General features: G+C 61.3%; 55 protein-coding genes and 1 other RNA gene (2 of these 56 running past the window's edge). 16 read left to right on the top strand and 40 right to left on the bottom strand.

Translation table 11 applies throughout. The annotated features are described in order from the left end of the window. Positions 1-366, bottom strand: partial view of a TonB-dependent receptor gene (locus AC1DX3_RS09700; protein WP_476989075.1) — the 5' end (the start) only. 3,081 nt of this gene lie to the left of the window's left edge; the window shows 366 of its 3,447 coding nt (coding positions 1-366); the start codon lies at positions 364-366; the stop codon falls past the left edge of the window. Between the two features lie 524 nt (positions 367-890). Next, positions 891-1,583, bottom strand: a complete 693-nt coding sequence (locus AC1DX3_RS09695) for a TetR/AcrR family transcriptional regulator (protein WP_476989074.1) — start codon at positions 1,581-1,583, stop codon at positions 891-893. 168 nt (positions 1,584-1,751) lie between these two features. On the opposite strand from AC1DX3_RS09695, the gene AC1DX3_RS09690 reads away from it, so the two are divergent. The 3 genes from AC1DX3_RS09690 (at position 1,752) to AC1DX3_RS09680 (ending at position 4,573) form a co-directional block, all read left to right on the top strand. Then, a complete protein-coding gene (locus AC1DX3_RS09690; protein WP_476989073.1) occupies positions 1,752-2,723 on the top strand; it encodes a quinone oxidoreductase family protein in 972 nt (323 codons plus the stop codon). Continuing rightward, positions 2,720-3,265 (top strand): molybdenum cofactor guanylyltransferase, encoded by a 546-nt coding sequence (gene mobA / locus AC1DX3_RS09685; protein WP_476989072.1) that lies wholly within the window; start codon positions 2,720-2,722, stop codon positions 3,263-3,265. The genes AC1DX3_RS09690 and mobA overlap by 4 nt, the downstream gene beginning before the upstream one ends. A gap of 66 nt (positions 3,266-3,331) precedes the next feature. Continuing rightward, complete coding sequence (locus AC1DX3_RS09680; protein WP_476989071.1) at positions 3,332-4,573, top strand: multidrug effflux MFS transporter; 1,242 nt, start codon at positions 3,332-3,334, stop codon at positions 4,571-4,573. 115 nt (positions 4,574-4,688) lie between these two features. Here AC1DX3_RS09680 and AC1DX3_RS09675 read toward each other — a convergent pair whose 3' ends face one another. Next, positions 4,689-5,606 (bottom strand): ribokinase, encoded by a 918-nt coding sequence (locus AC1DX3_RS09675; protein WP_476989070.1) that lies wholly within the window; start codon positions 5,604-5,606, stop codon positions 4,689-4,691. Between the two features lie 94 nt (positions 5,607-5,700). On the opposite strand from AC1DX3_RS09675, the gene AC1DX3_RS09670 reads away from it, so the two are divergent. Then, positions 5,701-6,333: a TetR family transcriptional regulator C-terminal domain-containing protein gene (locus AC1DX3_RS09670; protein WP_476989069.1), complete on the top strand. Its 633-nt coding sequence runs from the start codon at positions 5,701-5,703 to the stop codon at positions 6,331-6,333. Positions 6,334-6,369: 36 nt separating this feature from the next. On the opposite strand, the gene AC1DX3_RS09665 is transcribed toward AC1DX3_RS09670, so the two are convergent. The 8 genes from AC1DX3_RS09665 to cysS form a co-directional block, all read right to left on the bottom strand. Further along, entirely contained in the window at positions 6,370-7,377 is a 1,008-nt protein-coding gene (locus tag AC1DX3_RS09665) for a glycosyltransferase family 2 protein (protein WP_476989068.1), read from the bottom strand. Beyond that, positions 7,374-9,320, bottom strand: a complete 1,947-nt coding sequence (gene thrS / locus AC1DX3_RS09660; protein ID WP_476989500.1) for a threonine--tRNA ligase — start codon at positions 9,318-9,320, stop codon at positions 7,374-7,376. The genes AC1DX3_RS09665 and thrS overlap by 4 nt, the downstream gene beginning before the upstream one ends. Before the next feature lie 144 nt (positions 9,321-9,464). Beyond that, positions 9,465-9,716 (bottom strand): membrane protein insertion efficiency factor YidD, encoded by a 252-nt coding sequence (gene yidD, locus AC1DX3_RS09655; RefSeq protein WP_476989067.1) that lies wholly within the window; start codon positions 9,714-9,716, stop codon positions 9,465-9,467. 110 nt (positions 9,717-9,826) lie between these two features. Then, positions 9,827-10,255 carry an iron-sulfur cluster assembly scaffold protein gene (locus tag AC1DX3_RS09650; RefSeq protein WP_476989066.1) on the bottom strand — a complete coding sequence of 143 codons (429 nt, stop codon included), beginning with the start codon at positions 10,253-10,255 and terminating at the stop codon, positions 9,827-9,829. A 168-nt stretch (positions 10,256-10,423) separates the two neighbouring features. Then, entirely contained in the window at positions 10,424-11,314 is an 891-nt protein-coding gene (locus AC1DX3_RS09645) for a WcbI family polysaccharide biosynthesis putative acetyltransferase (protein ID WP_476989065.1), read from the bottom strand. A 2-nt stretch (positions 11,315-11,316) separates the two neighbouring features. Continuing rightward, positions 11,317-12,390: a GSCFA domain-containing protein gene (locus tag AC1DX3_RS09640; protein ID WP_476989064.1), complete on the bottom strand. Its 1,074-nt coding sequence runs from the start codon at positions 12,388-12,390 to the stop codon at positions 11,317-11,319. Positions 12,391-12,401: 11 nt separating this feature from the next. After that, complete coding sequence (locus AC1DX3_RS09635; RefSeq protein WP_476989063.1) at positions 12,402-12,962, bottom strand: SRPBCC domain-containing protein; 561 nt, start codon at positions 12,960-12,962, stop codon at positions 12,402-12,404. Further along, positions 12,962-14,368 carry a cysteine--tRNA ligase gene (gene cysS / locus AC1DX3_RS09630; RefSeq protein ID WP_476989062.1) on the bottom strand — a complete coding sequence of 469 codons (1,407 nt, stop codon included), beginning with the start codon at positions 14,366-14,368 and terminating at the stop codon, positions 12,962-12,964. The genes AC1DX3_RS09635 and cysS overlap by 1 nt, the downstream gene beginning before the upstream one ends. Before the next feature lie 282 nt (positions 14,369-14,650). Here cysS and folE point away from each other — a divergent pair, with 282 nt between their 5' ends. The 5 genes from folE (at position 14,651) to rpoH (ending at position 19,019) form a co-directional block, all read left to right on the top strand. Continuing rightward, entirely contained in the window at positions 14,651-15,316 is a 666-nt protein-coding gene (gene folE, locus AC1DX3_RS09625) for a GTP cyclohydrolase I FolE (protein ID WP_476989061.1), read from the top strand. A 306-nt stretch (positions 15,317-15,622) separates the two neighbouring features. Next, a complete protein-coding gene (locus AC1DX3_RS09620; protein WP_476989060.1) occupies positions 15,623-16,054 on the top strand; it encodes a biopolymer transporter ExbD in 432 nt (143 codons plus the stop codon). Between the two features lie 110 nt (positions 16,055-16,164). Continuing rightward, positions 16,165-17,181, top strand: a complete 1,017-nt coding sequence (locus AC1DX3_RS09615; protein ID WP_476989059.1) for an RluA family pseudouridine synthase — start codon at positions 16,165-16,167, stop codon at positions 17,179-17,181. Between the two features lie 71 nt (positions 17,182-17,252). Beyond that, positions 17,253-17,681: a biopolymer transporter ExbD gene (locus AC1DX3_RS09610; RefSeq protein WP_476989058.1), complete on the top strand. Its 429-nt coding sequence runs from the start codon at positions 17,253-17,255 to the stop codon at positions 17,679-17,681. Positions 17,682-18,143: 462 nt separating this feature from the next. Further along, entirely contained in the window at positions 18,144-19,019 is an 876-nt protein-coding gene (rpoH, locus tag AC1DX3_RS09605) for an RNA polymerase sigma factor RpoH (RefSeq protein WP_476989499.1), read from the top strand. An 82-nt stretch (positions 19,020-19,101) separates the two neighbouring features. On the opposite strand, the gene AC1DX3_RS09600 is transcribed toward rpoH, so the two are convergent. Further along, entirely contained in the window at positions 19,102-20,013 is a 912-nt protein-coding gene (locus tag AC1DX3_RS09600; RefSeq protein WP_476989057.1) for a response regulator, read from the bottom strand. 289 nt (positions 20,014-20,302) lie between these two features. Here AC1DX3_RS09600 and AC1DX3_RS09595 point away from each other — a divergent pair, with 289 nt between their 5' ends. After that, entirely contained in the window at positions 20,303-23,830 is a 3,528-nt protein-coding gene (locus tag AC1DX3_RS09595; RefSeq protein ID WP_476989056.1) for a TonB-dependent receptor, read from the top strand. Positions 23,831-24,068: 238 nt separating this feature from the next. On the opposite strand, the gene AC1DX3_RS09590 is transcribed toward AC1DX3_RS09595, so the two are convergent. Further along, complete coding sequence (locus tag AC1DX3_RS09590) at positions 24,069-25,358, bottom strand: adenylosuccinate synthase (protein WP_476989055.1); 1,290 nt, start codon at positions 25,356-25,358, stop codon at positions 24,069-24,071. A 294-nt stretch (positions 25,359-25,652) separates the two neighbouring features. Next, positions 25,653-26,837 carry a phosphoserine transaminase gene (locus AC1DX3_RS09585; RefSeq protein WP_476989054.1) on the bottom strand — a complete coding sequence of 395 codons (1,185 nt, stop codon included), beginning with the start codon at positions 26,835-26,837 and terminating at the stop codon, positions 25,653-25,655. A 259-nt stretch (positions 26,838-27,096) separates the two neighbouring features. Here AC1DX3_RS09585 and AC1DX3_RS09580 point away from each other — a divergent pair, with 259 nt between their 5' ends. Both AC1DX3_RS09580 and AC1DX3_RS09575 read left to right on the top strand, forming a co-directional pair. Next, positions 27,097-27,543 carry a hypothetical protein gene (locus AC1DX3_RS09580; protein ID WP_476989053.1) on the top strand — a complete coding sequence of 149 codons (447 nt, stop codon included), beginning with the start codon at positions 27,097-27,099 and terminating at the stop codon, positions 27,541-27,543. A gap of 344 nt (positions 27,544-27,887) precedes the next feature. After that, positions 27,888-28,283: a hypothetical protein gene (locus AC1DX3_RS09575; RefSeq protein ID WP_476989052.1), complete on the top strand. Its 396-nt coding sequence runs from the start codon at positions 27,888-27,890 to the stop codon at positions 28,281-28,283. 109 nt (positions 28,284-28,392) lie between these two features. Here AC1DX3_RS09575 and thiD read toward each other — a convergent pair whose 3' ends face one another. Then, positions 28,393-29,172: a bifunctional hydroxymethylpyrimidine kinase/phosphomethylpyrimidine kinase gene (gene thiD, locus AC1DX3_RS09570; RefSeq protein ID WP_476989051.1), complete on the bottom strand. Its 780-nt coding sequence runs from the start codon at positions 29,170-29,172 to the stop codon at positions 28,393-28,395. Positions 29,173-29,217: 45 nt separating this feature from the next. Between thiD and AC1DX3_RS09565 the strand changes: the two genes are divergently transcribed. Together AC1DX3_RS09565 and AC1DX3_RS09560 are read left to right on the top strand one after the other, a co-directional pair. Beyond that, positions 29,218-29,484, top strand: a complete 267-nt coding sequence (locus tag AC1DX3_RS09565) for a DUF1653 domain-containing protein (protein WP_476989050.1) — start codon at positions 29,218-29,220, stop codon at positions 29,482-29,484. Further along, the gene (locus AC1DX3_RS09560; RefSeq protein WP_476989049.1) at positions 29,481-29,825 is read left to right on the top strand and encodes a hypothetical protein; all 345 of its coding nucleotides are present in this window, start codon (positions 29,481-29,483) and stop codon (positions 29,823-29,825) included. The genes AC1DX3_RS09565 and AC1DX3_RS09560 overlap by 4 nt, the downstream gene beginning before the upstream one ends. Before the next feature lie 11 nt (positions 29,826-29,836). Here AC1DX3_RS09560 and AC1DX3_RS09555 read toward each other — a convergent pair whose 3' ends face one another. The 4 genes from AC1DX3_RS09555 to murC all read right to left on the bottom strand — a co-directional run bounded on the left by AC1DX3_RS09555 (position 29,837) and on the right by murC (position 33,392). Then, a complete protein-coding gene (locus AC1DX3_RS09555; RefSeq protein WP_476989048.1) occupies positions 29,837-30,118 on the bottom strand; it encodes a hypothetical protein in 282 nt (93 codons plus the stop codon). A gap of 32 nt (positions 30,119-30,150) precedes the next feature. Continuing rightward, the gene (folP, locus tag AC1DX3_RS09550; protein WP_476989498.1) at positions 30,151-30,948 is read right to left on the bottom strand and encodes a dihydropteroate synthase; all 798 of its coding nucleotides are present in this window, start codon (positions 30,946-30,948) and stop codon (positions 30,151-30,153) included. Between the two features lie 102 nt (positions 30,949-31,050). Continuing rightward, positions 31,051-31,956, bottom strand: a complete 906-nt coding sequence (gene murB, locus AC1DX3_RS09545) for a UDP-N-acetylmuramate dehydrogenase (protein ID WP_476989047.1) — start codon at positions 31,954-31,956, stop codon at positions 31,051-31,053. Beyond that, on the bottom strand, positions 31,953-33,392 hold the full coding sequence (gene murC / locus AC1DX3_RS09540) for a UDP-N-acetylmuramate--L-alanine ligase (RefSeq protein ID WP_476989046.1): 1,440 nt from the start codon (positions 33,390-33,392) through the stop codon (positions 31,953-31,955). Before murC ends, murB begins: the two co-directional genes overlap by 4 nt. 139 nt (positions 33,393-33,531) lie before the next feature. Here murC and AC1DX3_RS09535 point away from each other — a divergent pair, with 139 nt between their 5' ends. Further along, on the top strand, positions 33,532-33,834 hold the full coding sequence (locus AC1DX3_RS09535; RefSeq protein ID WP_476989045.1) for a hypothetical protein: 303 nt from the start codon (positions 33,532-33,534) through the stop codon (positions 33,832-33,834). Here the strand turns inward: AC1DX3_RS09535 and AC1DX3_RS09530 are convergent. From AC1DX3_RS09530 to AC1DX3_RS09520, 3 genes are all read right to left on the bottom strand, one after another. Next, positions 33,831-34,883 carry an AI-2E family transporter gene (locus AC1DX3_RS09530; protein WP_476989044.1) on the bottom strand — a complete coding sequence of 351 codons (1,053 nt, stop codon included), beginning with the start codon at positions 34,881-34,883 and terminating at the stop codon, positions 33,831-33,833. The two genes, AC1DX3_RS09535 and AC1DX3_RS09530, sit on opposite strands and share 4 nt — an antisense overlap. A 3-nt stretch (positions 34,884-34,886) precedes the next feature. Then, positions 34,887-36,035: an undecaprenyldiphospho-muramoylpentapeptide beta-N-acetylglucosaminyltransferase gene (gene murG, locus AC1DX3_RS09525; protein WP_476989043.1), complete on the bottom strand. Its 1,149-nt coding sequence runs from the start codon at positions 36,033-36,035 to the stop codon at positions 34,887-34,889. An 84-nt stretch (positions 36,036-36,119) separates the two neighbouring features. Then, positions 36,120-37,277, bottom strand: coding sequence for an FtsW/RodA/SpoVE family cell cycle protein (locus AC1DX3_RS09520; protein ID WP_476989042.1), 1,158 nt, complete (start codon positions 37,275-37,277; stop codon positions 36,120-36,122). Positions 37,278-37,579: 302 nt separating this feature from the next. Here AC1DX3_RS09520 and AC1DX3_RS09515 point away from each other — a divergent pair, with 302 nt between their 5' ends. Beyond that, positions 37,580-39,787, top strand: a complete 2,208-nt coding sequence (locus AC1DX3_RS09515; protein WP_476989041.1) for a GH92 family glycosyl hydrolase — start codon at positions 37,580-37,582, stop codon at positions 39,785-39,787. On the opposite strand, the gene AC1DX3_RS09510 is transcribed toward AC1DX3_RS09515, so the two are convergent. From AC1DX3_RS09510 to AC1DX3_RS09425, 18 genes are all read right to left on the bottom strand, one after another. Next, positions 39,781-41,043 carry a cation:proton antiporter gene (locus AC1DX3_RS09510; RefSeq protein WP_476989040.1) on the bottom strand — a complete coding sequence of 421 codons (1,263 nt, stop codon included), beginning with the start codon at positions 41,041-41,043 and terminating at the stop codon, positions 39,781-39,783. The genes AC1DX3_RS09515 and AC1DX3_RS09510 overlap by 7 nt on opposite strands. A gap of 279 nt (positions 41,044-41,322) precedes the next feature. Continuing rightward, positions 41,323-41,646, bottom strand: coding sequence for a hypothetical protein (locus AC1DX3_RS09505; RefSeq protein ID WP_476989039.1), 324 nt, complete (start codon positions 41,644-41,646; stop codon positions 41,323-41,325). 276 nt (positions 41,647-41,922) lie between these two features. Then, positions 41,923-43,326: a UDP-N-acetylmuramoyl-L-alanine--D-glutamate ligase gene (murD, locus tag AC1DX3_RS09500; RefSeq protein WP_476989038.1), complete on the bottom strand. Its 1,404-nt coding sequence runs from the start codon at positions 43,324-43,326 to the stop codon at positions 41,923-41,925. 14 nt (positions 43,327-43,340) lie between these two features. After that, a complete protein-coding gene (mraY, locus tag AC1DX3_RS09495) occupies positions 43,341-44,453 on the bottom strand; it encodes a phospho-N-acetylmuramoyl-pentapeptide-transferase (protein ID WP_476989037.1) in 1,113 nt (370 codons plus the stop codon). Between the two features lie 15 nt (positions 44,454-44,468). Continuing rightward, complete coding sequence (locus AC1DX3_RS09490; protein ID WP_476989497.1) at positions 44,469-45,854, bottom strand: UDP-N-acetylmuramoyl-tripeptide--D-alanyl-D-alanine ligase; 1,386 nt, start codon at positions 45,852-45,854, stop codon at positions 44,469-44,471. A 180-nt stretch (positions 45,855-46,034) separates the two neighbouring features. Beyond that, positions 46,035-46,412 (bottom strand): hypothetical protein, encoded by a 378-nt coding sequence (locus tag AC1DX3_RS09485; RefSeq protein WP_476989036.1) that lies wholly within the window; start codon positions 46,410-46,412, stop codon positions 46,035-46,037. 284 nt (positions 46,413-46,696) lie between these two features. Continuing rightward, positions 46,697-48,151 (bottom strand): hypothetical protein, encoded by a 1,455-nt coding sequence (locus tag AC1DX3_RS09480; RefSeq protein WP_476989035.1) that lies wholly within the window; start codon positions 48,149-48,151, stop codon positions 46,697-46,699. Positions 48,152-48,307: 156 nt separating this feature from the next. Then, positions 48,308-48,790 (bottom strand): hypothetical protein, encoded by a 483-nt coding sequence (locus tag AC1DX3_RS09475; RefSeq protein ID WP_476989034.1) that lies wholly within the window; start codon positions 48,788-48,790, stop codon positions 48,308-48,310. Positions 48,791-49,006: 216 nt separating this feature from the next. Then, positions 49,007-50,494, bottom strand: a complete 1,488-nt coding sequence (locus tag AC1DX3_RS09470; RefSeq protein ID WP_476989033.1) for a UDP-N-acetylmuramoyl-L-alanyl-D-glutamate--2,6-diaminopimelate ligase — start codon at positions 50,492-50,494, stop codon at positions 49,007-49,009. Continuing rightward, the gene (locus AC1DX3_RS09465) at positions 50,494-52,260 is read right to left on the bottom strand and encodes a peptidoglycan D,D-transpeptidase FtsI family protein (RefSeq protein ID WP_476989032.1); all 1,767 of its coding nucleotides are present in this window, start codon (positions 52,258-52,260) and stop codon (positions 50,494-50,496) included. The genes AC1DX3_RS09470 and AC1DX3_RS09465 overlap by 1 nt, the downstream gene beginning before the upstream one ends. Then, positions 52,260-52,751, bottom strand: coding sequence for a cell division protein FtsL (gene ftsL, locus AC1DX3_RS09460; protein WP_476989031.1), 492 nt, complete (start codon positions 52,749-52,751; stop codon positions 52,260-52,262). Before ftsL ends, AC1DX3_RS09465 begins: the two co-directional genes overlap by 1 nt. Further along, a complete protein-coding gene (gene rsmH, locus AC1DX3_RS09455) occupies positions 52,748-53,701 on the bottom strand; it encodes a 16S rRNA (cytosine(1402)-N(4))-methyltransferase RsmH (RefSeq protein ID WP_476989030.1) in 954 nt (317 codons plus the stop codon). Before rsmH ends, ftsL begins: the two co-directional genes overlap by 4 nt. Then, on the bottom strand, positions 53,698-54,159 hold the full coding sequence (locus tag AC1DX3_RS09450; RefSeq protein ID WP_476989029.1) for a division/cell wall cluster transcriptional repressor MraZ: 462 nt from the start codon (positions 54,157-54,159) through the stop codon (positions 53,698-53,700). Before AC1DX3_RS09450 ends, rsmH begins: the two co-directional genes overlap by 4 nt. Positions 54,160-54,574: 415 nt before the next feature. Then, an RNA gene (gene rnpB, locus AC1DX3_RS09445) (RNase P RNA component class A) lies at positions 54,575-54,978 on the bottom strand. Between the two features lie 34 nt (positions 54,979-55,012). Beyond that, positions 55,013-55,384, bottom strand: coding sequence for a DUF423 domain-containing protein (locus AC1DX3_RS09440; protein ID WP_476989028.1), 372 nt, complete (start codon positions 55,382-55,384; stop codon positions 55,013-55,015). Position 55,385: 1 nt separating this feature from the next. Continuing rightward, the gene (locus AC1DX3_RS09435) at positions 55,386-56,135 is read right to left on the bottom strand and encodes an N-acetylmuramoyl-L-alanine amidase (protein WP_476989027.1); all 750 of its coding nucleotides are present in this window, start codon (positions 56,133-56,135) and stop codon (positions 55,386-55,388) included. Between the two features lie 108 nt (positions 56,136-56,243). Next, a complete protein-coding gene (locus AC1DX3_RS09430; RefSeq protein ID WP_476989026.1) occupies positions 56,244-56,573 on the bottom strand; it encodes a hypothetical protein in 330 nt (109 codons plus the stop codon). A 171-nt stretch (positions 56,574-56,744) separates the two neighbouring features. After that, positions 56,745-56,961: the 3' portion of a TerB family tellurite resistance protein gene (locus AC1DX3_RS09425; protein ID WP_476989025.1), read on the bottom strand. It continues 461 nt past the right edge of the window; only the last 217 of its 678 coding nucleotides appear in the window; its start codon lies off the right edge, out of view; its stop codon occupies positions 56,745-56,747.

Here is a 56,961-nt window from a genome sequence, read left to right as displayed (position 1 = left end):
CACGCCCGACGGCTCGGCGGAGAAGTGCGACGAGTCGTCCGAAGCGGCAAAGCGCGTGACGGTGATGCCGGGCACGCGCTGCAAGGCTTCGGCAACCGACTTGTCCGGGAAGGAGCCGATATCGGTCGCCGTGATCGAATCGACCTGGGTGTCGGCGTTCTTCTTGATCTGCTGCGCGCTCTTGAGGGCCTTGCGGACCCCGACGACGACCACTTCCTGGGCAGCGTCGGCGCTGGCGCTCGTGTCGGTGGCCGGCGCGTCCTGGGCGTGGACCGCCCCGGCAAGTGCGAAAGCCGTGAGAGCCAGCAGGGACACCCCGCCTCTTAAGCCCCGTCCCGAACCTTGCCGATACTTATACGTCTTCATATGTTCGTCTCCCTTGAGGCCGCATTGGGCGCCCCCGTGTTGGCGTTACCTTGATCCTGCCCCTTGGTCCGGTCGTGACGCCGAATACGGACTGCGGCAGGTATTCCTTTTTCAAGTCTTGTCTTCCAACACGGACGAGCGCTGATTTTTTTTGGCTAAGGTTCCGTCGCCGCGACGCCTTGCGACCCGCGACGACCGAGAAATGGAACCCTGCGAAACCCGTCTCTTGTAAGCTTTACTGTTTCTGACCCTTTGCGCGGGCAGCCACCGGCCTTCGAACCCCTGTTTGCCGATGTAAGAAGCTTTCGCCTCCTGTGTTGCCCGCCTGTTTTTATATTTGTCACCCGGCATGATATGACGTCCGCCATATTCATAAGATGATCATCATAATATAAACAGGTCACGCGCCAAGCCGCAAACCCTATTTTTTCAAGCCTGTAACAATGATGTGGAGCGTTTGCATAAATGCAACAATGCGCACCGCGGGTACCGCAGCGCGAAAAGCTCAGGTCACCAAGATGGGATCAGGAGTCGAGGCCGGCCTGGATGCGGGTAACGCGGTTGCCGGTCGGCTTGACCGGCGCGTCAGTCGTGACAGCTGCTTTATCGTCCGCGCTCTCATTCTGCAGGGCAAAGCCCAGCCGGGCGAAGATATTGGTCTCGACGCCGGCGCAGATCTGCTTGGCCAGGGCCGCCGATTTGACGCCGCGCGCCATGACGACCGCGCCGGACATGTCGGCCAGAAGCGTCAGGGCCTGGCTCATCGCCTCACCCGCCGGATAATGCAGGCGTTCGAATTCGGCGGCGATCAGACCGGCCAGCGCATTGACACCGGCTTCGAAACGCTTGCGCGCCTCGGGTTCCAACCGGCCGACATCGGCGCCGGTGGCGGGAATGGGACAGCCCTGGCCCGGCCGGTTGTAATGGGACGGCGACAGATAATAGGTAATGTAGTTGGTCAGGGCGGCTTCGGCGGTCAAGCCCTTGGTCTTGATGCGGAAACGTTCGCAGGTCCGCTCGAACATGGCGTCGATGGCATGTTCGATCAGGTCGTCCTTCGACTCGAAATGGGCGTAGAAGCCACCGTGGGTCAGACCCTGGCGCTTCATCAAGGTTGCGACGCTGAGGCCATGCGGCCCCTCTTCGCGCAGCATGATGGCGGCCTCGGTCAAAAGCCTTACCCGCGTCCGTTCCTTGTGCTCGCCGTCGTAACGCATCACTGTCGCCGCAAAAAATTTCGCCCTCCCAGTTATCTGCATATGTTTAGCGCTAACACAAGCAGGGCGACCGGGTTTTTTAACAGTACGGAAATGTCGTTACCGAATTGCCATGGACTTTTTCCGCGGCGGCACCATGTTTCACGGCGACGATAGAGGAGACACAATATGGTCACGGCGATTCGCATTCACACCACCGGCGGCCCCGAGGTCATGCAGGTCGAAGAGGTCGAGGTCGGCGCCCCAACCGCCGGCGAGGTTCAGGTCCGCCATACGGCGATCGGCGTCAATTTCATCGACACCTATTTCCGCTCGGGTCTTTATGCACAAAAGCTGCCCTTCACGCCCGGCAATGAGGCCGCCGGCGTCGTCGAAGCCGTGGGTGAAGGTGTCAGCGAGGTCAAGCCCGGCGATCGCGTCGTCTATCTCCACAGCCCTGGCACCTATACGCAAAAGCGAAACGTTCCGGCTGAAAAGCTGGTCCCCATTCCCGACGGTATTTCCGACGAGGTCGCCGCCGCGGTGCTGTTGAAAGGCCTGACGGCGCAATATCTGTTGCGACGGACCTTTAAGGTCGATGCTGGACACACCATCCTGATCCACGCCGCCGCCGGCGGGGTCGGGCTGATCGCCGGTCAATGGGCCAAGCACCTGCATGCGACCGTGATCGGCACGGCCGGTTCGGCCGACAAGGTGGCTTTGGCCCTGAGCCATGGCTATGACCACGTCATCAATTACCGGAGCGAGGACTTCGTGACCGAGACCCTGAAATTTACCGGCGGCAAGAAGCTCGATGTGGTCTATGATTCCGTCGGCAAGGACACCTTCCCCGGCTCGCTCGATGTGCTCAAGCCGCTCGGCCTGTTCGTCACGTTCGGTCAATCGTCCGGACCGATTCCGCCATTCGATATCGGCATTCTCAATGCCAAGGGCTCGTTGTTCATGACGCGGCCATCGATCTTCGCCTACAACAATACGCGCGAGCTGCTGCTCGAATCGGCCGGCGAAATGTTCGGCCTGATCGCGCAAGGCGTGCTCAATATCGCGGTCAACCAGCGCTTCGATCTCAAGGACGCCGCCAAGGCGCACGAAGCCCTGGAAAGCCGGGCGACGACCGGCGCCACCGTGTTGATCCCATGAAGGCCGTCATCCTCGCCGGCGGGGCGGGCAGCCGCATGGGCGGCAACAAACCCTTTCAGCCCTACGGCAAATCGACTTTGATCGAAACCGTGATGGCGCGTCTCAAGCCCCAGGTCGGCGAGGTCGTGATCAATGCCGGCGCTCGTGGGTCCGCTCTCACCCTGCCGTTGTCCTGCCTGGGCGTGCGCTTGATCCACGACGATCTACCGGACCTGGGTCCGCTCAGCGGCGTCCTCAGCGCCTTGCAGTTCGCGCAAGCGGCCGGCGATACCGCCGTCGTCACCGCGCCCTGCGACATGCCGGAACTGCCGGCCGATATGGTGGCGCAACTGACCGCGAGTGACGGCGATATCGTCTGTTTTGCCGGTGTCCGCGACTATCCGTTATGCGCCCTGTGGCGGGTCAGAGTCTTGCCGGCCTTGCAGGCGGCCCTCGAGACCGCCGACGGCGGCTTGCCGGTCATGCGTTTTCTCGACAGCCAGACGGTTGCGCGTGTAACTGTTACCGACGAGACGGCATTTGTGAACTTCAACCAGCCATAATTTCTTGTGCGCCGCAGCATTTTGACCGATAGAGGGCGCGAAACCTTTTTGTGATAAGACTGCTGAATGTCCGCCCCTGCCACCATCGTCAAGGAACTGCCGCCGCAACCGGCGCCGCGTTTCGTCGAATTCGTCGGCCTGATCGCCAGCCTGATCGCGCTGGGCGCATTAGGCGTCGACGCCATGCTGCCGGCCCTGCCGGCCATGGCGGTGTCCTATCACGTGCAGAACGCCAACAGCCTGCAATGGCTGATCGCCGCCTATTTCCTCGGCACCGGTATAGGGCAACTGATCTTTGGATCGTTGTCGGATTGGCTGGGGCGAAAACGCGTCCTGATGGCCGGAATCGGCGTTTACGTCGTCCTGATGCTGATTGCGCCGTTGGCACCCAATCTGGAGGTCCTGATCGTGCTGCGCGCCCTGCAAGGCTGTGCGGCGTCGTCAGCCAGCGTGGTGACGCGCTCGATCATCCGCGATTTGTATTCGGGCGCCACCATGGCCAAGGTCATGTCGATCAGCTTCATGATCTTCCTGTCGGTGCCGATCCTGGCGCCCAGCTTCGGCCAGCTCGTCCTGCTGATCCTGCCATGGCAGGCCATCTTCCTGATCATTGCCGCGGCCGGCATGCTGGTCCTGATCTGGGCGTGGATCCGCCTGCCCGAAACCCTGGCGCCTTCTCTGCGCTTCAGGCCCGACCTGGCGCATTTGAAGCGCGTGGCGTTTTTTGTCGTCACCGAACCGTCGTCCTTGTTCTACAGCCTGGCCGTCACCTTCCTGATCGCCTCGCTGCTGACCTATGTTTCCCTGATGCCGCAGATCTTCGCCGTGGCCTTCGCCAAGCCGGAATTGATGGCGCCGGTCTTCGCGGCGTGCGCAGCGACCATGGGCGGCGGTGCTTTGCTCAATGCGTCCCTGGTCGAACGCCTGGGGTCGCGGCGCATATCGCATATCGCCCTGTGCACCCTGGTTGGGTTGACGGCGGTCCACTTCGCATGGGCGGCATTGGGTTATGAAACCATTGTCAGCTTCGTTATCCTCCAGGCCCTTACCATGGGGTGCTTCAGCCTGACGACGTCGAACTTCGGCGCCATCGCCATGGAAAAGGTCGGCCACGTCGCCGGCACCGCCGCTTCGATCCAGGGCGTCGTCACCTCGGTTGGCGGCTCATTGGTCGGCGGCTATATCGGTCAACATTGGGACGGCCACGTCGCCCTACTGCCGTTCGGCGCCTGTTTGTGCGCGGTCGCGGCCCTGGGCCTGGTGGCGATCGGTGAAAAGGGCAGGCTGTTCAAGCGGCTGGTGTCCTGAATCTGACTCTGGCAAATTTCAGATTCAATAGGACACCAGAAATTTTTGAGTCCAGTATCGTTTTGAATTCGAAGTTCGCTAAGCGCCCGATATCAAAAGGATGCGAACTTCGAATTCACGATACTGGCGGCTGCGCAGCCATAAGGGCGCGGACCTCGGCTTCCGCCGGGGCCGCATTGGCCGACGGTTTGGTGACCGACAGGGCCGATGCCGCCGACGCGAAGCGCATGGCGTCGAGCAGATGGTCGCCGTGGACCAGCCGCACCGTCAAGGCGCCGTTGAAGACATCGCCGGCGCCGGTGGCATCGACGGCCTCGACCTGAAATGCCGGCAGACGATGCAGCTGACCGTCTATCAATGCCGCGCAACCTTGGGCGCCCAGGGTCACCAGAGCCTGTTTCGCCTTGAGTTGCCCTAGGGCTTTGATGAGGGACGCGTCATCCTGACCGGCAATGCCGGTGAGTTTCGCAAGCTCGGTTTCGTTCGGTGTGATGATATCGGCGAGCGGGAAAAGGTCGACGGCCTCCATATCGACGGGCGCGGGATTGAGCACGGTCAGGACGCCGTGAGCGCGGGCGATCTCAAGAGCGCATCGGATGGTGTCGCGCGGCACCTCATGTTGGACGATCACCGCGTCGGCCGAGGCGATCAGGTGCGTTGCCGCTTCAACGGCCGCGACGGTCAACTTCGCATTGGCGCCCGGCGAGACGACGATCATGTTCTCGCCATTGGCCGCCACCAGGATATTGGCGACTCCCGTGGCCGTCCCGCGCAGGCGATCGACATGGGCGATATGCACGCCGTTACTGTGCAAAAAGACGCGAGCTTCTTCGGCGAAACTGTCACCGCCGACGGCACCGACCATGTGGGTTTCAGCGCCGAGACGGGCGCAGGCGACAGCCTGGTTCAGCCCCTTACCGCCGATGGCCGTGGCAAAACCCTCCCCCAAAATGGTCTCATTGGGCCGCGGCAGGGCGGCGACGTCGATGATGAAGTCGACATTGATGCTGCCCACGACGACAATCCGCTTCACGGGCATTCTCCCTGAATCCGATATCAAAACAGAAATTTAGCAGGTTTTTCTGATCACGCTTTCACTTTTTTGCGTGACGGTTTAGGCTAAAGGCATGGCTCCGGAACCGATCAAGAAACCGTCCCGCATCAAACAGCGCAACGAGGCGCGGATCCTGGATGCCGCCCAGCACGTTTTTGCTGCCCACGGTTTCCACGGCGCCACCATCGATGCCGTGGCAGAGCGCGCCGGCATGTCCCAGCCCAACCTGCATAACTATTTCAAGACCAAGGCCGATCTCTATGCCGCCGTGCTGGACCAGACGCTGAGTCTGTGGCTGGAATTGATCGACGATCTCGATGCGGCGGGCGACCCGGCGGCCGAACTGCGCCGCTATATCGCGCAAAAAATGGAAGCTTCGCGTCAGCATCCAGAAGCGTCGCGCGTCTTTGCCAACGAGATCCTGCAAGGCGCGCCGGTGCTGAAAAACCATCTCAAAACACGGACGCGCGACAATGTCCGCCAATTCGCCGCCGTCATCGAGGCCTGGGTCGCGGCGGGGCGGTTGCGTCCGGTCGATCCCTATCACCTGATCTTTCTGATATGGGCCGGTACCCAGCACTATGCCGACTTCTCCGCGCAGATCAAACTGATCATGGACGTACCGAAACTGACCAGGAGCCATTTCACGGCGGCGGAAGAGTCGATTGTTTCGATCATTCTGGACGGCTTGATCGTCAGGGCGTGAACCACGGAACCAGCAGGGTTGCGTGGTTAGACCGGCCTACTCCGCCGGGATGTTTTCGTCTTCGTCGTCGCGGAGACGGGCGCGGGTCAGGGCGCGGGTGACGGAAACCGCCATGATGACCGGCGCCAGCAGGAAGACATAGGCCTTGCGCCAAAAACCCTTGGCGCGCTTGTTGAAATAATAGACCAGGCCCAGGCCCTTGTTCCATTCGACGAACAGGGGCTCGACGCGCGAGGTATGGCCTTCGTGCACGACCTCGGCCTTGGGGTGGAACAGCACCGTGCCACCGGATTCGCGCGCCCGCCAGCACAGGTCGACATCCTCGACATGCAGGAAGAAGTGCGAGTCGAAGCCCTTCAGGAGCGCAAAATCACGCTTCGAGACGGCAAAACAGGCGCCGGAAATCGTCGGCACCGGCGACGGCTTTTCCGGCAGGTCGTGGAATTCGTAGTGGATTTCGAACTTTTGCCACTCCGGCACCAGCTTGCTCAAACGCGTCAGGGCGAGAAGCGTCGTGACCGGCGTAACCTCGCCACGGCGGGCGCCGCGTTGTTCGGTCATGTCGGGATTGAGCAGGCGCGAACCGACGATACAGGGCGAGGGCTGGCCCTTGGCTGACTGGATCAGGCGCTTGATGCAATCGGGCTGCAACAAGGCGTCGGGATTGAGGAAAACCAGCCACGGCTGGTTAGCCAGGTGGGCGCCGAGATTGGCGGCCTTGCCGAAGCCGATATTGCCGTGGCCCTGAACTAGCAGAATGTGATCGTACTCGTCCTTCAGGTCGCGCAGCTTCTTGCCGACCTTTTCGGAGGAGCCGTTGTCGATGATGATGAACTGCTTGACCTGGGGCTCATTGAGCACGCGCTCGATACTGTCGAACAAAACCTTGCCGGTGTGGAAAACCACCATGATCACGCTGACGCCATCGACCGCCTCGTCATAAGGCGAGATATCGAGATGCGGCAGAACGAAATACTGGGCCTCGCTGGTGGCCAGTTTCCGCTCTTTCAGCAGCTCGATGATCGATGGCGGCAGGTGGTTCATGAGTGTACCTGACCTTCAGCTTCGCGCAAATCGGGAGCCGTTGCATCGCGATTCAACCGTTGGGCGGCGTCAGCGATGGACAAAACGGTCTGGCCCTCGCTGCCGAGGAAGCGCAGGGCGACCTCGCCGGTCTCGGCTTCCTTGCGGCCGACAACGGCGATGACCGGGACCTTGGCCAGCGAATGCTCGCGGATCTTGTAGTTGATCTTTTCGTTGCGCAGGTCGGTATCGACGCGCAGACCGACGGCGCGCAGTGCCTTGGCGACCGTCATGGCGTAGTCGTTGGCGTCCGAAGTGATCGGCGCGATGACGACCTGGACCGGGGCCAGCCACAGCGGGAACTTACCGCCGTAGTTTTCGATCATGATGCCGATAAAGCGCTCGAACGAACCGAGGATGGCGCGGTGGAGCATAACCGGACGCTGACGCGAACCGTCTTCGGCGACATATTCGGCGTCCAGGCGCTCGGGCAGGACATAGTCGAGCTGGAGCGTACCGCAGGTCCATTCGCGGCCGATGGCGTCCTTGACGATGAAGTCGAGCTTGGGGGCGTAGAACGCGCCGTCACCTTCGGCAATGACCACTTCGACGCCGGCCTGGCGCGCGGCTTCGGCCAGCATGCCTTCGGCCTTGTCCCAGAATTCATCGGAACCGGCGCGGACCTCGGGTCGCGTCGCCAGATTGATATAGGCGGTTTCCATGCCGAGATCGGCGTGAATCAGGCGCGTCAGACGGACGAATTTTTCCGTCTCCTCGACGATCTGGTCCTCGCGGCAGAAGATGTGGGCATCGTCCTGGGTGAAGGCGCGCACGCGCATCAGGCCGTGCAAGGCGCCGGACGGTTCATAGCGATGGCAGGCGCCGAATTCGGCCATGCGCATCGGCAATTCTTTATAGGAACGCAGACCGACCTTGAAGATCTGGACGTGGCCGGGGCAGTTCATCGGCTTCAGCGACAGGATCTCGCCTTCGACCGTTTCGCAGACGAACATGTTGGGGCGATACTTGTCCCAATGGCCGGATTTCTCCCAGAAGCCCTTGTCCAGAACTTGCGGCGTCTTGACCTCGACATAGCCGGAGCTGTCGAGGCGACGGCGCATATAGGCCTCCAGCGTCCGCCACAACTGCCAACCCTTGGGGTGCCAGAAGACCATGCCGCGGCCCTCTTCCTGCATGTGGAAGAGGTCCATCTGGCGGCCAAGCTTGCGGTGATCGCGCTTCTCGGCTTCCTCGATGCGCGTGATATAGGCCTCGAGATCGGCGTCGGTCGCCCAGGCGGTGCCGTAGATGCGCTGCAGCTGGGCATTATTGTGATCGCCGCGCCAATAGGCGCCGGCCAGCTTGGTCAGCTTGAAGGCCTTGCCGATGAACTTGCTGGTCGGCAGGTGCGRCCCGCGGCACAGGTCCTTCCAGTGGTCGCCGTGCTTGTAGACCGTAATGGTGTCGCCGGCCGGCAGGTCGCGGATGATCTCGGCCTTATAGGTCTCACCGATGGATTCGAAGTGGGCAATCGCGTCTTCGCGGTCCCAGACTTCGCGGACGATCTTTTCGTCGCGGTCGACGATTTCCTTCATCTTGGCTTCGATCTTGACGAAGTCGTCCGTGCTGAACGGCTCTTCGCGGGCGAAGTCGTAATAGAAGCCGTCCTCGATGGCGGGACCGATCGTGACCTGTGTACCGGGGAAAAGTTCCTGAACCGCTTCGGCCAGGATGTGCGCCGTATCGTGGCGGATGACTTCCAGCGCCTCGGGGGCGTCGCGCGTCAAGATTTCCAAAGCTCCCCCCTGCTCAAGCGGTCGATCCAGATCAAGTAACGTTCCGTCCAACTTGATCAGGACGGCCTTCTTGGCGAGCGATTTTGACAGGCTCTCGGCAATGGCTCTGCCGGTTGTCCCCCTGTCGAAGCTGCGGACGGCGCCATCGGGGAACGTCAAGTCTATCATCATCTTAGTCACTTCTCAGCTGGCGACCTGTAGCCCTTACGGCGGGCTTCATCGCGCAATATTTAAAATAAAGATTCCATGTGGTCTTGGACGACCAGGGGAATTTTACGCAGGACCGTGCCACGGCAGACACGGGGTTTATGGTTACTTGTCACCTTCAGGCATGCCGCCTTTCAGCGGCACAGGATCGAAACCGGAACCACCACCAGGACGGCAGCGGCAGATTCGCTTGATACCCAACCACGACCCCATAACAGGACCGTGACGGATAAGGGCTTCCGCGGTATATTCCGAACAGGTCGGCCTGAAGCGGCAGGCCTGTCCGATATAGGGTGACAACGTCAGCTTGTACGCCCGCAAGGCGGCGCGCACGGAACGCTCATAGAGACCGGACATAGTCACCCTTGCGGTAAAAAGCTGAGCAGCATCAACCACGTACGCGGAAAGTCCCCAAACCCGCGTACATTCGAGCCTATTTTGGCCGCATTTGCAAGTGCCGGGGGACATTATTCATGGTGCAGTGCCGCAATTGCCTCACTAGTCGCCTCGATGGCTAATAAAGTCGAGGCGTGGCGCGCCGGGTAATCCTTGACGCTGGCCAGGATTTTCAGGTCGTCGAAACGTTCGGGAAAGTTGTAATCGCCGCCCTTCAGCATGGCGCGCATGGCATCGCGAGCGGCAAAGAGCTCGGTGCGCGTGGCGCCGACGACATGCTGGCTGACAATGGCCGCCGCCGCCTGGCCCAGGGCGCAGGCCTGGACCTGCTGGGCAAAATCGCTGACCGTGTCGTCCGTCATGTTGAGTTCGATATGGATGGTCGAGCCGCACAGCTTGGCGACCTTGTCGGCGCTCGCCTGGGGCGCCGTCAGATGACCGACGTGTTCGAGCTGGGTGGTGCGGCGCAAGATTTCGCGGGAATAGAGTTCGTCGATCATAGGAGCCGTCCCAAAGGAGCCGTTCGGGCAATCGCCCGACTGTGAATATTCCAAGCCGCATCTAATGCGGCTTGGCAAGGGCGCCACACCTGTAAAAAGAATGGCCGCCGCCGCCGATGCGGCGAGCCATCGGCGGGGGCGCCCAGCCGTCTGAGCTAAAAAATGGCCCTAACCGAACAGTGCTTCAAGCTTGGCGCGCGTTTCTTTTATCACTGGTGTTTCCAGCTTTTCGCGATCTGTCTGGGCATAGAGCTCGAAACACTGCCCCATATAATCGGTAAACGTCATGTCGCGTGTCTCGCCGCGCTTGACCAGCCATTGGCCCTTTTTGAAGGTCATCGAGCCTTCGACGCCGGCGCGCTTGGCGAGAGCCGGATAGACCGGCCAGCAGAAGCTTTCGCCAAGATTGTCGGGCACGCCCACGGGCAAGGCGGTGTCGGCCGGGATAAGACCGATCCGCGTGTAAAGCTGGTGCAGCAGGGTCGTCAGGACGACGATATGCGGATGGTTGGACATGTACATAAAGGCCCCGATCGTCTCCAGCCAATGATCGATCACACCATCGGCCGCATAGCCGTGACGCTTGAGATTGATCTCGGCCGCCGCCTTGGCCGCGGCGAAGGCATCGAAATAGCCAAGCTCGGAGCAGATCATGGCGTTGTAGAGAGTCTGGGTTTTCTTGACGTCGTAGCCCATGAGGAAAGCCGCGACGGCGATCTTCGAGTGGAAGTCCGTGTGCGGAGCAACAACAAGCCCGCCATTGTGGACCAGATAGGTCAGGTCGGGGTGGAAGCCCGGGAAGACGAAGGTCGGCAGAAAATGAGCATTGGGATGGTTGGCCTTCAGGCTGTCCATCAAGAGCGGCTTGGCGTTAGGGTCGGCGATCTGCGAGATGACCAGGTCAAAACCCTTCAGCTTTTCGAGCAATTCGTCAGCGGTATCGGCCGGATGAACGCCGAAATGCCAGGCCGAAACCTCGGCATCGGGCAGGAAACGCCGGCTGGCCTCGGACAGGCCGACGACCTGACAGCCGCCGATAATCGCAATCGTCTTCACCATAGTCAGGACCGGATCTCTATCTGCTCTTCGTCGCAGATCACCGCTTCCAGCCGTTCGATATCGGCCAGTTGCGCGGCAACCAAGGCTTCGCTTACCGCAGCCGGGGCGGCATGGCCAGCCCCCTCACCCGTCTCGCGCAAATAATGCGCTGCAAAACGGCTCATGACGTAGTCGACGCCTTCGGGCCGGACCTCGCGCAAGTCATCGGCCCAAAAGGCGCCGCGGGTGTGCGGTCCGGTGATCATCTCATAGGACGGGAAGTAGTCGACAAAGTCGTGGGCGTCGGCGGCCATCTGGGCGACAACGCGCAGGGCCGACTTGGAATAGACGGTGGAGGTCAGGACGTGGCGGTCTTCATAGGTCGCGACCAGAGCCACCGGCGACACGGTCAGCATGACGCGCACCGAGGGGTTGACCTTGCGCAGGGCCTTCAGAAAGCGCGTTAGGTCGGCGTCCATCTCAGGCACGGTGAAATTGTGGAACCCGTAGGCATCGACATCGAGCCCGTCCGCCACCACGCCCGGCACCAGCGGAAAAACCGCGCCGTCCGTTTTCGCTTCCCAACCCTCAGTCAGGCCCAGCGTAAAGACCAGGACATCGCAATCTTCGAAGACGCTGCGCACGGCCGCGAAGTGCGCCTCACGGTCGGCCAGCAGGTCGGATGGCATGGCGTAGCCGCCGGCCTGGATGCGCGGTCGGAAGGGATCGACGAAGCGGCCATCCTCGCGTTGCCAGACGACGTCCTCCGGGTCGAACAGACCGTAGGCGCGCTGGAACAGTTGCCATAACTGGCGCACCGTATAGACATTGCCGTAACGCGCCGAATAGGTGCCGTAATTTTCGTCTTCGCAAAAACCGAAGGCCGGCTTGTCCTCTGGGACGAAATAGCCGAAGCCGAGGCGTCCGAGGGTGCGCGAAATATGCTGGGCAAAGCAGCTGCCGGCGGTGGCGATCTTGTCGGTTCGACCGATGGTAAAGCGCGGACGGACGATGGGATCGACCTCGGTCGCGGCACGTCCCCCGACGCTGCGTTTCCAGAACGACTGGTCCGGCTTGCCGGCATAGGGGTTATGCATCTATTTCGCCCCTATTTGGCACCGATGCGCCAGGTCTTGGGCGGTTGCCATGGTGGCGCCTTCTTGGGCGGTGCCTTCGGGCGGGCATTGTGGATTTCAACGACCGGCCGTGGCGGATGAGCTTCGGGATGGGCGGCGACCTCGGCCTCGATCTTGTCTTTCAAGGCCGAGCCGAAGGCCTCGAAACCGGTGCGCAGGAAGGCGCGATAGCGCTTGCCCTCGCGCTCCGACAGGAAACCGTCGAACACGGCGCCGATCGAAAAGGCACAACCCGATGCCGACAGGGCGTCGAATTCGAAAAAACGGATCAGCTTGCCGGCATAGAAGGGTTTCGGCACGACGATGTGGATGTGCGACAAGGGCGTCCAGTCGGAAATGACGCCGTCGATTTCCCAGGTGCCGAGGCCTTCATAATATTCTTCGAGGTGGACGCTGGCGCCGAAATGCATCTCACCGCTGGCCGCCTTGTGGATCGGGCTCCATGCCGGCCAGGCATTGATGTCGCTGAGCAGTGCCCAGACGTCATCGACCGGCGCCGAAATACCTACTCTGTGCTCGATCTTCACAACCATCACACACCGTCCTGTACTGGTGACTTGACCTTCCACAATGCGCCGGAAGGGCCATCCATGACCTCGATATTGAGGTCCGTCAATGCCTTACGGATACGATCGGCTTCCGGCCAGTCCTTGGCGGCACGTGCCGCGTCGCGCGCGAGGCAGAGAGCGTCGATCTTAGCACGAAAATCGTCGTCGACCCCGATTTTGAACCAGGCCTCGGCGTCGCCCTGCAATAGGCCGAAAATCCCGCCGGCCGCCAACAGCTCCGACTTGGCCATGCTGCGTGCGGCGTCGGTCGTCGCGGTCTCCAGCGCCTTGGCCAGGGCCGACAATTCGGCGAGGGCCTGCGGCGTATTGAGATCGTCGCACAGGGCGTCCATGACGGTTTGCGGGACGACGACATCGCGGACGACGACATCGTGCGCCTTGCGCAGGGCGCCATAGAGGCCATCAAGGCGAGCTCGCGCTTGCGACACCAGTTCCGGGTTCCAATCGAGCGGGCCGCGATAATGGCCGGACAACAGGGCAAGACGAAGAACTTCGCCGGGTATCTCCTTGATCAGGTCGTGGACCAGTTTCACATTGCCCAGGGATTTCGACATCTTCTCACCGGAAAAGTCGAGAAAGCCGTTGTGCATCCAGTAACGGGCATATTCGGCGTCATGCCCATGATCATGAGCGCAGATCCCTTGCGCGATCTCGTTTTCATGGTGCGGAAAGATCAGGTCCAGCCCGCCGCCATGGATATCGATCGGCAGGCCGAGATTGGCCTCAATCATGGCCGAGCATTCGATATGCCAGCCCGGCCGGCCGCCACCCCACGGGCTGTCCCACACGGGCTCGCCGGCTTTGGAGGGCTTCCACAACACGAAATCCTGCGGATTTTTCTTGTAAGGCGCGACCTCGACGCGGGCGCCCATGATCATATCATCCAGCGTGCGGTTGGACAGGGCGCCATAGTCTTTGTAGGATTCGACGTCGAAAAGGACGTGGCCTTCGGCGGCATAGGCATGGCCGTTGGCGATGATAGCGGCGATCTGCTGAATGATCGCATCCATGTTATGTGTCACGCGCGGCGTCAGGGTCGGGGTCAGCGCGCCCAAGGCATGCATATCGGCGGCATAGATGTCGGCATAGCGGTTGGTGATGACCGAAATATCGACGCCTTCTTCCATGGCCCTGGCATTGATCTTGTCGTCAACATCGGTGATATTACGGGCATAGACGACCGCCGTTTCGCCGTAGAGATGGCGCAACAGTCGGAACAGCACATCGAAGACCACGACCGGTCGCGCATTACCGATATGGGCGTAATTATATACCGTCGGGCCGCAGACATAGAGGGTCACTCGCCCCGGATTACGCGGTTGGAACTCGACTTTTTGGCGCTTCAGCGTGTCGTGAATATGCAGTTTCATCATAGTTTTTAGGCAATTTCGGTTGCATTCAATTTCCCTTCCCCCATATAGCTTCGATCAGGCCTTGTCACCACGTTAATCGCCAATCCACCGGGGTCGCGGTAACGTATATTAGGAGAAGGGTCGAATGAGATTGTTTGATTTTCGGGAACCTTTTCCGTAAATCGGCGTCAAACACGACAGCCCGCCCGGTTTGGCGGGCCTGACAATGAGAGATGTCACGCGTCATTCCGCAACCGTCGTTGCGGCGCTACTCGGCTCTCAGGAGATAGTATATTCATTATGGACAGCCTGGACAGTATGGCGAACAAGGATTTGACGGCCGCGAACGAAACCAGCCTCATCGCCACCTCGAAGCCCAAAAGCATCGTCACCTTCACCAACCGCCCCAGCCGCGAACAGGCCATGGATGCCGTGCGCACGCTGCTGGCCTGGGCTGGCGACGATCCGACCCGCGAAGGCCTGATCGATACGCCCAAGCGCGTCGTCGACGCCTATGACGAGTGGTTCCAGGGCTATGCCGCCGATCCGAAAAAGGAATTGTCGCGCACCTTCGAGGACGTCCAGGGCTATGACGACATGGTCATGCTGCGTGAGATCGACGTCGAATCGCACTGCGAACACCATATGGCGCCGTTCCTCGGCAAGGCCTGGGTCGCCTATATGCCGACCGACAAGGTCGTCGGCATATCGAAAATCGCCCGCGTCGTCGAAATCTTCGCCAAGCGTCTCCAAACCCAGGAGACGATGACGAAACAGATCACAGACGCCCTGGAAGAATCGCTGGCGCCGCTCGGCGTCGCTGTCCTGATCGATGCCGAGCATCAGTGCATGACGACCAGAGGCGTCCACCACAAGCACGTTTCGACCATCACCACGCGCTTCACCGGTGTCTTTAAGAGCGATCAGTCCCTGCAGGACCGCTTCCTGCGTCTGACGCAGAAATAAGAATCGCTGACCTGAACAAGCGATCCTGCGAAAACGTAACAAGCAGGACTGCTTCCTGCGCCTGACTCAAAAGTAGTTTTCCCGCCTCACGCGAATTCGGGCCGGTCGGGCTTTGCAAATATCTTAATCTCTGTCGGCTAAGACGCCTTTTCCGGCGGTTAAGCACTTTACATTTGCCGCTGACTTGGCCTAAATCGCGGTGACGGGTCTTGTAAAGGCGTGATGTGTTGCGCCTGCCGGGACCGGATGGCATAATGTTTGCGCTTGCGGGTACTGACACCCCAGCGGCTGATAGGGAGTTTGATTATGGGCGCAAAGCTCGGTGGCGGCGGCGGCGGTAAGTACACCGTCCAACAAAATTCGGACATCAACGTCACGCCTTTCGTTGACGTCATGCTCGTCCTCCTGATCATCTTCATGGTCTCCATCCCGGCCGCGACCGTGTCGATCAAGCTCGACCTGCCGCCGGCGAACGCACCGTCCACCCCGCTGGTCAAAAAGCCTGTCTTTATTTCTATCATGGGCCCGGACCAAATCTATATTGGTGACCTTAAGACCGACCACACCCGCCTGATCGCCGACCTGGAAGGCGCGCTGCAGTCGCCCAACCCGTTCAATGAACGCATCCTGGTCCGCGGCGACAAGGACATCAAGTATGACGACTTCGTCGCCGTCATCAATCAGTTGCAACAAAACGGCTTCCTGAAGATCGGCCTGATCAACGAAGACATCGAATAGTCTTTCGATCACCAGAATTCGAAAAACCCGGCAGGTATCCCTGCCGGGTTTTTTATTGCTGTATTGTCCAGAGCTTGCATTCCGCGCCATCCTCGCCCACTACAGCGCGCATGACCGACACGCCCGACGACATCGACGACGACGACATCCCCGAAACGGAAGACGATTCGCAAATCCTGACCGCCACCCTGGGCGACGACGAGGATGACGACCGGCTCGACCGCGTCCTGGCCGGGCATTTTACCGACCTGTCGCGCGCCCGCCTTCAGGCCCTGATCGGCGAAGGCAAGCTGTCCCTCGACGGCCGCGTCATCAGCGACGGCAAGCATAAGGCGCGCGCCGGGACCTATGTCCTGACCATTCCGGCGCCGACCAGCGCCGTCCCGGTGCCGCAGGACATTCCCCTCGACATCCTGTTCGAAGACGCCCACCTGATCGTCGTCAACAAGCCCGTCGGCATGGCGGCCCACCCGGCGCCCGGTACGCGCGACGGCACCCTAGTCAACGCCCTGCTCTATCATTGCGGCGATTCGCTGTCCGGCATCGGCGGGGTGCTGCGACCGGGCATCGTCCACCGTCTCGATAAGGATACGTCGGGCATATTGGTCGCCGCCAAGAACGATATCGCCCACCGGGCCTTGAGCGAACTGTTTTCGCGCCATGATATCGACCGCGAATACCGTGCCGTCGTACGTGGATCGCCCAAGCACGTCTCCGGTACGGTGACGACGCGCATCGGGCGCTCGCACCACGATCGCAAGAAGATGGCCGTACTGCGCGCCGGTGGCCGCGAAGCCATTACCCACTACCGCTTAGAAGAGGTCTTCGGCGACACCAAGCCTTTGGCGGCGCTGCTGACCTGCCGGCTGGAAACCGGCCGCACGCACCAGATCCGCGTCCATATGGCCCATCTCGGCTGTCCGTGCCTGGGCGACCCGGTCTATGGTTCCGGCGCGCCGCACCGCGATGTCCAGGCTATTCTTGACGACCTGGATTTCCATCGCCAGGCCCTGCACGCCGGGCTTCTGGGCTTTGTCCATCCGATCACCGGCGAGAAGCTGAAATTCCGCGCCCCCCTGCCCGACGATATGCAAGCCCTGGTCGACGCCCTGGCCGATATGTATTGATTGCCTTTTTTTGCTGTGGTGGCATACTGCCGCTATCCGGAGAGAACATCCGGTAGCGCAAGGAGCAGACCATGGGTGCGAAAATTGGCGGCGGTGGCAGCAGCAAATACACCGTACAACAGAATTCCGATATCAACGTCACGCCGTTCGTCGACGTCATGCTGGTCCTGCTGATTATTTTCATGGTGTCGATCCCGGCCGCGACGGTATCGATCAAGCTCGACATGCCGCCAGCCGAGGRCGGTGATCCTAACGCCAAAAAACCCGTCTTCGTTTCCATCATGGGACCGGATCAGATATATATCGGCGAGCGCAAGACGAGCTCTGCCACCCTGATCCCCGACTTGGAAGCCGCCTTGCAATCGCCCAACCCGTTTAATGAACGCATCCTGGTTCGTGGCGACAAGAACATCCAATACAACGACTTCGTTGCCGTCATCAACCAGCTGCAACAAAACGGCTTCCTCAAGATCGGCCTGATCAACGAAGATATCGAATAGCTTTTGTGATCTGTTTGCCCGAAGCAAGAAGAGGCACCCACAGATAAGCCAGATAAGCCAGATAAGCGCAGATTTCTTGGCCGCTAACTGACTGAACCGCCCCTTCTTGCCTGTAAGCTGCGAAACTCAAACATCCGACGTCTGTGCATCATATTGCACTGCACTCACCCCATTGTGATCCCGTGTGATCGCCGTCCGTGGTACCTTTTTGCAACAAATTCGCATTTGACTCCGGACAGGGTCTTTTTTTCCGGAAATCGCTACCTAAATACTCACACAGGTGTCGGGCTGGCATCCCGCCGTTTGTGTGTATCCCCCTCGCAGACAGGCGCTGGTCCCATGTCCGACACGACTTCCTATTCTGACAGATCGTCAGACTCCCGACCAGAAAGCGATGCACCCATGAGCAGTTCCGTTGCGCTTACGACGTCCAACTTTTCGCTGAACAGCAGCGGCGGCACCATGCCGGCCCTGACGCCGGACGGCGGGCTCAATCGCTATCTCTCGGAAATCCGCAAGTTCCCCATGCTGGCCAAGGACGAAGAGTTCATGCTGGCCAAACGCTGGCAGGAACATCAGGATCCGAAATCGGCCCACCGCCTCGTGACCTCGCACCTGCGCCTTGTGGCCAAGATCGCCATGGGTTATCGCGGTTACGGCCTGCCGATCGGTGAAGTCATCTCCGAAGGCAATGTCGGCCTGATGCAGGCCGTCAAGAAGTTCGACCCGGAACGCGGTTTCCGCCTGGCCACCTACGCCATGTGGTGGATCAAGGCGTCGATCCAGGAATATGTCCTGCGCTCATGGTCGCTCGTAAAGATGGGCACGACGGCAGCGCAAAAGAAGCTGTTCTTCAACCTGCGCAAGGTGAAGTCGGAAATCTCGGCGCTTGAAGAGGGCGACCTGCACCAGGAGCACGTCGAACAGATCGCCACCAAGTTGGGCGTGTCCGAACAGGATGTCGTCAACATGAACCGCCGCATGTCGTCGGGCGATTCGTCGCTCAACGCACCGCTGCGCGCTTCCGAAGGCGAGGCCGAATGGCAAGACTGGCTGGTCGACGATACGCAACAGAGCCAGGAAACGGTTCTGGCCGACAATCAGGAATACGGCCAGCGCATGGACCTGTTGCAGGCCGCCATGGGCGAACTGAACGACCGCGAACGTGAAATCCTCACCGAACGCCGTTTGAAGGATTCGCCAACGACCCTGGAAGACCTGGCCGAACGCTTCGGCGTATCACGCGAACGCGTCCGTCAGATCGAGGTTCGGGCTTTTGAGAAACTGCAAAAGGCCATGGTCGCCGCCTCGCACGCCGCCACGCCAGCCGAAGCTTAAGCCTCATTATTTTCCTAAAAAAAACGGCCCTTTAAGGCGTCTGCGTCTTAGCGGGCCGTTTGTATGTATGGTGAGCGGTCGCTTAAGCCGCTTCGCCCTTCGGCGGGCTGACGTCGAAAGCATCGTCGATGACATGTCCCAGGCGCGCGGTCTCAGCCTCTGCGTCGGCCAGTCCTTGCACGTAAAGATCGCGCGCCCAGCCGTTCTGCATTGGCTTCGTCACGCCCAGGCTCGCCGTCATGACGCCCAGTTGCATCTCGATCGTCGCCTTGGTCAGACTCTTGCTGCGCATACCGGCGACAATGGTCATGACGGCCTGGATAAAGGCCGGGTCCTTGACCAGCTTGGCGGCCGGCACGATCACCGCCATCTGCTGCATGACCGTCCCCATCATGGCCGGCAGGTCGTGATCGAAGGCATCCAGCGACGCCTTCAGCAGGCGCACCGCTTCTTCCAGGGCCACCAGTTCAGGGGCATGAACCGCTTCACCGCCGCGCTTCTTCTGGCCCTTGAAGTCGGCCGTGTTGAAGCGGCGACGATCCGGCCCGACATAGGAGGCGACGGAAATCCAGTCGCGCGGCTTGAACAGGACGTTTTGCAGGCGCGTGACCAGATCCTGCCAGGCAAAGGGCTTTTTCAGCACTTCGTGGATGCCGCAATTGCGCGCCTCGGTCAGTTGCGATGGCGTGATATCGCCCTTGACCATGATGACGGGGATCTTCTTGGCGGCGCTGTCGCTGCGGCGCAGATTGCGCGTAAATTCGATACCGTCGATCAGCGGCGTCTTGTACTCGGTCAGGATGATCTGCGGATTAAGGTCAGCGACGATCGACATGGCGCGGCGGTCGTCGCTTTCGATGACGATATTGTCGGCGCCCAGAATGCGCATCATATCCGCCAACATGCGGCCATAGGCCTGATTCTCTTCAAGAATCAGCACCCGATTCATGTGAATCTTGAGGCGGGCCTGCAGACGGGGATCGAGAGCGAACATGGTACTGACTTCCAAACAGAGCTTTATCATGAACGAAGGCGCTGAAAATCTCGTTAGAAAACAGGGTTAAGCAAAGCTGAACCCTTTATTGCGCTGGGATTGCCAGCGCTATGTCTACGCCTTCCGTTATTTTGCAAAGGTTTGCACGCGGCGACTCGAACGCGTGGCATTTCCGCCCGCCTCTGCCGGATTATTTTTTGACGTAATATTGTATCAAAACTGACATGGAAATCCCGTAGCCACGGTAACGATCGCCATCCGCGCCTTCACATCCGTTCAGGGAAATCTCATGTTTAACCGTTATATGGCCGGGGCCGCCGTCGCAGCGCTCCTGGCCGCCGCCGCGCCCGCCGCCTATGCCCAGCAAACCACCGCCGCTGTACGCGGCATCGTCACCGACGCTTCGGGCGCGGCCGTCGCCAATGCCGACATCGTCATCATCCATACGCCGACCGGCACCCGCGCCGTCAGCAAAAGCGATGGCACCGGCCACTATGGAGTCTCCGGCCTGCGCGTCGGTGGCCCCTACGAGATAGACATCTCGGCCAGCGGCTATCAGGACAGCAAGACGACCGACATCTATCTGACGCTCGGCGACCAGCAAAAACTCGATATCGCGCTCGACAGCGCAACCACGACCGTTACCGTCGTCGGCAAGCGCGCCATCCTGTCCAATCCCGGCTCGCGTACCCGCATGGGCCGCGACGAGATCGAAGGCCTCGTCACCTATAAGCGCGACATCCGCGAAGCCGCACGCCGCGATCCCCTGACCCAGCTAGATCCCAATACCCGCGGCACCGGCCCGTCCGGCGGTCTTTACATCGCCGGCTCCGCCCCGCGCGCCAACCGCATCACCATCGACGGCGTGCGCTCGCACGACGACTTCGGCCTGAACACCGGCGGCCTGTCGACCAATCTCGGTCCCGTCTCGCTGGAAGCCGTCGAGCAGATGACCGTCCAGGCCGTGCCGGCCGATGTCGAAGAAGGCGATTTCACCGGCGGTTCGTTGAACCTGGTCCTGCGTTCGGGCACCAACAGCTTCCACGGCTCCGCCTTCGACTATATCCGCAACAAGAGCTGGAACGGCAGCCAGCTGTTCCACCCCGACACCGGCGTGTCCAACAAGCTGAAGCTCTATGTCCCGGACAAGAATTACGGCTTCTTTTTCTCGGGCCCGATCCTGAAGGACCGCCTGTTCTTCGCCGCCTCCTATGAGAAATACACCTCGGCCTCGGTCGTTGCCGCGGGTCCCGCCGGCGCCGGCTTCGGCACCACCTTGTTGAACGCCGGCGTGCCGGTCACCCAGGCCGATATCGACGCCATCCTGACGCCGTGGGCGACCTATGCCGGTTCGCAAAAGCTCGATCCCGGTTCGATCCCGCTGACCACGCCCTTCAAGGACGAAAAGTATTCCTTGAAGTTCGATTGGAACATCATGGACGGCCAACGCGCCTCGTTCACCTATCGCCACGCCTTCTCGAACGTGTGGAAAGGCGCGCCAGCGTCGTCGTCGGCGCTCAACCTCAATACCAACTGGTACACCCAGCCGGAAAACGAGGACAATTACGCCTTCCAGCTCAATTCGCGCTGGAACGACCACTTCTCGACCGAAGCCCGTATCGCCATCCGCAACTATCAACGCGGTCAGGAGCCACCAGAAGGTCAGGGTTTCTCGCAGATCAGCGTCTGTACGGACGGCCTGAGCGGAGGCGCCATTTCGAGCTGCACCGCCGGCAAGCTGACCCTCAACTTCGGCCCCGACCAGTTCCGCCAGGCCAATGTGTTGAAGACCACCGACAATGCCGGTGAATTCGTCGGCACCTATCGCCTGGGCGGCCACAGCGTCAAGGGCGGTTACCAGACCAAGCAGATCCACATCTATAACAAGTTCGTCCAGGCGGCGAACGGCGTCTACTATTTCGACTCGCAAAATTCCTTCGCCAACGGCACGGTCGATCAGCTGTTCTACAACAACAACCCGTCAGGCGAGGCCAATGTCGCGGCGGCGAATTTCGACTATCAGAACCATACCCTGTTCGTGCAGGACACCTTCGATGCGATGGAGAACCTGACCGTCAATTACGGCCTACGTTACGATTTCTGGACCCAGGACGATAAGCCGGCCTACAACGCCAATTTCGCGGCGCGCAACGGCTTCGACAATCAGACGACCTATGACGGCCTGAATGTCCTGCAACCGCGGATCGGCGCCAAGTGGCACAACGACACCTTCGACGCCTCGGGCAGTTTCGGTCTCTATACCGGCGGCCTGCCGGACGTCTTCCTGTCCAACCGCTTCGGCAATACCGGCGTCCTGACCGCGACCTTCACCCTGCAACGCCAGGCCGACGGTTCGTTCAAGGAAACCAATTCCGGCACGCCGTTCGCCGCCAACGACCCGACCGTTTCAGCCCTGATGAATATCGACAAGACCGACGCCAGCTTCGCCAGCGGCGTGCCGTCCTCGGCCACCGCCCTGCTGGCGCTGAACCCCGGCCTGGTGCGCGTGTCCAACACCAACGAACTGGCGCCCGACTTCAAGATGCCGTCCGACTGGAAGCTGAACCTGTCCGGTCACTGGCACGCCGGGTGGGGTACGGTGTTCGGCATCGACGCCGTCTTCGTCAAGAGCAATACCGGCCTCGCCTTCCGCGATGTCCGCGCTCGCAAACTGCTGGTCAACGGTGTCCAGCAATATACGCCGGACGGCCGCCTGCGTTATGACGGCCTTGTCGTCGGTTCGACGGCTCCGGCCGGCTCGTCCTTCGACGCCAATAACCAGTCGGTGTTCAACAACCGTGTCGCCCTGGGTTACGACGTCGCCAAGAACGCCGACGGCAGCAATGCCTATGACATCGCCAATCCGGGTTCGGGCTACGATATCGAAGCCTATAATCCCGACATCCAGTCGACCAGCTCGACCGTCGCCCTGTCGGCGTTGCAAAGCTTCGATGGCGCCTGGATCAGCCATGCCGACCACATCGACCTGATGGCGTCCTTCACCCGCCAGGACACCAACCAGTATGGCGGTATCCCGGAATTCGCCACGACCGATTGCTGCGGCGGTTCGAACTATGGCGACCAGTTCGCCCTGGAAGATCCCAACACGCCGACCAAGGGCAAGTCGTCCTACGAAATTCGCGATAGCTTCAAGCTGAACGCCAATTACGAGGCCGAGTTCTTCAAGGGTGCGCCGACCCGCTTCACCCTGTTCGGCGATCTGCACAGCGGCCGGCCGTTGAGCTTCTATGTCGCCGATGCCGCCCCAACCGCTCGCGGCCAGGTCTTCGGTGTCGTATCGGCCAACGAATTGGCCTTCATCCCGCAGACCACGACCGCCGACGCCGGTAACCCGCTGAAGTTCATGACCGGCAATGTCCCGGTCTACTTCGCCACGGCCGCCGACCTGACGAACCTGCAAAAGATCGTCACCAAGTTCGACCTGCCGACAGGGATTACAAGCAAGGGCATCCGCCGCAATCCGGACGTCAAGCGCTGGGATCTGCACGTCGCTCAGGACCTGCCCATGCCCTGGTTCACCGGTCACAAAGTGACCGCCACTATGGACATCTTCAACCTGGGCAACCTGTTGAACAAGAAATGGGGCAATGTCGCCGAATATGGCAGCGACGGCCGCCAGGGTACGCCGATCTACAAGGTCGCCTGTACCGACGCTTCGGGTGTCAAGGTCGCCGCCAACAGCCCGGTCTGCGCTGGTTATCAGATCTCGAGTGTCTCGACGACCTATACGACGCCGACGGTCAATCAGTCGGCGACCCTGTACTCGGTTATGTTCGGCCTGAAGTACAGCTTCTAACCGAAACTCGCCTCTCAAACGAAAAGGAGCGCCCGCAACGGCGCTCCTTTTTTGTTCTACACAACGCCTATGCGGCTGATATCGCAGGAAAGTCTGTGATCCACAGATAAGCCAGATAAGCACAGGTTTCGGGATAAAGCCTTAGCGCCGCAGGCCTTCAAAAGGCGCGCAGCGCTATCTGTGCTTATCTGGCTTATCTGTGGATTTAAACCTTCGCTGCGCTTCGCGCGGTAGAAGCTTAATCCTGGAACGGGTCACGCATCAGGATGGTATCCTCGCGTTCCGGACTCGTCGACAACAGGGCGACCGGAGCGCCGATCAGTTCCTCGATGCGGCGGACGTATTTGACGGCATTGCCCGGCAGGTCCTTCCACGAGCGGGCGCCCTGGGTACTTTCCTGCCAGCCGTCTATGTCCTCATAGATGGGCTCGATCGCCTGCTGGGCCTGGAAGCTGGCCGGCAGATAGTCGAGGACCTGATCGCCGACCTTGTAACCGACGCAAACCTTGATGACGTCGATGCCATCGAGAATGTCGAGCTTGGTCAGGGCGATGCCGTCGATACCGTTGATGGCGATCGACTGGCGCGCCAGGACGGCATCGAGCCAACCGACGCGGCGGGCGCGGCCGGTGACCGTGCCGAATTCATGGCCACGCTCGGCGATACCCTTGCCGACATCGTCGAACAGCTCGGTCGGGAACGGACCGGAACCGACGCGGGTCGTATAGGCCTTGAGGATACCCAGGACATAGCCGACACTCTTCGGCCCCATGCCGGAACCGGCGGCGGCCTGACCGGCGACTGTGTTGGACGAGGTGACATACGGATAGGTGCCGTGATCGATATCCAGCAAGGCGCCTTGGGCGCCTTCGAACAGGATGCGCTTGCCGGCGTGCTTCGCCTTGTCGAGCACATACCACACCGGCTGGGCGTGGCTGAGCAGACGCGGCGCGATGTCTTTCAGGGATTGCACCAGGGCGGCGACGTCGACTTCAGGCAGACCCAAACCGCTGCGCAAAGCATTGTGGTGGGTCAGCAGGCGATCGATCTTGGCTTCGAGTTGGTCGAGGTCGGCCAGGTCGGCGACGCGGATGGCGCGGCGGCCGACCTTGTCTTCATAGGCCGGGCCGATGCCGCGGCCGGTCGTGCCGATCTTGTTGACGCCGGCGGCGGCTTCGCGCGCGGTATCCAGCTCGCGGTGGATCGGCAGGATCAGGCAGGCATTGTCGGCGATGACCAGCAGTTCGGGCGTAATGCTCAGCCCTTGCGCCTCCACACGGGCGATTTCGTCGAACAGGGCCCACGGGTCGATAACCACGCCGTTGCCGACGACACTGAGCTTGCCCTGGACGACGCCGGACGGCAGAAGCGACAGCTTATAGACCTTGCCGTCGACCACCAGGGTGTGGCCGGCATTGTGACCGCCCTGGAAGCGCACGACGACATCGGCGCGGTTGGACAGCCAGTCGACAAGCTTGCCCTTGCCTTCGTCGCCCCACTGAGCGCCGATTACGGTTACGTTTGCCAAGGTGATTGCTCCGGTCAAAGATGAATGGCGCAACCATGTGCGCTCTAACCGGTGGCACCCTATAGAGCAGGAATCGCCAAATGTAACCCCTTAATTGAGCTCAAGCGCCGGCCTCGGCGGCCCCCATGGCTCACGCGAACATGCGCGGCGGGCGGTCGCCCTTGCCTCAGGCCTTTCAGGCCCTCGGAATTTGAGCTCAAGCGCCGGCCTCGGCGGGCCCATGGCTTGCGCGCAAACATGCGCGGCGGGCGGTCGCCCTTGCCTCAGGCCCGCCAGGCCTTCGGAATTTTTAATTCAGGCGCTAACCAGTCCTTCGGCCGCAAGAGCTTGCAACGCTTCGGCATAGGCCCATTCCAGCCACGGCGTCAGGGCTTCGATATCGTCGGCCTCGACCGTGCAGCCGCACCAGATGCGCAGACCCGGGGGCGCCGCGCGATAGCCGGTGACATCGTAGGCCACGCCCTCGACCTCCAGCAGCGAGCCGATCTTTGACGCCAGTTTGGCCTGGACCTCTTTCGATTGACCAAGGACAGCCGGATCGACGAACTTCAGGCAGACCGAGGTGGTCGAGCGCTGGGCCTCGACCTCGGCGACGAAATCGATCCACGGCGTCGCCTCGACCCATTCGCGCAGGACATCGAAATTATTGTTGCAGCGGTTGATCAGGCCTTCCAGCCCGCCTTCGAAGGTCGCCCACTTCAAGGCATCGAGATAGTCCTCGATGACCAGGAAGGAGAAGGTGTTGATGGCGTCACCACCGAGGATGGCCGGGTCGGCCTCGCCTTTTTTCTTGAGGCGCAGTACTTTCGGGATGGCGCGGCCCGAATCGAAGCTGTTCAGCCGTTCGCCAGCGCGCGGCGACAGAACCAGCACGCCGATGCCGGCCTCGCCGCCCAGGGCCTTCTGGAACGAGAAGGTTGCGACATCGAGGTCCGCCCACGGCAGTTCCATGCAGAACGCCGCCGATGTGGCGTCGCACAGCACCAGACCCTTGTGACCTTTGAGGAAATCGCCGTCGGAGACCCGCACGCCGGACGTCGTGCCGTTCCACGGAAAGACCAGGTCGGCCTCAGGATCGATACGCGTAAGATCCGGTAAGCGGCCATAGGGCGCGCTCAGCACCTCGGCATCCAGCTTCAAATGTTCGACCGCATCGTCAGCCCATAACTGACCGAAGCTCTCGAACGCCAAAAGCTGGACCTTGCGCGGCCCCAACAGGTTCCACATGGCGGCTTCGAAAGCACCGGTATCGGACCCTGGCGTCATGAAGACACTGTAGTCTTCCGGGATTTGCAGGATCGACCGCGTCAATTCCAGGGCCTGCTGGATGCGCGCCACGGTCACTTTCGAGCGGTTCGAGCGGCCGACCGGGGCATTGGCCAATGCCTTGACGCTCCAGCCCGGCCGCTTCGATGTCGGACCGGACGAAAACCACGGACGCTCGGGCGCTCTCGGCGGTTTGGCGGGTTGGTTGGACATGGCGGCCCCCTGAGGATGCGACAACTCCAATGGACAAAGTCCATTGGCAAGCACGACAGTGCGCCCGAGCCTTTGCGAGGAGCCTCGCGGCGTCTGAGCGCTAAAAAGTGCCATATGCTCTCACACTGCCTTTTCGGCAAGGGATATTCATGTCCCTGAATACAAAATGAACCCAGGACTCAGGATTGGCTCAGGCGCCGCATGTTTAAGTGTCTTCAAGGCTGATGACCAGCACGCATCCAACCAAGGAGACATGACTATGAAAACCGTTTCGAAAACCCTGATCGCCCTGGCGGCTGCGGCTGCCACCCTGACCGCAGTTGCCGCCCCTATGGCCGCCATCGCCAACCCCGTCGCCGTCATCAAGATCGATACCCGCGGCCACAACGATTGGAACCGCGGTGGCGACTGGGATCGCCGCGGCGGTTATGATCGCAACCATCGCGACGATCGCGCCGTCGGCCAGCTCACCGACCGGATCCAGAACCTGCAAAGCCGCATCTATATGGGCCGCCGCAGCGGTCAGCTGAGCATGCGCGAAGCCAGCCGCCTGAACGGCCAACTGGATCGCATCAGCTGGCAGACCCGCAATGCCGAACGTTCCGGCCGCGGCCTCAACGGTTACGAATATAGCTCGCTGAGCGCTCGCCTCGACGATCTGTCGGCCCAGGTCTACGGCAATCGCCACGACCGCAATCGCTGGTAAAGGGGCAAGCCCCCTTAACCCGAAACTGACGCTCTCACGCGCCGGTTCACGATAACAAAAGACGGCGCTCCCGGTGGGCGCCGTTTTTCCTTGTCAGGTGCAGCCAGCCATCTTTCAAAAGTCTCCAAATATTTTTCAGAGTTTTTTTCGGCTCAATATTCCCGTTTCACAGCCGTAACAATCCGGCGCCTTGCCGCGCAAGCCATTGCCGGACATCGCGGCAAGACCTTGTCGCTCCGCTAAACGAAACATGAACCGTACCGTTCAGATTGGGTGCATCGCGATATGCGAATATGAACCCGTCGCTGAAGAGCGGCGCAATGCAAGACTTAAGGAACACGCAGATGAAACTCACCAAGACCCTGATCACCATGGCTGCCATGGCTGCCAGCCTGACCGCCCTCACCATTCCCGCCGTTTCGGACGCCCGTCCGCTGCAACGCCAACCCATCGAAAGGGGATACCATGACAATCGTTCTGATATGCGCAGCTCTGCTGAGCTTAACGGCCGCATCAATTCGGTCGAAACCCGCATCAGCCTGGGCCGCCGTTCGGGCCAACTGAGCCTTCGCGAAGCCGGCCGCCTGAATGCCAGGCTCAACAGCATCACCGCGTTAAAGCGCAGCTATGAACGTTCGGGCCGCGGCCTGAACGGCTCGGAAGTGGCGACCCTCAACAGCCGTCTCGACACCCTGTCGGGCCAAATTCGTGTGCAAGGCCACGACGGCAATCGCCGCTAAAGGGTCAGGGTGAAGCGGTTGCCCCGTAAAGCCGCTCATCTCTGATCCTTATGGGCAGGGAACTCGCACCTCACCAGCGAGTTCCCTGCTTCATAAGGATTTAAAAAAACTACAACAACCAATTATGCCGCAAAGGCCCGTGTCCGTGGCCCAGTCCGGGCGCCATCACGATCGCTCCCAGCACATAATCACGCGCCATGCCGACCGTTTCGCTCAAGGGCCGGTCCGGCCGCCACAAGGTCGCGCAGGCGCTGGCCAGGGTACATCCCGTTCCATGCGTGTGCACCGTCTCGATCCGCTCCGCCGCAAACCGAAACACCATGTCCGGCGTGAACAACAGGTCGACAACCTCCGGCCCGGCCAAATGCCCGCCCTTGATCAAGACATTCTGCGCGCCAGCCTTTAACAAGGCTTCCCCCGCCCGGCGGACATCGTCCTCGTTCTCGATCGCAAAACCGACCAGAGCCGCCGCTTCCGGCGTATTGGGGGTCAACAGCCCGGCCCGCGGCAGCATCAGTTCTTTCAAAGCACCGACCGCCTTTTCCGCCAACAGGGGATGCCCGCCCTTGGCGACCATAACCGGATCAACGACCTTGAAGGCATCCGAGCTATCCAGCACGCCGGCGACAGCCTCCATCATGGCGGCATCGCCCAACATACCGGTCTTGATGGTATCGGCGCCGATATCGTCGAGACAGGCCATGGCCTGGGCCGTCATAAAGGCCGGCGGCACCGCCATGACATCCGTTACGCCCAGCGTATTTTGCACCGTCAGGGCCGTTATCGCCGTCATGGCATAACCGCCCAGACAGGTCACTGTCTTGATATCGGCCTGGATACCCGCCCCGCCGCTGGGGTCCGAACCGGCAATGATAAGCACGCGCTGCATCGAATTTCGTTGTCCGCAAAAACCAAATCAGGGCAAGGTGCACCCATGATCGCCGATACCACACCGACCTATCAAAGCGCCATCCCGCGTGGCACCTATCGCCACTATAAGGACCGGCTGTACCATGTCTTCGGCACGGTGACCCATTCGGAAACCGAGGAAGTCATGGTTCTCTACAGTCCGCTGTATGAACAGGCCGAGCCGCGTTTGTGGGTGCGGCCGCTGACCATGTTTACCGAGGCGGTCGATACGCCGCAAGGCAGCATGCCGCGGTTTGCCTATGTCGGTGAAGATGTCGAGGACGCCCTGTGAGCCGGTGGAATGAACTGGTCCCCGAGGCCTTTGCAGATCGCGACCATCCGATCCTGAAAGCCATGCGCGGCACCCTGATCCTGGTCCGGCTTAACCAGATCGGGCCCGAGGACGAATTGCAAAGCACCGAGATCCTGGCAGGCAGGTTGATCCGCGCCAATCGCTCGGACGGTTTCGTGCTGTCGCTGGTGGGCAAGAAATCAGGTCAGGAACTGTTCCTGCCGCTGGTGCCGGCGGCTTTCGTGCTGCAACCGCCCGGTCGCTATCAGCTGAGCTGCGGCACGATCATCCACAATCCGATGTTCCTCGGCGCCTTCGATATCTACCGGCCCATAAGTTAATCCCCGGCTCTCTACTCATCGTAATTGACGCCGTCCCAGTCTTCGCGCTGTAACAGGTATTGTCCCGGCCACACGCCCTTGCGCGTCCGCCGACAGCGCGGACAGGTTTCCGAATGCTTCTCACCGGGAAAATAGAAAAAACTGCCCTCGTGCTCGCCCTTGGTGTCGATATGCTTGCCGCAGCGCGGGCATAACAGGAAGAACTGCGATACCGCGATGATAAAGAAGGCGAACGAGAACAGGAGCGGCGCAACACCGCTGAGCGCGCCGACGAGACATGCTGTCAGCAACACAAAGTAAACCAGCGCCCGCCAGTGATAGCCCGTCATCCGTCGCCCAAAGCCCTCGACACGCGCAGCGCCTGTTTCATCGCCTGTACGTCGTGCACGCGCACCATCTTGGCACCATTCGCCAAAGCATGCAAATGCACGGCGATGGTAGCCCCCAACCTGTCTTCCGGCCCCGAGGGCTCGACACCGTCGCGTTCTTCCAGGGCGGCGATGAATCGCTTGCGCGACGCCGCCACCAATAACGGATAGCCGTGGCCGCTGAGGCGCGCCGTGGCGCGGATCAGGGCGAGGTTATGCTCCAGGGTCTTGCCGAAACCGATACCGGGATCGAGCCAGATATTCTCACGCGAGACACCGGCACGCTCGGCGACCTGGGCGCGTTCCAGCAAATAGGATTCGACCTCCGCCACCACGTCTTCGTAATAGGGGTTGGATTGCATGGTGCGCGGCTCACCCTGCATATGCATCAGAATGATATCCCGGCCGCTGCGGGCGGCGATTTCCAAAGACTCGGAACTGTGAGACAGGGCGCTGACATCGTTCCAGATTTCGGCGCCGGCCTTGAAGGCCTCTTCGGCCACTTCGGGCTTCAGCGTGTCGATACTGATGGGCGTATAGGTCGTCTTGGTCAGGGCCGAGATCAGCGGAACGACGCGATTGATTTCTTCTTCCAAGGTGACCGGATGCGCGCCGGGCCGCGTCGACTCGCCGCCGATATCGAGCACGTCGGCGCCGTCGTCGATCAATTGCCGGGCATGCGCCAGGGCATTTTCAAAGCCGATAAAGCGGCCGCCGTCGGAAAAGCTGTCGGGCGTGACATTGACCACGCCCATAATCAACGGTCCGCGCGCAGCATAGAGTTCGAGCAAATTCACCTAACGCGGCCCTCAGTCCCTTAGGGAAGCTTAGCGTGATTCATGAAAGATTGAAGTGTCTTAACTTGCCTTGCCCAGACGCTTGATTTCCCAGTGCAAATCTATGCCCTGCTGGGTCAGCACGTCGGCGCGGACAGCCTCGCCCAGACCTTCCAGGTCGGCCGCTGTGGCGTCGCCGGTATTGATCATGAAGTTGGAATGCAGTTCGCTGAACTTGGCGCCGCCGAACAACTTGCCACGCCAGCCGGCCTCGTCGACACATTGCCAGGCCGACTTGCCCGACGGGTTCTTGAAGGTCGAACCGCCGGTCTTTTCACGGATCGGCTGGGTGGTTTCGCGCCGCTCCGTGATGGCCTCCATGCGTTCGGTGACCGCCGCCGCGTCATCGGGTGTGCCCTGGAAAACGGCCTGCATCCAAACGATACTGGGGTCGATTTCGGTGTGGCGATAGGTGAAGCCGAAATCGGCATTGTCAAAGACGCGCATTTCGCCGGTACGATCAAAACCCCATGCCGTCACCAGAACGTCCTTGGTTTCACGACCGTAACAACCGGCGTTCATCGTCAGGGCGCCGCCGATGGTGCCGGGAATTCCGGCATAGAATTCAAGGCCAGCTAAACCGGCCTTGGCCGCCGCCCTGGCAACCATGCTGTCCAACGCGCCTGGTCCAGCTATAATCTGGTTGCTTTCCGTATCGACGTGAATTTCCGCGAAGGTTTTGCCGGCTAAACGTATAACGACACCGTCGACGCCTCCGTCACGAATGATCACGTTGGAGCCGACACCAAGATAGGTCACAGGTACGGCGGGGTCCAAGGCTGCGAGAAAACCGGAGAGGTCAGCTTCATCAGCGGGAATAAAAAGAACCTCGGCCGGTCCACCAACGCGGAACCAGGTGAACGGCGCCAAGGCCTCCCCCATGACTAATTTGCCGCGTACGTTCGGCAGCTTACCTAACCAGCTCATGCTTGCTTGCCAGCTTTTTGGGCTTCCAATTGGCCCGGCAGGGCATAGGCCCATGCCGTGATATCGCCGGCGCCGAGACAGACGACGATGTCGCCCGACTTGGCCTCGCCGGCGACGATGCCGGCCAGGGCTTCGGGGCCGTCGAGTGCGATGGCGTTGCGGTGGCCGAACCGATGCAGGCCCTCGACCAAAGCGGCCTTGCTGACACCCTCGATCGGTTGTTCGCCGGCGGAATAGACGTCGGCGACGATGACCGTATCGGCGTCGTGGAAACACGACGAGAACTCGTTCATCAGGTCGCGCAGGCGGGTATAGCGGTGAGGTTGGACCACCGCGATAACACGTCCGTTGGTAACCTGGCGCGCGGCCTTCAGCACCGCAGCGATCTCGACCGGATGGTGGCCATAATCGTCAATGATACGGATGCCGTCGACAATTCCGGTTGTCGTGAAACGTCGTTTGACGCCGCCGAACGCACCCAGACCCTTGCGGACATCGGCTTCGGACACGCCCAGCTCGCGCGCCACGGCGATGGCCGCGGTGGCGTTGGAGACATTGTGATTGCCGGTCATCGGCAGTTTGATCTTTTCCCAGGTGAAGGGCTCGACACCCGACGGCGAGAAGATGACGTCGAAACAGGCACCGTCCGGACCGAAGTCGATATTGGCGCAACGCACCTCGGCCTGGGGGGATACGCCGTAGGGGATCAGACGGCGGTTCTCGACCTTGGCCGACAAGGCCTGGACCTCGGGATGGTCGATACAGACGGCGGCAAAGCCGTAGAAGGGGATGTTCTCGACGAAATCGACGAAGCCCTTTTTGACCGCTTCGAAATCGCCCCAGTGGTCGAGATGTTCGGCGTCGATATTGGTGACAATCGCCAGGGTCGATTTCAGGCGCAGGAACGAGCCGTCGGACTCATCGGCCTCGACGACGATCCACTGGCCATCGCCGACCTTGGCATTGGTGCCATAGGCGTTGATGATGCCGCCATTGACCACGGTCGGGTCCATGCCGCCGGCATCGAGCAGGCAGGCGACCATCGAGGTCGTGGTCGTCTTGCCATGGGTGCCGCCGACCGCGATGGAAAATTGCAGGCGCATCAGTTCGGCCAGCATTTCGGCGCGGCGCACCAGTGGGATACGGCGGCGGCGGGCTTCGACCATTTCCGGATTGTCGGATTTGACCGCCGTCGAATAAACCAGGGCGCAGACGCCCTCGGTGACGTGGGAGGCCTCATGGCCGATGAAGATTTTGGCGCCCTGTTTTTCCAGGCGTTCCGTATTGGCCGAGGCCTTCGCGTCGGAGCCCTGCACGCTGTAGCCGATCTTCAGCATGATCTCGGCGATGCCGCTCATGCCGATGCCGCCGATGCCGACGAAATGGACAGGACCGAGGTCGAAAGGGGTCGGGCGCAGCTTGGAAGGTTTAGCCATGGAGGAGGTCACACGCGATACGAATTTGAGGAAGGCATTGGCTTTAGACCAAGTCGCGGGACCTGTCACTTATCCTTTTTGCGGCTTTCTTCCGGCACGAAATTGTGAGAGGATTACGGTCTCGTACGCAGGACTTTCCATGGGCAAGATCACCATCTCCGTTGACGAAGCGACCGCCAATCTGCTGCATCAGCAGGCGGAGACGATGTCGGCAGCTATATCTCCGAACTGGTTCGCCGGGATTTGGAGCGCAAGGCCGCCGAAGCAGAGTTGGGGCGAATGTTGGACGAAGCGGATGCCAGCGGTTTTAGCGAAAAAACGGTCGAGGATATTTGGGCCGACGCCGAAAAAAGGCATCAAGCTAAGCACGCCTGACTATCGCCTTAGCCAAGATTTTGAACGCATCCTGCATCAAAGCCAGGACCCGCTGCGCCATCTCTAATCCGCTTGCGCCTTCGGTTCCCCCGTCGCCGTGCCGTCGCGGTCCTTGAGATAACGCGTGACCAGGGTGTGGGCGACGACGGTCATCGGCAGGGCGAACAGCACACCGACCGGCCCGAGCAGGCTGGCGAACCCGATCACGGCGAACAGGGTCAGCACCACCGGTACAGAGGCGATCCGGCGCTGGACGAAGGGCGTCAGGAAGTTGGCCTCGGTCTGCGACACAGAGAAATAGACGACGAAGGTCCAGATCATCGGTTCGACGCCACCGACGCCGGCCAGAAGCAAACCCGTGCAGGCGGAGACGGTCGGACCGACAAACGGTACGAACTGCGTCAAGCCGGCCAGCAGGCCGAGCGCCAGGGCCGAACGCAGGCCGACGATCGACAAGCCGATACCGACGAGAATGCCGACCACAATCATCGAAATGAACTGCGCGATAAACCACAAACGCAGGGCCTGACCGGCCGCGTTCATGGCGTCGCGCAATTGTTCATGGTGCCGCGTCGGGAACAGCACGACGACGCCGTCGCGATAACGGCCGGGATTCATGGCCAGGATAATCCCGGCGATCATGGCGATAAAGGCGTCGGCTGCGCTCGACAGGATATTGCCGGCAATGGCCGGCAGGCTGGACATGGCGCCGCTGGCCTGTTGGCCCAGGGCCGCGACCTGAGCCTGGATGACGCGTCCGACCTCGCTGCTCTGCAAGCGGAGTTGCAGATTGGCCCAGGCGGCCGGCAGTTCGCTGATCAATATCTGGGTCTGCTCGGTTAATTCGCGGCCAAACAGGTAAAAGGTGGTGGCGATCACAGCCAGCAGAACGACCAGCACGATGGCGACGGCGAACTGTGGCTTGATCGGCGTGTAGCGAATTAAGGGTTCGGCCAGGCCGCGCAGGACGGTGGCGATCAGCACGGCGCCAAACACGACCAGCCACAGATTGAACAGCTTCAACACCAGGAAGGCCAGGGCGACGATCAGCACGATCGCGAGCACGCGCTGGATAAAGCCGATATCGACCGCAGCCTCATTCTTTTTGACAGTCATGGCCTATCCCTTCACGGTCTTGACGGTGCGTTCGACCAAATCGGCCAGCAGCTTGGCGGCGTCGGGCCGCGCCACCGACTTGGCGGCCTTGGCGCGCATAGGCAGAAGCTCGGCGCCTTCGATCAGGCTGCGGATTTCGTCGCACAGGCGTTGCGCGGTGAATTCCTGTTCCTTGATAACGATCGCGGCCTTGGCGTCTTTCAGAACCTCGGCGTTCCAGGTCTGGTGATCGTCGGCGGCGATCTTGAGCGGGATCAGGATCGACGGCTTGCCGGCAACGGCCAATTCGCACACGGTCGAGGCCCCTGCCCGGCCGATGACAATATGGGCCCGCTCCAGCCGTTCGGCCATATTGTTGAAGAAGGGCGCGACCTCGGCATCGATTTCGGCCAGGTCGTAGACCGTCTTGGCATTGGCCGCCTGCTCTTCGCGCGCCTGCTGCTCGACATGGAGATTGATGCGCAGGATGATCGGCAGCATGGCCAGGGCCTGAGGCACGGTCTCCGACAGGATCTTGGCGCCCTGGGAGCCGCCGGTGACCAGGATGCGGATCGTCTTGTCGATCTCGGGATAGGGCACGTCATAAAGCGCGCGGATATCGGGCCGGACAGGATTGCCGACGACCTGGACCTTGCCCTCCAGTTCGGGCGGCGCCATGCGCAGGACCGGAAAAGCGCAGGCGACGGCGTCGACCTTCTTGACCAGTTGCCGGTTCGAACGCCCCAGCACCGAGTTCTGTTCGTGGATCAGGGTGACGTCCTTGCGCCCCAGCGCCGCCATCAAAGCCGGATAGGACGGGTAGCCGCCGAAGCCGATGACGGCCCAAGGTTTCAGCCGGGCGAAGGCTTTGCGCGCCTGCAGGATGCCAAGGCCGATCTTGATAGCCGCCCGTGCCATGCCGATGGGATCGCCGGCCTTGAAGGTCGCGGCTTCCAGCGACAACCGTTCGATGGCCGGAAAGTTGTCGGCATAGGCGGCGCCGCGCGTATCGGACGCCAGCACCACGCGCCAGCCGCGGGCGATCAGCTCGCGCGCCAGGGCTTCAGCCGGGAACATGTGCCCGCCGGTCCCGCCGGCGGCGACGACAGCCAGGGGCGTTTCAGCGAAGGAAGAAGCCTTGCGGCGCGGTTTGGGTGCTTTGTCGGTGGCCAAGTGTCGTCCCCGGGAGTGGTTCGCCAGTTAGGCGTTAACGACGCGACCATAGCGAGTCACGTATAAAAAGCTAAGGCCTTTTCTCTACCATTTTGTGGGATCGTCGGGCGTGACTTCTTCCTGGCGCTTGCGCGTAAGAGCAAGGATAAAGCCCAGGCACAGTCCCATGGCCAGCATGGACGATCCGCCATAGGAGATGAACGGCAGGGTCATGCCCTTGGGCGGGATGAGGCCGAGATTGACGCTGACATTGATCAGGACCTGCATGCCCAGCATGATGTAGAGGCCCGAGGTCGCGATCTGGCGGAACGGGTCCTGCATAGCCATGGCCTTCAACAGGCCGCGCACAACGATAAAGCCGAATATGCCGATCAGGATCAGGGTCAGCCACAAACCGTATTCCTCGGCCACCACCGAATAGATGAAGTCGGTATGCAGGTCGGGAATGTGCTTTTTCATCACCCCTTCGTTCAGACCCTTGCCCCACAGCCCGCCATTGGCGATGGCGGCCTTGGCGGCATTGACCTGGTAGCCGCTGTCGGCGTCGGGCTGGATGAAGCCGAGGATGCGGTTGCGGAAGTGCGGCTGGATGAAGAACAGGCCGACCAGGCCGGTGCCGGCGGCGCCCAACATGCCGATGATCCAGCGGAACGGGACGCCCGAGATAAAGAAGCAGGCGCCGAACGCTACCGTAATCAAGATGGATTGACCGACATCGGGCTGGATCAGCAGCAACATGATGGCGAAAGCGTAGAGGATAAAGGCGACGGTGACGCCGGGCACGCCCTTGCCCTTCTGGCCTTCCGAGAACATCCAGGCGATCAGCACGATCAGGGCGGGCTTGAGGAATTCCGACGGCTGCAGGGCGACCGGCCCCAGTTCGAGCCAGCGCCGGCCGCCCTTGGCGGCGTGACCGATCAAAGGCAGCAGGGCCATGATGGAGATGGCGCCGCCATAGACGAGGACGCTGACGCGCTTGATGCCCTTCAGCGACAACATCGAGATCATGACCATGCCGACAGCCGTCATCAGGGCGAAGACGAAGTGGCGCTTGGTGTAATAGATGGGATCGTAGGCGTCGGTATGGGGCGCGGCGATTGGCGATGACGAGAACGAGAAGAAGAAGCCGAGCGCCAGCAGGATCAGGGCCAGGGTCAGGGTCACGCGATCGAGCGTCCACCACCACATGGCGGTCGGCGACCGGTCGGTACGCGTGAACGGATGAGCATAGGCCTGGGTCATGGACGCAACCGGATTGTACAAATGAAACTTCAGGATTCAGCAAGTCACGGTTAATTTTCGATTAACCACACCGGCGAATCCTTAACCCCGGCCATCACAAAGGCTTGTCTTTCCAGCGATTGACCGTAGGTTGGGCTTAATACCAATGGTCATAAAAATGACCATTGGTATTAAGCTGGCTTTATGCTCAAACGCCGCAGGGCTCCTCGCATAGGCTCGGGCGGGCGCTTGCCCGCTGCCAACGGCAATGAGCGAAGCCAATTCGCCGTTGGTATAATAACAAGTTGTTTCGGGAGGACGGCATGAGGTTGACGACACTGGTAGTGGCCTGCCTGGCCATCAGTACACCGGCATGGGCGCAGACACCCGATGTGACGGGTAATGTCGATCCGTTTATCGGATCGACCGGCGGCGGCAATGTCGTGCCTGGCGCCTCGGTCCCCTTCGGTTTCGTCAATTTCAGTCCCGACACGGCGCACGGTGACACCAACGGCTATGACGACTGGTCGCCGGTTGTCGGGTTCGGGGTCACCCATGTCTCGGGCACGGGCGGCAATTCGAAATACGGCAATTTTCGCGTTACGCCGACGACGGGCGAGGTCAATCCGCGCAATTTCGCTTTTCACCGTGTTGCTGAAAACGCCACGCCCGGCGCCTATTATACGACCCTTGAGACGCCGGGCGGGGAGATCCGCACGGAACTGACCGCCACACGACGGGTCGGCGTGTCGCGGCTGACCTTTCCCAAAGGCGTGCCGGGCAATGTGATTATCGACGTCACCTCGGCCGTGCAGTTGGGCGGCAACGGCCCGAAAGCCACGGCCGGCCATGTCGAGGTTCACGCCGACGGCGCGCTCTCCGGCTGGGCCAGTTTGACCGGTGGCTGGAACCCGGCGCCGTATAAACTCTATTTCTATGCCGTCTTCGATCGCACGCCCCAGGCGTCCGGTTCCTGGACCGCCCAGCAGGGTCAATCCAGCGTGACCCCCGGTGTCGGCGTGAAAGACGGCGGCGATCAACGCGCCATGATTTCCAACCGGCTGGGCGCCTATGAGACCTTCGATACCGCCGCGGACAATACGGTCGAGATGAAGATCGCCGTTTCCTTCATCAGCGAAGACCAGGCGCGCGCCAATCTCGATGAGGCGCCGGGCTGGGATTTCGACGCCCTGCGCGATCACGCCCAAAGCGAATGGAACGACGCCCTGTCGCAGCTATCGGTGACCGGCGGTACGGCCGACCAGCGCAGGATCTTCTACACCGCGCTTTACCGCACCCACACCATGCCACATGACCTGAGCGGCGAGAATGTGTGGTGGCAGAGCATCGAGCCGCATTACGAGGATTTCTACACCCTGTGGGACACCTTCCGCACGGTCAATCCGCTGATGACCCTGATCCAGCCGGATCGTGAACGCGGCATGTTACGGTCACTGCTCGACACCTACCAACACACCGGCTGGCTGCCCGACGCTCGCGTCGCCGGCGCCAACGGCTCCACCCAGGGTGGGTCGAACGGCGACGTCGTGGTGGCGGACGCCGTCGTCAAGCATCTCGGCGGATTCGACGAGAACCTGGCCTATGAGGCGATCAAGAAGGACGGCGATGTCGACTCGCCCGATCCGATGGCGGAGGGCCGCAGCCTGAAGGACTATCTCGCCTTGGGTTACATGCCGCTCAACGAGACCCGGTCGGGGTCGCGGACCATGGAATATGCCTATGACGACTTCGCCATTTCGGAAGTCGCCGCAGCCCTTGGTCACAAGGACGACGCGGCGCGCTTCGCCAAGCGCTCGCTGGGCTGGCGGCTACTGTGGGACGCCAAGCTGGCCTGCATCCATCCGCGCTATGCCGACGGTGCCTGGCTGGAAAATTACGACTGCGCCTATAGTTATCCCGACAGCACCATGCCGTGGTGGGACGGTCCCTATTACGAAGGCAATGGCCTGCAATATTCGACCTTCGTGCCGCACGACACGGCCGCCCTGATCGAGCGCACGGGTGGCACGGCCGGGTTCACGGCCTGGCTCGACAACATCTTCGACAACGGTCATTACGATCAGGGCAATGAGCCCGACCTGCTGGCGTCTTACCTCTATATCCACGCCGGCCGGCCCGACCGCACCGCCGAGCGCGTGCGCGCTATCATGGCCAAGAACTATCGCACGACCCATACCGGCCTGCCCGGCAATGACGACGCCGGCACCATGTCGGCCTGGTATGTATGGAACGCCATCGGGCTGTACCCCAGCGCTGGCCAGCCCTTCTACTATATCGGCTCGCCGGTGTTCGACAGCGCGACGATCAAGCTGGAGGGCGGCAAGACCTTTACTGTTGTGGCGCACGGGACGTCCGAGGCCAATCTCTATGTCCAGGCGGCGCGGCTAAACGGCAAGGCCATTGATCGCGCCTGGCTGAGCCACGATGAGATCATGGCCGGCGGGACCTTGGAACTGGATATGGGCGCCAAGCCGTCGGCGTGGGCGCAGGCGTTCGTCGCGCCTCAGTGAAGCGTCGGCGCCGGGGTCAGGCGCTTGACCAGGGCCGCGATGCTGCCGCCCTGGACGAGGACCGAGAACAGCACGATGACATAGGTGGCGGCCAGGATGATGGTGCGGGCGTCGCTGCTGGGGAGCGACAGGGCCAACGCAATGGCGATGCCGCCACGCAGGCCGCCCCACACCAGGACCGGTACCGCCAGCTTGCCCAGGGACAGGAAGGGCCGCAGGGCCGTCATCGGAATCACCACCGAAATGGCGCGGACGATCAGCACCATCGGCACCGCGCACAGGCCGATCAGGATCAGGCGCATATCCTTCGAGATGGCGATGACTTCCAGCCCGATCAGCAGGAACAGCACGGCATTGAGGATTTCGTCGATCAGCGCCCAGAACTTCAGGACATAGTCGCGGGTGACATCGCTCATCACCTTGTCGACGCCGATATTGCCGATGATCAGGCCGGCGACCGCCATGGCGACCGGTCCGCTGACGCCCAGGGCCTGGCCCAAACTATAGCCGCCCATGACGACGGCCAGGGTGATGATGACCTCGACATTGTAATCGTCGATACGGCTCATGGCCCATAATGCTCCGGCACCGATCAGGGCGCCCAGCACGATGCCACCGCCGGTTTCGCGGACGAATTCCACGGCGGCGTGGGTTGCCGACATCTCACCGGAGCCCATGGCGGCGGCCAGGACGATAGTGAAGATGACGACACCGACGCCGTCATTGAACAGGCTTTCGCCGGCGACGGTGGCTTCGAGAGCCGGCGGCACCGCGGCGCGTTTCAGCACGGCGATGACGGCGACCGGATCGGTCGGCGAGACCAGGGCGCCGAAGACGAAACACCAGATCAGGGGCACCGGCAGGCCCAGCATCTGGCTCAGCCAGAAGAAGCCGAAGCCGACCAGGACGGTCGAAGCGATGGTCCCGACCGTGCTCAGGACCAGGACCGGCCAGAAGCCCTGGCGCAGGTCGTGCCAGCGGATGTGCATGGCGCCGGCGAACAGCAGGAAGGACAGCATGCCGTTCATCAGGGTGGTGTGGAAATCGATATGGTCGAGGAAGTCGGCCACGCCCTGGGCGAGGTTGCCGCCGGGCATGAGATGATCGGCCAGGATGACCAGCAGCGAAGCGATCGCGCCCATGGCGGTCAGTCCGACGGAGGCCGGCAGCTTGAAGGTGCGGTGGTTGATATAGCCCAGGACGGCGGCCAGCACGATCAGGACAGCAGCGGCATCGAAGGCGGACAAATGGGTCATGAGTCGGTTTTAGCAGGCGGCTATTCCTGGGGCTATCGAAACCGGATCAGTGCGGCCGATTTTCGAGTGCTGGCAAGGTGTGGCCGCGATTCGGAGTGGATGTGGCCTCTGTTCACCGAAACCGACGCTCCGAATGAACGTCCATCATGAAATCAATATTGATTTTCAGGCAGGCCTGAGCCATTCGACAACGGCGGCAGAGCAAGGTCCAGGTTCACGGATTTGGTAGTATAATACTATGAAAAATCGGACCTCACCCATCCGGAGTGTCGACCATCCTCAGTCGCTGAAGTGGCGGGCGGCGGCGGGCCGCGACTTGGGCTTGGGCTTGGCGGTGCCCTTGAACAGGCTGAACCACACCGGCAGGCAGCCTATGCCCATCAGGAGATACATCAGCCACCAGCTGCCGATGGCCGCAACGACTTGCGGGTCGAGATGGACGCCGTACAGCGTGGCGCCGGCCGGCGGCATGGCCATGCCCGGCATGTCGGCCATGTCCGCTGTTCCGTGCGGCGCCATGGCGTTCAGTTGATAATTCACCCAGGCCAGCGACAAAAACACCGGCGCACACAGGAAGCGGATGACATTGCCGATGAATTTCATAATCGTCGTCCCTGTTGACCTTTGTGAACAGGATGCCAGAGGCAGTCGTCCGCGTCCAGACCAACTCGCCCGTCAGGAGAAGCTTGGGTGTAGGCGAGCATGCGGCAAAGTAGAAACCCCACCACCACGCCCTGCGGGCGCGGTCCCCCTCCCCGGCAAGCGGGGAGGCTCAGATATTCTTGATCCACCCGCTTGCCGGGGAGGGGGACCGCACGACGAAAGCGCAGCTTTCTAGATGCGGTGGTGGGGTGTCTTGCTGCCTTATGCTGTGCAGCGCTACGCCCTAACGCCGACCTTGATTTCTTYGACGGCCTCGCGGAAGGCATCGCCGCGGGCTTCGAAATCGGCGAATTGATCGAACGAAGCGCAGGCCGGCGAAAACAGCACGATCTCTTCCCGGCCGGATTTTTCAGCCTCGGCATAGGCCTGGGCGACGGCGGTGAAGAGATGGCGAGACTGGGTGCAGGGCGCCGCCTTGCCGATCGTCTTTTCGAACAGCTCGGCCGCCTCGCCGATCAGATAGGCGTGCTTGATTCGCGGGAACAAATCGCTGAGTTCCTCGATGCCGCCGGCCTTGGCGCGGCCGCCGGCGATCCAGAAAAATTGCTCGAAGCTCGACATGGCCTGGCGCGCCGCGTCGGCATTGGTCGCCTTGGAATCGTTGATAAAGCGGACGCGGCCGATACGGCCGATTTCCTGCATGCGATGCTCCAAACCCGGGAAGGAGCGCATGCCGGCGACGATGGCGTCGACATCGAGGCCCAGAGCCTTGCAGGCCGAATAGGCCGCGGCAGCGTTTTGCCAGTTGTGGCGGCCCGTCAGGGTGCGCACCTCTTTCAGGTCGATGATCTGACGCGTACGCACGCTGGTGCCGTCATAGAGCACGCCATTCAAGGCATAGACGCCGTGGCCAAGCGTGCGGCGCGCCGAAATCGACACCAGCTTGACCGGCGAATTGACGCGCATGTCGCCGATCAGGGCCGGGGTATAGTCATCGTCGGCGCCGATGACCGCGGTTTGTTTCGAGCTCTGGGCCATGAAGATGCGCTTCTTGGCCTTGATATATCCTTCCATGCCGCCGTGGCGATCGAGGTGGTCGGGCGTGATATTGGTCAACACGCTGACGTCGGGCGAAAAGCTCATGGTCAGGTCGAGCTGATAGGACGAGGTTTCGATGACATAGATCGAGCCGGCATGCATGTCGGGCAGGTCTAGGATACCGATGCCGATATTGCCGCCGACATGGACGTCCTTGCCGGCCGATTTCAGGATATGGCCGATCAGGGCGGTGGTCGTCGACTTGCCGTTGGTCCCGGTGATGGCGACGGTCTTGGGGCGCTTATTGGCCGGCAGGCAGGCGAGTGTACGGGCGAACAGCTCGATATCGCCCATGATCGGGACGCCGGCCGCCTTGGCCATGCCGACGGTCCAATGCGGCACCGGGTGGGTCAGGGGCACGCCGGGCGCCAGGATCAGCGCCGCGAACTCCGACCAGTCGGCATTGTGCAGGTCTTCGACCGTGAAGCCTTCCTTGGTCGCCGCCAGCACGGACGGCAGCTTGTCGTCCCATAGGATCGGCTCGGCGCCGCCGGCCTTCAATGCCCGCGCCGTCGACAGCCCCGATCGTCCCAGACCGAATATGGCGACCCGCTTGCCTTCGAAACCCTTGACCGTAATCATGATACTATCTCAAACTATCGCAGTTTCAGCGTGGCGAGACCGACCATGGCCAGCATGGCGGCGACGATCCAGAAGCGGATGACGACGGTCGATTCCGCCCAGCCCAGCTTCTCGAAATGGTGGTGGATGGGCGCCATCAGGAAGACGCGCTTCTTGGTCAGTTTGAAATAGCCGACCTGGATCATGACCGACAAGGCTTCGACGACGAACAGGCCGCCGATGATGGCGAGGACGATTTCGTGTTTCAGCGCGATAGCGACGGCGCCGAGACCGCCGCCCAGGGCCAGCGAACCGGTATCGCCCATGAAGATCTTGGCCGGCGGGGCATTGTACCACAAGAAGCCCATGCCGCCGCCGATAATGGCGGCCAGGATGACGGCGACTTCACCGGCGCCGGGGACGAAGTGGATGATCAGGTAGGAGGCGAACTTGGCGTTACCGACCAGGTAGGCGATCAGGGTAAAGGCGCCGGCGGCGATCATGACCGGCACGATGGCCAGACCGTCCAGGCCGTCGGTCAGGTTGACCGAGTTCGACGCCCCGACGATCACCACCGCGCCGAAGACGACGTAGAAATAACCGAGATCGAAGATGATGTTCTTGAACACCGGCACGACCAGGGAGGTCCCCAGATGCGGCGCATCGGCCGGCTCGGGCGAGTAATACATCAGCACCAGGACGGCGACGACGGCGATGGCGATCTGGGCGATCAGCTTCTGGATCGAGGTCAGACCGGCCGAGGTCTGCTTGGTCACCTTGGCGTAATCGTCGATGAAGCCGAGGACGCCGAAGGCCATGGTGACGCCGAAAACGACCCAGGCGGCGGCGGAATGCGGATCGGCCCACAATATGGTGGCGACGGCGATCCCGGCCAGGATCATCAGCCCGCCCATGGTCGGCGTGCCCTTCTTGGTCAGCAGGTGGGTCGACGGGCCGTCCTCACGGATCGGCTGGCCCTTGCCTTGTTTCGAGCGCATCCAGTTGATGAAGCGCGAGCCCATGGCGACGGCGACGATCATCGCCGTAATCATGGCGAGGAAGATACGCACGGTCTGATAACGCATCAGATTGATCAGCGGCCAGTGCTGGTGCAGGCTGTTGACGTGCTCGTACAGCAAATAAAACATAGAAAGTATGGTACCTTATTCCGCCAGCAGGGCTTTGGCGATCAATCCGGCTTTCGAACCGTTGGAGCCCTTTATCATGACCACGTCCCCCCCTTGCAAGTCCTGTTTCAAGGTATCGACCAGTTCGGCCGCCGTCGGCGCATAGCCGCCATGCATAGGAGACGGTAAGGCGTTCCACAGGTTCCGCATCAGGGGCCCTGCCAGATAGACGCGATCCACGTCCAGGCCTGCGATCACGGGCGCGAGCGAAGCGTGCAAGGCGGCTTCGTCGGGCCCGAGTTCGAGCATGTCGGTCAGGACGACAATTTTGCGTGATCCTTCGGGCTTGTCGCGGCCGCCCAGGGAGTTCAGGGTGGCGGTCATCGACATCGGATTGGCGTTATAGCTTTCGTCGATCACGGTCAGCTCGCCGTCCTTGAAGGGTTTTGTGACGACCTTGCCGCGGCCGTCGAGGGCGGCAAAGCCTTCCAGCGCGTCGATCGAGGTCTCGAGATCGACATCGAGAGCTTCCAGCATCAACAGAACCGCCATGGCGTTGAGCGCTTGATGGTGCCCGGTATGGGCCAATTGGAAATCCAGTTCGTTGCCGTGGAACCGCGCCTGGATTTCGGCATGGTCGCCGACGATGCGGTGCGACACCAGACGGGCATCGACACCGCCGCCTTCGCCGAAAGCGGCGACCAGGGCGCCGGCCTCGCGGGCGCGCTGGCTTAAGAAATCGAACCACGGATTGTCGGCATTGAGAATGGCCAGGCCGCCGGGCAACAGGCCGTCGAAGATCTCGGCCTTGGCGCGGGCGACGCCGGCCTCGCCGTCGGGGAAGTTTTCGGTATGGACGCCGCCGACCGTGGTGATCACTACGGCATGGGGCGCGACGAATTCCGCCAGGGGTGTGATCTCGTCGGCGTGGTTCATGCCGATCTCGAAAACGGCGCGTTCGGTATCGGCCGGCATGCGCGCCAGGGTCAGGGGCACACCGATATGGTTGTTGAAGCTCTTGATGGCCGAATGGGCGCGGCCGGCGCGGGTCAGGCCCTGCATGACCATCTGGGTGACGCTGGTTTTACCGACCGAGCCGGTGACGGCGCCGCGTTTGGCGCCGACGGCGCGTTTCCGCGCGAAGACAGCCATGTCTTCCAGGGCCTTTTGCACATCGGGGACCAGAAGGCAGGTACCGCCGGGGATGGGCCGGCGGGTGACGGCGATCGCGGCGCCGGACTGGAAGGCCTGGGGCACGAAATCGTGGCCGTCGCGTTCGCCTTTCAGCGCCAGGAAGATATCGCCGGGCAGGATGGCGCGGCTGTCGAAATTGACTCCCGACGCGGCGCCGCTCAGGGCGCCTGTGAGAGTTCCGCCGGTGGCGCTGGCCAGGTCTTCAAAGGTCCACAAAGGCGTCGTCATCACGCGGCAAATCCTGTTACTAAGCGATTTGCCATTGAACCTGACTCATCGTTTTAGGCAAGACGGGTGGTGCGTTCGGTCACCATTTATTGAGGATGGAATAGCGGCGGTATTCTGCCCTACATGCGAGCAGAAATTGCGATTTAAGGTTTTGAAGCAGGTTCGAAGGGATGTGTCCACCTAAATATACAGACAAACGTCGTCGCAGTCTCTGCGACAACACTTACGCGGTAAGCATATTTCTAATTTGCTGCAACAATATCGCCCCAGACCTAGCGTCTCCATTTTATACGCCTTTTCTGCGTCGCCAGACATTTTCTTTATCTCCACAAATACGCCCTCGTTATCGATCATATCTTTGCAATATTCTATGCCGTTATTAATCTCGATAAAACCAGATTCTAAGTCCAAGCGGTCATCAGAGGTAAAGCGATCAGGCGCAAGCAAGACCACAAATGCAATGGTTTCCTTCAGTTCTTTAATAGTTTTTGAATCCACCCTCATTGCATACTCCTTAAAATACTGTTTTTGATCCACCAATTTGAGATGGCCTTGCAATTCTCACTCTTTCCCCACCTGAGAACGTTCTGAAGTCTTGCACTTGCGGCGTAAAAATCGACTGCCATTGAACCTGACTCATGGCGTTAGGCAAGCCGACGTTGACCACTTAATCCATACCGGAGCCACGCCTGGCCGCGCGCTGTGGGTTTATTGACGCATAACCCGCTCCGGTGAGTCGAAAACGATTGGCTTTCGAGCACCCGCCGCGACGTGTACATGGGTACACGAGCAAGGGCGCGCAGGAAGACGGCCGTTTGCAGACCTCCGGAGTAGGGTTAGGCTCAATAAACCGGGCAGGACATCCAAGTGTAGGCCCGCGCCCATGAGATCCCCATCGATCTGACCATAACGAAACCGTGGGATTCCGCCGGGCCGTTCTGCAGGACCGAGCAGTTGTTCATATAGATGTTCGACGGGATAAAGTCGTCGACGCGGTTGCTGGTCAGGCTGCCGTCGTCGTTGAGCGAGACATTGGCGACGTCGTAGCTGGTATAGCTGCCTTCGTAGAGGTGATCGTCGGTGCGGGCGCGTTCATTGAGCACCACCACCGTCGCCGAGCTTTGGTGGCTCTTGCGCAGATATTCGCGGGCGGCGTTGAAACAACCGGCATCATGGTCGTCGTGGTGATCGCCGCCGGCATTGCCGTCATGACGATCGCCGCCACCCTTATGGTCGTCACCGCGGCCGAAGTCGTGGCGATCGCGCCAGTCGCGGTGTTCCGAACAATCGACAATGAAATAGTCGTCGCCATAGGCTTCGTAGGTGTCGGCCGGCACCGGAGCCGCCGGGGCGCCGCAGCGGTTGAGCGCCTTTTCGGTGACGTACAAGCCGTCGCTATATTGTTCGATATACCAGCCGACGTCTTCGACGGCATAACAGCCGTCCTGACCGGTCAGGGTCGCCTTGTCGAACCAGCGGCTGTCGGCCTTGAAGCCCTTATTGCCCTTGCGCTTCATCACCCATTGATCGATTTCGGAGGTGGCGAGAATATCGCCGTCTTGCACGGCGTGGCGAGCGGCGATCAGGTCGAGTTCGCTGGTGCCGGGGTTTTGCTGCATGAACATGACGGCGGGTTGGGCGCAATAGGTGGTTTTCAGGCTGTACTGCGGATCGCAGGTGGCGCCGGGCACGGCGAGATAACGGCGCTGGCCTTCCAGCAGGGCCATTTCCGAGCGATGCCAGCCGCCCGAGTTGGAAACCAGATCCGGGCCTTCGGGTTGATAAGGGCCATTCGGTGTGTGCGGCCCGCCGTCACAGACGACCAGCTGGCTTTCCTGGGCGACATAGGGGCCGTTGGCACCGATGATATAGCCGACGTCTTCGCCGTTGAGCGCATAGCAGTTGCGCGGCACCATGACATTGGAGGTGGCGAACGGCAGGGCGGTGGCGTGCAGGCCGTCCGTGCCCTGCGTGACATCGTAAAGGGTATAGTCGCGGCCATAGACGCCCGCGACGCGGCCACCTTTGCTGGTGTCGTGGCTGAGGCCCAGGACGCGGGCATGGCCGGTAAAGGCCGTCGCCACCTTGTCGAAACACGGACCGCCGGGGATCGGTTGCGCCTTGGCCGGACAGCCGGCGCGCGGGGTGGCGGTCAGTACCTGGCCGCCGGTGACTTCGCGCACCACGCCGAACTCGGCCGGACGGACCAGTTGCGGCTGAGTCGACTGGGCGTAAGCACCAAACGGCAGCATGGCAAGAAGGCTTGCGCCCGCCAGCAGATGAAAAGACCTGAACATGAAAAACCCCTGAATATCCGTCGAGACCATGACTTACCCGGCGACGGTTTTCAAGTTGCCTATTCAGGCATGCCCCTACCCCGCCGGATAAGCTTAGCTTGCGCCGCCGGCCATGAACGGCGACTGAACGGCGATGACACGCGCCGGTAAGGCAACTCAGCCCGGCGCCAGGGCCGTCAGATCGACACCGAACGGGCCATTGACATAGTTGCAATCGGCATTGCCGTTGCCGTGATGGAACGTGCCGGAAAAGCGCACGGGCTGGTCGTATTGCAGGTTCATCAGGGTGGCGTAGAGCGGATCCTTGGCCTGCATGGCCTCGTCGAGATGGATCTTGCCGCCGATGACGATGTCAAAGGCCGCCGTCTGGTCCACCGACGAAACGCGCACCTCGCCCACGCGGCCGGTCCAGTCGCTGAAGGCGCCCAGCTTGCCGAAGGCGGCGCAGAAGGCCTGGACGTCGTCCTGGCTACGCGGCAGGGCGAGGAAGGCGGCTTCATCGGCGGGCATGGTATCGGCGGCGGCCGTTGGGGCGGGCCCCGGCGCGGTGGTTGACGAGGCGGGTTGCGGCACGTCCGGTGCGCGCTGGCAGCCGGCGAGCGCGACGGCGAGGATTGCGAGGGTGATGAGGGTCCGCATGTCACGCTTCCTTGTTTGAGATGTCACCGTAGTGGCATAGGCACCGAGGAAGCAAGAAGGTTTATCCGCAGATTAACGCAGATTTTAAGCGGTGATTTTTCAGAGCATTAATGGCGAAGGCGGGAACTTAGGCCTGGTCCCCCATGGGCAAGTATAAAGCCGTGAAAAATCACCGCTTAAAATCTGCGTTAATCTGCGGATGAGCTATTCTTGGCTCTAAGCGTTCAATGCGGCGCGGACGACACTGACATCGTCAAACGGCAGGATCTTGTCGCCGATGATCTGGCCTTGTTCGTGGCCCTTGCCGGCGACCACCAGGACGTCGCCCGATTTGAGACCGGAGACAGCTTCGAAGATGGCCTTCTTACGGTCGCCGATTTCGACGGTCTTTGAGTCCATGCCGGCCAGGACCTCCTTGCGGATGGTGGCGGCGTCTTCGGTGCGCGGATTGTCGTCGGTGACGATGGCGCGGTCGGCCAGGCGATCGGCTATGCCGCCCATCAGCGGCCGCTTGCCCTTGTCGCGGTCGCCGCCGCAGCCGAACACGCAAACCAGCTTGCCCTGGGTGTGCGGACGCAGGGCTTTGAGCACGGTTTCCAGCCCGTCGGGGGTATGGGCATAGTCAACATAGACCTCGGCGCCGTTGCGCTTGGCACCGACGCGCTCCAGCCGGCCGCGGGCGCCTTTCAACTGCGACAGGGCATGGATGACCTTGCCGGCGTCTTCGCCCGCCGCGATGCATAGGCCCGCCGCGACCAGGGCATTCGACGCCTGGAAGAGACCGGCGAGCGGCAGCTTGGTCTCGTAGCTCTTGCCCTGATAGTCGAGATAGAGGATCTGGCCGTCGACGGTGAGGTCGCGGCCGGTCATGCACAGATGACGCGAACGCTCGCCGACGCTCATGACGTTGAGGCCCGACAGGATCGACATGGCGGCAAAGGCGTTATAGCTGTCGGAATCGGCGTTGAGCACGGCGGTCTTGCCGCGCGGCAGCAGCTGTTCAAACAGGCGCAGCTTGGCGGCGCGGTAGGCGTCCATGGTGGCGTGATAGTCGAGGTGGTCCTGGGTCAAGTTGGTGAAACCTGCCGCGCTCAGGGAGACGCCGTCGAGGCGGCGTTGGTCGATGCCGTGCGACGACGCTTCGAGCGCCAGGTGGGTGACGCCGTCCTCGGCCAGGTCGGCCAGGTGACGAGCCAGGTCGGCGGCGTCGGGCGTGGTCAGGCCGGGACCGGTGACGGCGGTTTCCGTGCCGTCAATCCCTTGCTTGACGACGCCGAGCGTCCCCATGCTGGCCGAACGATGGCCGAGCGTGGCGAAGATTTGGCGGCAGAAGGTGGCGACGCTGGTCTTGCCGTTGGTGCCGGTAATGGCGACGCAGGTCTTGGGCTGGGCGCCGTAAAAGGCCTTGGCGGCCAGGGCATAGGCGCGGCGGACGTCGTTGACCTTGACCAAAAGTGACGAGTCATTGTCGACGGTCGTGCCATCCGGCGCCAATATGGCCGCGGCGCCCTTGGCGAGGGCCTGGGGGATGTAGTCGCGCCCGTCATTACCGGTGCCCGGCGTCAGGCCCGGCAGGGCGCAGAACAGCGTGCCCTCCCCGACCTTGCGGCTATCCGCCGTGATCCCGGTGACGACCGGATCGTGATCGAGATCACGACAGAGAATATCCGACAGCCGGATATCGGGCTTACGCTTTACTGACATCAGTGATCATCCCCAGTCTGATCTTCGGCAACGATGGGCGACTTGTCCCATTGTGCCGTCGTGAACTTGTCGTCCTTGCGCATCACGCCGAGGAAGGGCGCGATACGGTCGATGACGCGACCCGCCACCGGCGCCGCCACTGCCCCACCCAAACGCGATCCCTGACTCATCGGCGAACCATGCGGCGAGTCGAACATAATTTGTACAAGATATCGGTCACCGTCCACAGGCCCGTCGGTCGGGAAGACCGCGGCGAAGGACGAAATCAGGGCCGTGGCGTCGTAACCGCCGCGGGCCGAAGGCTTTTGCGCCGAACCGGTCTTGCCGCCGACGCGCAGGCCGGGGGCGTTGGCGCGGCCGCCGGTGCCCTTCAGCACATTGGTGCGCATCAGGTCGAGCATGGTGCGCGAGGTCGCCGCCGAGAAGACGCGGTTTTGGGCGAGCGGCGCGCCGGGCGCATATTTCTTGATCGTCAGCGGCCGCAGGTAACCGCCGTTCAGCACGGCGCCGACGGCCTCGGCATAGGACAGCGGTGTAATCGCCATGCCCTGACCGAAGGCGCTGTTGGCCAATGAGCCTTCCGACCAGGTCTTGGGCAGCAGCGGCGAGGCCGGCTCGGTCAATTCGATATCGGCCGAGCGGAACAGGCCCAGCGCCTCGTAATATTTCGTCATCGAATCGATGCCGGCATTGAGCGCGACGTGCGAGGTGCCGATATTGGACGACTGGATAAAGACGTCTTCCAGGCTGAGAACCGGGTGCTTGGAGTGCATGTCGTGGATCAGGCGGTTGCCGACGCGCAGGGGCTGGCTGACGTCATAGGTCGAGTTCAGAGAGGCCGTGCCGTTATCGAGGCCGGCAGCGATCGAAATGACCTTGAAGATCGAGCCGACTTCGTAGCGATCGACGGCGGCGTGGTTGCGTTTGGCGGTTTCGCTATAGGCGCCCGGGCGGTTGAGGTCGAAGTCCGGCCACGACGCCATGCCCAGCACTTCACCGGTGCGGACATTGGTGACGATACCGATGGCGCCGACCGACTGGGTGTCGATGGCCATGGCGCGGATCTCGTTTTCGAGCGCGCCCTGGACGCGCAGATCCATGGCCAGTTGCACCGGTTGATCGTGGATGGCGCCGGCGACGATCTGATCCTGCAGGGCCAGTTCGGCGCCCGACATGCCTTCGCCGAAACGCTTGGTCATGCCGATATAGGAGGCGCCGGTAACGCCCAGCGGATAATCGCGGACGCGCAGGGCTTCGAAGGTGATCCCCGGAAGGCCGTAGTTGAGGATACGATCGCGGGTGGCCGCGGTAAGACTGCCGGTTAGCAATTGCCGCGCGCCCGACTTGAAGGCTTTGTCGATCTGCTCGCGCGGCAGGTCGGGGAAGATCTGGGTCAGGGCGGCGCGGACGAAGGGCCGGTCGCCGGCCACCATGTCGGACGGGTCGACGAAGAGATTGTAGTCGTTGACGTCGGTGGCCAGCAATTGGCCGTTGCGGTCCACGATGACGGCGCGGGCATTGGGCTCACCGGTCAGGGCGGCGATCTGGCCGGGCGAACCCGACAGGGAGGCGCGAGCGGCAAAGATGGCCAGGATGACATAGGCGAAGCTGAGGCCCACCAGGACGGCGAACAGGCGCATCCGCGTGCTCGACGCCTTGACGCCCGAGGCATTGGCGCGCTCGAAGGCATGTTCGACCTTCCACACGCGGTCGGCTACCCATTGAAAGCCGGATTGGGTCGACTGAAACAGGGATTCAACACTCATCAGTGGCCCCCTGGCTGGGTGGGTTTGGCCGGTTGCGCGGGTTTGGCCGTTGGGGCTGGCTTGGTGGGCGCGGCCTGGGTCGCATCGGTAGAGATCAGGGCGTCCTCAGGCGTTTCCGCAACCGGGGCAGGCGCCGCCGGGGACGGTTGACCGGCGACTGGGCGCGAGGTCGTGTGCGAAATTTCGGCTAGGTTGTCGAGGCCGGCTTCATGGGTCGGCGATACCGGCTTCATGCCGAGATATTGGGTCGCCAGGGCTTCGAGACGTTCCGGGCGCTCCAGCTTGGCAACCTCGACCTGCAGGMCGCCGACCGCCGTCTTTTCATCGGCGATCTGCTGATCCAGCTGGTTCATGCGGCGGATGTCCTCGCCCTCACGTGCCTTCGACAGGCAGACCCAGAAGATCATGGCCAGCGCCAGGGTCAGGCCGATCAGCTCGATCAGGCGGATGCCGCGGACGCGCTTGTCGAACAGGGCCGAAATGACGTTCATGAGTGCACCTGTGAGGGAGTCTGCGTGCGCTTGGCCGCGCGCAATTTGGCCGAGCGCGAGCGCGGATTGACGGCGATTTCGGCGTCCGAGGCGAGAATGGCCTTGCGCGTGATCAGGTCGTAGACGGGCTGGCGCAGGTCAACCTTTTGCGGGGCATAACGCGAGCCGGACGGCATGCGGCCGGCTTTTTCGTTGAAGAAGTTCTTGACGATGCGGTCTTCGAGCGAATGGAAGGTCACCACCGCCAGGACGCCGTCGGGCTTGAGCAGGGTTTCGGCCATGTCGAGCGCGCGTTCCAGCTCGCCCAGTTCATCATTAACAGCGATGCGCAGGGCTTGAAAGGTACGGGTGGCGGGATGGACAGGCGCCCCGCGGCGGCCACCGAGCGCGCGTTCGACCACTTCAGCGAGGTCGAGGGTACGCTCGAACGGGCGCTCCAAACGGCGCTTGACGATGGCGGCGGCGATACCGCGCGACTTGTGTTCCTCGCCGTAAAGCCAGATGATATGGGCGATCTCGTCCTTGTCGTCATCATTGACGATATCGGCGGCGCTGCGGCCATCGACGCTCATACGCATGTCGAGGGGCCCGTCGCGCATGAAGGAAAAGCCGCGTTCGGCCTCGTCGAGCTGCATTGACGACACGCCGATATCGAGGACGATGGCGTCGCAGGAGGCGTGGCCCAGTTCGGCCAGGCCCTCGGCCATCTCGGAGAAGCAGCGGTTGACCCATTGGAAGCGGTCGGGGAATTCGCCGCGCAAGGCTTCGACATAGGGCATGACGCGGGCGTCGCGATCGAAGGCGATGACGCGGGCGCCGCCCAGCAGGAAGGCGCGCGAATAGCCGCCGGCGCCAAAGGTACCGTCGACGATCAGCTTGTCCTGGAGATTGCCCAGCACGCCCAGAACTTCGGGCAGCATGACGGAGATATGGGCCTGGGTCTCGGTCATTGGAATTTGGCCTCGCGTTTGGCGAAGGCTTCGGCGACCAGTTTGTCCTGTTCCGCGGCATAGGCGGCATAGGCAGCGGGCTCCCAGATCTGGAAGCTGTCGCCCATGCCGGCGATCACGACATCGCCGCTTAGCTTGAAGGCCTCGCACAATTTTTCCGGCAAGGTGATGCGGCCGGCGGTGTCGAAGCTCAGCCGATGCATGGAGGCATAGAAATGCTTCTGCATGGCGGTGCGGGTCGGGGACATCTTCGGATATTCTTCAATCACGTCGCGGCACGTCGCAAAAAAGGCGGCCCCGCCGCACTCGAGGCACGCGGCGTTGATCGCAGCAAAACAATACAAGCCTTCGAAAGCATCCACCCCGTCGTGGGGTTTCAATGCGGTCGCGCGGAAATCCGACGGCACAAGGAGGCGCCGCTTGGTATCCAGTTGCTTCTCGTGGGTCGAGAGAAACACGCGCCCCATCAGGCCGTTTTAGCCCGCTCCCTGGCCCACTGCGTAAGACCGGCCCTCCCGGCAAATCGCGTGTGGGATGGATTACGGTTAACATGGGATTAAATGGGATGCAATGACTCTAGATGACACTCGGCATGATTCTAGGCCAAGATTCTGGGTATAAATTCCACAGCTGTGGATAAGTAATGGAACAAAATAGGAACGCATTATACTCAACTCTACTCACACGATACTTAACTGCCTGAATACGGTTAATTTTCTCTAAATCGTGTAACGGCGGTATTGCCCACAGGCGCATGATCGCTGAAATCACCCATCCATGCCTTCACGCTCTATGCGCGAAAGACGTCTGCAGATTGATTTTTAAGGGCTTATTGGGTCCGAACGCCACTGTGCACGGCATTTGAGACAGAGATGGGCCAGATGACCTGTAAGCCGGGTTCTGTACGACTTACGCCCGAAAGCGCAAACCGTGGCGATCATTCCTCTTGGCCGCCCGTCGCCGGACGGCTCACGCAACCTACCCGAACGGTCTGGGGCGGTAATGCCCTGCCCTTGTCGCCAAGAGCGCGCCGTTCCTATTTGGTCTTGCTCCTGACGGGGCTTGCCATGCCGTCTCCGTTACCGCAGACGCGGTGCGCTCTTACCGCACCGTTTCACCCTTGCCCTGGACGTCTTGCGACGATCAAGGCGGTTTGTTTTCTGTGGCGCTATCCCTAGGGTCACCCCTGGCGGGCGTTACCCGCCGTCATATTACCGTGGAGCCCGGACTTTCCTCAGGCATCCCGAAGGATGTCCCGCGACCGCCCGGTCATCTGGCCCGACGCGGTCATGCTCTTAAAGCATTAAAAGATCAAGTCTTCTCAGTACGAATGGCACCGATGGCGACGCACAGCCAGCCGAGAACAGTCATGCCGCCGCCGATCGCCGCCAGAGCCGCCAGGGCCGACGATTGCGAAGCTGTATGAAAAGCCATCTCGCCACCGAAGATGGCGGGACCGACCAGCAACAGGGCCAGGGCCGCTCGCTTATAGACACCGCCAAAGCGGGTTTGCGACGCCACGGCGATGACGGCCGGGGCATGGAACAGCAGAAACTGGCCACCGGTCGCCAGCAAGCCGGTGGCCGGGGCATGCGCGCCCATGGCCAGCATGATGGTGCCAGCAAAGCCCATGATGCCGGCGAAAAAGTACGGCAGGATGGTGTCTTTGGTCGTTTCGGCCATATCAGCCCTCCATCAAGGTAATATGGCGCAGCAGCGCCATCAAGGTAACACGTGTTGTGGCATCGGCGCGGCCTTCCATCGCTGTGCCGATATATTGCGGCACCCAGTGGCGCTGGAAGGCCGTGACGATGATGCGTGTTTCGTCGTCATATGGCTCGCCGGCCAGGATATTGTAGCCGAGTTTGCCCAAGGCCGATTGCAGCGAGAAAACACCCAGACCGGTGTCGCCCTCGCCCAGTGGCGGCCCCATGGTGCCTTCCGGCGGCATGGCGGGCTCGACCCACAGTCCGTGCCCGTGTTCGGCCAGGACCTGCCAGGGAAAGCGCTCGCCGGGATCTTCCTTGCGGTCGGGGGCGATGTCGGAATGACCCAGTATGCGATCGTCGGGAATATCCCAACGTTCGCGCATCTGATCGAGCAGGCCGATAACGGCGTCGATCTGGGCCGGTGGAAAGTTGCGATAGCCGAATTCGTGGCCGGGATTGACGATCTCAATACCGATCGCGATATCGTTGAGGCCGGTCTCGCCCTTCCAGTAGCTGACGCCGGCGTGCCAGGCGCGGCGTTCTTCGGGGACCAGGCGCCAAACCTGGCCGTCCTCGGCCACCATGTAGTGCGCCGACACCTTGGCTTCAGGATCGCACATGCGTTCAAGGGCCGCCTCGGCCGTCTCCATGCCGGTATAGTGCAGAACCACCATATTGGGCGGCGACCTACGTTCATTGAAATTGGGAGAGGGTCGTTCGATCATGGACTCGTCTTAAAGACAATTGCCGACTGGGCCAAACAAAAACTGGGCCAAATAAAAACGCCGCCATCGATGCGATAGCGGCGTTTTCAAATCTCAATTGCGCGAGGCTTAATAGACGATCCAGGTCGAGCCCGACTTGCGCGCTTCATAAACGCCGGTGCCCCCAGAAGCTTTCGGGTCGTCACCGCGGACCTGAACCTTGGCAGGTTTGCGCGTAAAGGCGGCGGCCAGGGCCATCAGGCCGAGCGCGATCACGCCGACCACGACGGCCGAAGCGGCGAAAATGAACAGAAGGGCGAGGCCGGCGAGTACAGCCAAGCCGACGGCCGTCATGACGACGCCGTAAATGACACGGGAAATTAGGTTCTTGCGCTTCACTTGACCCCACGGGCGATAGTTGCGGCTAAAAGATGCAAAAGACGTGTCTTGCTCGGACATGGACTTCAAAACCTCATACAACGGAACAATACGCGTTCCGTAGACTTTTAGATTGGCACGAATTGGCGTTCCGTCAACCTCTGCCTATAGTAACTACCACACTTTTTAATATTTTTTTAATCAAGCATGGCAATTTGTCATCACATTTGGCTTATCATATCGAGCTCTTGATCACATAAGCGCCCGTTCGCGGCTGATCTGGTCGTAGGCCTGATTGATCATGGCCGTTTTTTGCGTATAGAGGGCTTCAAAATCTTCCGGCAACCCGCGGGCGCGGATGCGGTCCGGGTGGAAATCGTTGAGGCGCGAACGGCGGGCGACACGAATTTCGTCATCGCTGGCGTCCGGGGTCAGGCCCAGAATATAATAAGGATCGTCCTCGGCCGGC

The organism is Asticcacaulis sp. P2_B1, from assembly GCF_056404915.1.
This window is presented reverse-complemented; position numbering and strand designations above follow the sequence as displayed.

What these genes read in the sequence shown, in the direction of transcription:
- AC1DX3_RS09695 (WP_476989074.1), bottom strand. Translation starts at nt 1,583, where the DNA reads ATGCGTTACGACGGCGAGCACAAGGAACGGACGCGGGTAAGGCTTTTG.
- AC1DX3_RS09690 (WP_476989073.1), top strand. Translation starts at nt 1,752, where the DNA reads ATGGTCACGGCGATTCGCATTCACACCACCGGCGGCCCCGAGGTCATG.
- mobA (WP_476989072.1), top strand. Translation starts at nt 2,720, where the DNA reads ATGAAGGCCGTCATCCTCGCCGGCGGGGCGGGCAGCCGCATGGGCGGC.
- AC1DX3_RS09680 (WP_476989071.1), top strand. Translation starts at nt 3,332, where the DNA reads ATGTCCGCCCCTGCCACCATCGTCAAGGAACTGCCGCCGCAACCGGCG.
- AC1DX3_RS09670 (WP_476989069.1), top strand. Translation starts at nt 5,701, where the DNA reads ATGGCTCCGGAACCGATCAAGAAACCGTCCCGCATCAAACAGCGCAAC.
- AC1DX3_RS09665 (WP_476989068.1), bottom strand. Translation starts at nt 7,377, where the DNA reads ATGAACCACCTGCCGCCATCGATCATCGAGCTGCTGAAAGAGCGGAAA.
- yidD (WP_476989067.1), bottom strand. Translation starts at nt 9,716, where the DNA reads ATGTCCGGTCTCTATGAGCGTTCCGTGCGCGCCGCCTTGCGGGCGTAC.
- AC1DX3_RS09650 (WP_476989066.1), bottom strand. Translation starts at nt 10,255, where the DNA reads ATGATCGACGAACTCTATTCCCGCGAAATCTTGCGCCGCACCACCCAG.
- AC1DX3_RS09645 (WP_476989065.1), bottom strand. Translation starts at nt 11,314, where the DNA reads ATGGTGAAGACGATTGCGATTATCGGCGGCTGTCAGGTCGTCGGCCTG.
- AC1DX3_RS09640 (WP_476989064.1), bottom strand. Translation starts at nt 12,390, where the DNA reads ATGCATAACCCCTATGCCGGCAAGCCGGACCAGTCGTTCTGGAAACGC.
- AC1DX3_RS09635 (WP_476989063.1), bottom strand. Translation starts at nt 12,962, where the DNA reads ATGGTTGTGAAGATCGAGCACAGAGTAGGTATTTCGGCGCCGGTCGAT.
- cysS (WP_476989062.1), bottom strand. Translation starts at nt 14,368, where the DNA reads ATGAAACTGCATATTCACGACACGCTGAAGCGCCAAAAAGTCGAGTTC.
- folE (WP_476989061.1), top strand. Translation starts at nt 14,651, where the DNA reads ATGGACAGCCTGGACAGTATGGCGAACAAGGATTTGACGGCCGCGAAC.
- AC1DX3_RS09620 (WP_476989060.1), top strand. Translation starts at nt 15,623, where the DNA reads ATGGGCGCAAAGCTCGGTGGCGGCGGCGGCGGTAAGTACACCGTCCAA.
- AC1DX3_RS09615 (WP_476989059.1), top strand. Translation starts at nt 16,165, where the DNA reads ATGACCGACACGCCCGACGACATCGACGACGACGACATCCCCGAAACG.
- rpoH (WP_476989499.1), top strand. Translation starts at nt 18,144, where the DNA reads ATGCCGGCCCTGACGCCGGACGGCGGGCTCAATCGCTATCTCTCGGAA.
- AC1DX3_RS09600 (WP_476989057.1), bottom strand. Translation starts at nt 20,013, where the DNA reads ATGTTCGCTCTCGATCCCCGTCTGCAGGCCCGCCTCAAGATTCACATG.
- AC1DX3_RS09595 (WP_476989056.1), top strand. Translation starts at nt 20,303, where the DNA reads ATGTTTAACCGTTATATGGCCGGGGCCGCCGTCGCAGCGCTCCTGGCC.
- AC1DX3_RS09585 (WP_476989054.1), bottom strand. Translation starts at nt 26,837, where the DNA reads ATGTCCAACCAACCCGCCAAACCGCCGAGAGCGCCCGAGCGTCCGTGG.
- AC1DX3_RS09580 (WP_476989053.1), top strand. Translation starts at nt 27,097, where the DNA reads ATGAAAACCGTTTCGAAAACCCTGATCGCCCTGGCGGCTGCGGCTGCC.
- AC1DX3_RS09575 (WP_476989052.1), top strand. Translation starts at nt 27,888, where the DNA reads ATGAAACTCACCAAGACCCTGATCACCATGGCTGCCATGGCTGCCAGC.
- thiD (WP_476989051.1), bottom strand. Translation starts at nt 29,172, where the DNA reads ATGCAGCGCGTGCTTATCATTGCCGGTTCGGACCCCAGCGGCGGGGCG.
- AC1DX3_RS09565 (WP_476989050.1), top strand. Translation starts at nt 29,218, where the DNA reads ATGATCGCCGATACCACACCGACCTATCAAAGCGCCATCCCGCGTGGC.
- folP (WP_476989498.1), bottom strand. Translation starts at nt 30,948, where the DNA reads ATGGGCGTGGTCAATGTCACGCCCGACAGCTTTTCCGACGGCGGCCGC.
- murB (WP_476989047.1), bottom strand. Translation starts at nt 31,956, where the DNA reads ATGAGCTGGTTAGGTAAGCTGCCGAACGTACGCGGCAAATTAGTCATG.
- murC (WP_476989046.1), bottom strand. Translation starts at nt 33,392, where the DNA reads ATGGCTAAACCTTCCAAGCTGCGCCCGACCCCTTTCGACCTCGGTCCT.
- AC1DX3_RS09535 (WP_476989045.1), top strand. Translation starts at nt 33,532, where the DNA reads ATGGGCAAGATCACCATCTCCGTTGACGAAGCGACCGCCAATCTGCTG.
- AC1DX3_RS09530 (WP_476989044.1), bottom strand. Translation starts at nt 34,883, where the DNA reads ATGACTGTCAAAAAGAATGAGGCTGCGGTCGATATCGGCTTTATCCAG.
- AC1DX3_RS09520 (WP_476989042.1), bottom strand. Translation starts at nt 37,277, where the DNA reads ATGACCCAGGCCTATGCTCATCCGTTCACGCGTACCGACCGGTCGCCG.
- AC1DX3_RS09515 (WP_476989041.1), top strand. Translation starts at nt 37,580, where the DNA reads ATGAGGTTGACGACACTGGTAGTGGCCTGCCTGGCCATCAGTACACCG.
- AC1DX3_RS09510 (WP_476989040.1), bottom strand. Translation starts at nt 41,043, where the DNA reads ATGACCCATTTGTCCGCCTTCGATGCCGCTGCTGTCCTGATCGTGCTG.
- AC1DX3_RS09505 (WP_476989039.1), bottom strand. Translation starts at nt 41,646, where the DNA reads ATGAAATTCATCGGCAATGTCATCCGCTTCCTGTGTGCGCCGGTGTTT.
- mraY (WP_476989037.1), bottom strand. Translation starts at nt 44,453, where the DNA reads ATGTTTTATTTGCTGTACGAGCACGTCAACAGCCTGCACCAGCACTGG.
- AC1DX3_RS09490 (WP_476989497.1), bottom strand. Translation starts at nt 45,854, where the DNA reads ATGACGACGCCTTTGTGGACCTTTGAAGACCTGGCCAGCGCCACCGGC.
- AC1DX3_RS09480 (WP_476989035.1), bottom strand. Translation starts at nt 48,151, where the DNA reads ATGTTCAGGTCTTTTCATCTGCTGGCGGGCGCAAGCCTTCTTGCCATG.
- AC1DX3_RS09475 (WP_476989034.1), bottom strand. Translation starts at nt 48,790, where the DNA reads ATGCGGACCCTCATCACCCTCGCAATCCTCGCCGTCGCGCTCGCCGGC.
- AC1DX3_RS09470 (WP_476989033.1), bottom strand. Translation starts at nt 50,494, where the DNA reads ATGTCAGTAAAGCGTAAGCCCGATATCCGGCTGTCGGATATTCTCTGT.
- AC1DX3_RS09465 (WP_476989032.1), bottom strand. Translation starts at nt 52,260, where the DNA reads ATGAGTGTTGAATCCCTGTTTCAGTCGACCCAATCCGGCTTTCAATGG.
- rsmH (WP_476989030.1), bottom strand. Translation starts at nt 53,701, where the DNA reads ATGACCGAGACCCAGGCCCATATCTCCGTCATGCTGCCCGAAGTTCTG.
- AC1DX3_RS09440 (WP_476989028.1), bottom strand. Translation starts at nt 55,384, where the DNA reads ATGGCCGAAACGACCAAAGACACCATCCTGCCGTACTTTTTCGCCGGC.
- AC1DX3_RS09435 (WP_476989027.1), bottom strand. Translation starts at nt 56,135, where the DNA reads ATGATCGAACGACCCTCTCCCAATTTCAATGAACGTAGGTCGCCGCCC.
- AC1DX3_RS09430 (WP_476989026.1), bottom strand. Translation starts at nt 56,573, where the DNA reads ATGTCCGAGCAAGACACGTCTTTTGCATCTTTTAGCCGCAACTATCGC.